General features: G+C 67.7%; 42 protein-coding genes. 23 read left to right on the plus strand and 19 right to left on the minus strand.

Translation table 11 applies throughout. The features are described from left to right. The 5 genes from AB3347_RS23365 to AB3347_RS23385 all read right to left on the minus strand — a co-directional run. Positions 1-1,711: M1 family metallopeptidase (locus AB3347_RS23365; RefSeq protein ID WP_369094109.1), on the minus strand; the 1,711-nt coding region annotated here is incomplete at its 3' end. A 134-nt stretch (positions 1,712-1,845) separates the two neighbouring features. Continuing rightward, entirely contained in the window at positions 1,846-2,994 is a 1,149-nt protein-coding gene (locus tag AB3347_RS23370) for a HupE/UreJ family protein (protein WP_369094110.1), read from the minus strand. Continuing rightward, complete coding sequence (locus tag AB3347_RS23375; protein WP_369094111.1) at positions 2,991-4,166, minus strand: hypothetical protein; 1,176 nt, start codon at positions 4,164-4,166, stop codon at positions 2,991-2,993. Before AB3347_RS23375 ends, AB3347_RS23370 begins: the two co-directional genes overlap by 4 nt. A 61-nt stretch (positions 4,167-4,227) precedes the next feature. Further along, positions 4,228-4,500 carry a hypothetical protein gene (locus AB3347_RS23380; RefSeq protein WP_369094112.1) on the minus strand — a complete coding sequence of 91 codons (273 nt, stop codon included), beginning with the start codon at positions 4,498-4,500 and terminating at the stop codon, positions 4,228-4,230. Positions 4,501-4,512: 12 nt separating this feature from the next. Then, on the minus strand, positions 4,513-6,006 hold the full coding sequence (locus AB3347_RS23385) for a DUF4331 domain-containing protein (protein ID WP_369094113.1): 1,494 nt from the start codon (positions 6,004-6,006) through the stop codon (positions 4,513-4,515). Positions 6,007-6,236: 230 nt separating this feature from the next. Here AB3347_RS23385 and AB3347_RS23390 point away from each other — a divergent pair, with 230 nt between their 5' ends. Then, the gene (locus AB3347_RS23390; protein WP_369094114.1) at positions 6,237-6,812 is read left to right on the plus strand and encodes an RNA polymerase sigma factor; all 576 of its coding nucleotides are present in this window, start codon (positions 6,237-6,239) and stop codon (positions 6,810-6,812) included. Next, positions 6,809-7,510, plus strand: a complete 702-nt coding sequence (locus tag AB3347_RS23395) for an anti-sigma factor (protein ID WP_369094115.1) — start codon at positions 6,809-6,811, stop codon at positions 7,508-7,510. The genes AB3347_RS23390 and AB3347_RS23395 overlap by 4 nt, the downstream gene beginning before the upstream one ends. Before the next feature lie 89 nt (positions 7,511-7,599). Here the strand turns inward: AB3347_RS23395 and AB3347_RS23400 are convergent, their stop codons facing one another. The 4 genes from AB3347_RS23400 to AB3347_RS23415 all read right to left on the minus strand — a co-directional run bounded on the left by AB3347_RS23400 (position 7,600) and on the right by AB3347_RS23415 (position 10,936). Next, complete coding sequence (locus tag AB3347_RS23400; protein ID WP_369094116.1) at positions 7,600-8,256, minus strand: helix-turn-helix transcriptional regulator; 657 nt, start codon at positions 8,254-8,256, stop codon at positions 7,600-7,602. After that, positions 8,253-9,539 (minus strand): type II toxin-antitoxin system HipA family toxin, encoded by a 1,287-nt coding sequence (locus AB3347_RS23405; RefSeq protein ID WP_369094117.1) that lies wholly within the window; start codon positions 9,537-9,539, stop codon positions 8,253-8,255. The genes AB3347_RS23400 and AB3347_RS23405 overlap by 4 nt, the downstream gene beginning before the upstream one ends. A 105-nt stretch (positions 9,540-9,644) precedes the next feature. Then, positions 9,645-10,493 (minus strand): phytanoyl-CoA dioxygenase family protein, encoded by an 849-nt coding sequence (locus AB3347_RS23410; protein ID WP_369094118.1) that lies wholly within the window; start codon positions 10,491-10,493, stop codon positions 9,645-9,647. After that, positions 10,487-10,936 (minus strand): hypothetical protein, encoded by a 450-nt coding sequence (locus tag AB3347_RS23415; RefSeq protein ID WP_369094119.1) that lies wholly within the window; start codon positions 10,934-10,936, stop codon positions 10,487-10,489. The genes AB3347_RS23410 and AB3347_RS23415 overlap by 7 nt, the downstream gene beginning before the upstream one ends. 82 nt (positions 10,937-11,018) lie before the next feature. Here AB3347_RS23415 and AB3347_RS23420 point away from each other — a divergent pair, with 82 nt between their 5' ends. Then, entirely contained in the window at positions 11,019-11,411 is a 393-nt protein-coding gene (locus AB3347_RS23420) for a MerR family transcriptional regulator (protein ID WP_369094120.1), read from the plus strand. Here AB3347_RS23420 and AB3347_RS23425 read toward each other — a convergent pair. Next, positions 11,395-12,846 (minus strand): serine hydrolase domain-containing protein, encoded by a 1,452-nt coding sequence (locus AB3347_RS23425; protein WP_369094121.1) that lies wholly within the window; start codon positions 12,844-12,846, stop codon positions 11,395-11,397. The genes AB3347_RS23420 and AB3347_RS23425 overlap by 17 nt on opposite strands. A gap of 84 nt (positions 12,847-12,930) precedes the next feature. Next, entirely contained in the window at positions 12,931-13,992 is a 1,062-nt protein-coding gene (locus AB3347_RS23430; protein ID WP_369094122.1) for a hypothetical protein, read from the minus strand. 234 nt (positions 13,993-14,226) lie between these two features. Between AB3347_RS23430 and AB3347_RS23435 the strand changes: the two genes are divergently transcribed. The 6 genes from AB3347_RS23435 to AB3347_RS23460 all read left to right on the plus strand — a co-directional run bounded on the left by AB3347_RS23435 (position 14,227) and on the right by AB3347_RS23460 (position 22,595). Beyond that, complete coding sequence (locus AB3347_RS23435) at positions 14,227-15,720, plus strand: hypothetical protein (protein ID WP_369094123.1); 1,494 nt, start codon at positions 14,227-14,229, stop codon at positions 15,718-15,720. After that, entirely contained in the window at positions 15,717-17,216 is a 1,500-nt protein-coding gene (locus AB3347_RS23440; protein WP_369094124.1) for a hypothetical protein, read from the plus strand. The genes AB3347_RS23435 and AB3347_RS23440 overlap by 4 nt, the downstream gene beginning before the upstream one ends. Before the next feature lie 41 nt (positions 17,217-17,257). Further along, positions 17,258-17,716, plus strand: a complete 459-nt coding sequence (locus AB3347_RS23445) for a hypothetical protein (protein WP_369094125.1) — start codon at positions 17,258-17,260, stop codon at positions 17,714-17,716. 17 nt (positions 17,717-17,733) lie between these two features. Beyond that, positions 17,734-21,405, plus strand: a complete 3,672-nt coding sequence (locus tag AB3347_RS23450) for a tubulin-like doman-containing protein (protein ID WP_369094126.1) — start codon at positions 17,734-17,736, stop codon at positions 21,403-21,405. Then, positions 21,402-22,220 (plus strand): hypothetical protein, encoded by an 819-nt coding sequence (locus tag AB3347_RS23455; RefSeq protein ID WP_369094127.1) that lies wholly within the window; start codon positions 21,402-21,404, stop codon positions 22,218-22,220. The genes AB3347_RS23450 and AB3347_RS23455 overlap by 4 nt, the downstream gene beginning before the upstream one ends. A 78-nt stretch (positions 22,221-22,298) precedes the next feature. Continuing rightward, a complete protein-coding gene (locus AB3347_RS23460) occupies positions 22,299-22,595 on the plus strand; it encodes a hypothetical protein (protein WP_369094128.1) in 297 nt (98 codons plus the stop codon). A 22-nt stretch (positions 22,596-22,617) separates the two neighbouring features. On the opposite strand, the gene AB3347_RS23465 is transcribed toward AB3347_RS23460, so the two are convergent. Continuing rightward, the gene (locus AB3347_RS23465) at positions 22,618-24,681 is read right to left on the minus strand and encodes a diguanylate cyclase (protein WP_369094129.1); all 2,064 of its coding nucleotides are present in this window, start codon (positions 24,679-24,681) and stop codon (positions 22,618-22,620) included. 334 nt (positions 24,682-25,015) lie between these two features. Between AB3347_RS23465 and AB3347_RS23470 the strand changes: the two genes are divergently transcribed. Continuing rightward, a complete protein-coding gene (locus AB3347_RS23470; RefSeq protein ID WP_369094130.1) occupies positions 25,016-25,513 on the plus strand; it encodes a DUF2243 domain-containing protein in 498 nt (165 codons plus the stop codon). Positions 25,514-26,457: 944 nt separating this feature from the next. Here AB3347_RS23470 and AB3347_RS23475 read toward each other — a convergent pair. From AB3347_RS23475 to AB3347_RS23485, 3 genes are all read right to left on the minus strand, one after another. Beyond that, positions 26,458-28,215 (minus strand): ABC transporter ATP-binding protein, encoded by a 1,758-nt coding sequence (locus AB3347_RS23475; protein ID WP_369094167.1) that lies wholly within the window; start codon positions 28,213-28,215, stop codon positions 26,458-26,460. A 46-nt stretch (positions 28,216-28,261) separates the two neighbouring features. After that, positions 28,262-30,013 (minus strand): ABC transporter ATP-binding protein, encoded by a 1,752-nt coding sequence (locus tag AB3347_RS23480; RefSeq protein WP_369094131.1) that lies wholly within the window; start codon positions 30,011-30,013, stop codon positions 28,262-28,264. A 100-nt stretch (positions 30,014-30,113) separates the two neighbouring features. Next, positions 30,114-30,887 (minus strand): phasin family protein, encoded by a 774-nt coding sequence (locus tag AB3347_RS23485; RefSeq protein ID WP_369094132.1) that lies wholly within the window; start codon positions 30,885-30,887, stop codon positions 30,114-30,116. A gap of 199 nt (positions 30,888-31,086) precedes the next feature. Here AB3347_RS23485 and AB3347_RS23490 point away from each other — a divergent pair, with 199 nt between their 5' ends. From AB3347_RS23490 to AB3347_RS23505, 4 genes are all read left to right on the plus strand, one after another. After that, a complete protein-coding gene (locus AB3347_RS23490) occupies positions 31,087-32,373 on the plus strand; it encodes an amidohydrolase family protein (RefSeq protein ID WP_369094133.1) in 1,287 nt (428 codons plus the stop codon). Between the two features lie 103 nt (positions 32,374-32,476). Continuing rightward, the gene (locus AB3347_RS23495; protein ID WP_369094134.1) at positions 32,477-33,004 is read left to right on the plus strand and encodes an N-acetyltransferase family protein; all 528 of its coding nucleotides are present in this window, start codon (positions 32,477-32,479) and stop codon (positions 33,002-33,004) included. Beyond that, positions 33,001-33,546 carry a GNAT family N-acetyltransferase gene (locus AB3347_RS23500; protein WP_369094135.1) on the plus strand — a complete coding sequence of 182 codons (546 nt, stop codon included), beginning with the start codon at positions 33,001-33,003 and terminating at the stop codon, positions 33,544-33,546. The genes AB3347_RS23495 and AB3347_RS23500 overlap by 4 nt, the downstream gene beginning before the upstream one ends. 75 nt (positions 33,547-33,621) lie before the next feature. Continuing rightward, positions 33,622-34,611: a diacylglycerol kinase family protein gene (locus AB3347_RS23505; RefSeq protein WP_369094136.1), complete on the plus strand. Its 990-nt coding sequence runs from the start codon at positions 33,622-33,624 to the stop codon at positions 34,609-34,611. Here AB3347_RS23505 and AB3347_RS23510 read toward each other — a convergent pair. Further along, a complete protein-coding gene (locus AB3347_RS23510) occupies positions 34,608-37,529 on the minus strand; it encodes an esterase (RefSeq protein WP_369094137.1) in 2,922 nt (973 codons plus the stop codon). The genes AB3347_RS23505 and AB3347_RS23510 overlap by 4 nt on opposite strands. Then, entirely contained in the window at positions 37,526-39,400 is a 1,875-nt protein-coding gene (locus tag AB3347_RS23515; RefSeq protein ID WP_369094138.1) for a glycoside hydrolase family 13 protein, read from the minus strand. The genes AB3347_RS23510 and AB3347_RS23515 overlap by 4 nt, the downstream gene beginning before the upstream one ends. A gap of 550 nt (positions 39,401-39,950) precedes the next feature. On the opposite strand from AB3347_RS23515, the gene AB3347_RS23520 reads away from it, so the two are divergent. The 3 genes from AB3347_RS23520 to AB3347_RS23530 all read left to right on the plus strand — a co-directional run bounded on the left by AB3347_RS23520 (position 39,951) and on the right by AB3347_RS23530 (position 46,364). Further along, the gene (locus tag AB3347_RS23520) at positions 39,951-42,854 is read left to right on the plus strand and encodes a TonB-dependent receptor (protein WP_369094139.1); all 2,904 of its coding nucleotides are present in this window, start codon (positions 39,951-39,953) and stop codon (positions 42,852-42,854) included. A 90-nt stretch (positions 42,855-42,944) separates the two neighbouring features. Next, a complete protein-coding gene (locus tag AB3347_RS23525; RefSeq protein ID WP_369094140.1) occupies positions 42,945-44,453 on the plus strand; it encodes a tryptophan halogenase family protein in 1,509 nt (502 codons plus the stop codon). A 147-nt stretch (positions 44,454-44,600) separates the two neighbouring features. Next, positions 44,601-46,364, plus strand: coding sequence for a DEAD/DEAH box helicase (locus AB3347_RS23530; RefSeq protein WP_369094141.1), 1,764 nt, complete (start codon positions 44,601-44,603; stop codon positions 46,362-46,364). Between the two features lie 68 nt (positions 46,365-46,432). Here the strand turns inward: AB3347_RS23530 and AB3347_RS23535 are convergent, their stop codons facing one another. Beyond that, positions 46,433-47,299 carry an alpha/beta hydrolase gene (locus AB3347_RS23535; RefSeq protein ID WP_369094142.1) on the minus strand — a complete coding sequence of 289 codons (867 nt, stop codon included), beginning with the start codon at positions 47,297-47,299 and terminating at the stop codon, positions 46,433-46,435. Positions 47,300-47,508: 209 nt separating this feature from the next. On the opposite strand from AB3347_RS23535, the gene AB3347_RS23540 reads away from it, so the two are divergent. The 5 genes from AB3347_RS23540 to AB3347_RS23560 all read left to right on the plus strand — a co-directional run bounded on the left by AB3347_RS23540 (position 47,509) and on the right by AB3347_RS23560 (position 55,594). Next, entirely contained in the window at positions 47,509-48,846 is a 1,338-nt protein-coding gene (locus AB3347_RS23540; RefSeq protein WP_369094143.1) for an MFS transporter, read from the plus strand. A gap of 90 nt (positions 48,847-48,936) precedes the next feature. Then, positions 48,937-50,580 carry an alpha-D-glucose phosphate-specific phosphoglucomutase gene (locus AB3347_RS23545; RefSeq protein ID WP_369094144.1) on the plus strand — a complete coding sequence of 548 codons (1,644 nt, stop codon included), beginning with the start codon at positions 48,937-48,939 and terminating at the stop codon, positions 50,578-50,580. Between the two features lie 28 nt (positions 50,581-50,608). Next, on the plus strand, positions 50,609-52,312 hold the full coding sequence (locus tag AB3347_RS23550; protein WP_369094145.1) for an alpha-amylase family glycosyl hydrolase: 1,704 nt from the start codon (positions 50,609-50,611) through the stop codon (positions 52,310-52,312). Between the two features lie 111 nt (positions 52,313-52,423). Beyond that, positions 52,424-53,617, plus strand: coding sequence for an ATP-binding protein (locus AB3347_RS23555; protein ID WP_369094146.1), 1,194 nt, complete (start codon positions 52,424-52,426; stop codon positions 53,615-53,617). A 114-nt stretch (positions 53,618-53,731) separates the two neighbouring features. Beyond that, entirely contained in the window at positions 53,732-55,594 is a 1,863-nt protein-coding gene (locus AB3347_RS23560) for a glucokinase (RefSeq protein WP_369094147.1), read from the plus strand. Positions 55,595-55,616: 22 nt separating this feature from the next. On the opposite strand, the gene AB3347_RS23565 is transcribed toward AB3347_RS23560, so the two are convergent. Continuing rightward, a complete protein-coding gene (locus AB3347_RS23565) occupies positions 55,617-56,630 on the minus strand; it encodes a YeiH family protein (protein WP_369094148.1) in 1,014 nt (337 codons plus the stop codon). A gap of 103 nt (positions 56,631-56,733) precedes the next feature. Between AB3347_RS23565 and AB3347_RS23570 the strand changes: the two genes are divergently transcribed. Then, positions 56,734-57,669: a LysR substrate-binding domain-containing protein gene (locus AB3347_RS23570; RefSeq protein ID WP_369094149.1), complete on the plus strand. Its 936-nt coding sequence runs from the start codon at positions 56,734-56,736 to the stop codon at positions 57,667-57,669. Positions 57,670-57,671: the final 2 nt, after the last annotated feature.

Raw genomic sequence — 57,671 nt, forward strand, 5'->3', positions numbered from 1 at the left:
ACCAGCCGCGCCAGAACCAGTCGAGGTCGGTGCCGGAAGCGTCTTCCATGGTACGGAAGAAGTCGGCCGGGGTCGGGCGCTTGAACTTCCAGCGCTCGGCGTATTCCTTGAAGGCGAAGTCGAACAGCTCGCGGCCCAGGATGGTCTCGCGCAGCACGTTCAGTGCGGCGGCCGGCTTGGCGTAGGCGTTGTTGCCGAACTGGAGCAGCGACTCCGAGTTCGTCATGATCGGCACCTGGTTCTGGCTGCGCATGTACTGGACGATCGAACGCGGGTGGCCGCGCATCTCATCCCAGTCTTCTTCCCAGGCTTCCTGGGCCAGCGACTGCACGAAGGAGTTGATGCCCTCGTCCATCCAGGTCCACTGGCGCTCGTCCGAGTTGACGATCATCGGGAAGTAATTGTGGCCGACTTCGTGGATGATCACGCCGATCAGGCCGTACTTGGTGCGCTTCGAGTAGGTCAGCTCGCCGGTCTTCTTGTCCTTGACCGGACGCGGGCCGTTGAACGAGATCATCGGGTATTCCATGCCGCCCACCGGACCATTGACCGAGATCGCGGTCGGGTACGGGTAGTCGAAGGAGTACTTGCTGTACTGCTCGATGGTGTGGATGATCGCGTGGGTCGAGTAGCGTTCCCACAGCGGGTTGCCTTCCTTCGGATAATAGGACATCGCCAGCACGTCGTTGTTGCCCGACTTGATGCCCTGCGCATCCCAGATGAACTTGCGGCTCGAGGCGAATGCGAAATCGCGCACGTTCTTGGCCTTGAAGTGCCAGGTCTTGGTGCTGGTAGCGCGGCCCTTCTCGGCGGCTTCGGCTTCGGCCTGGGTCACGATCAGGACCGGCTTCTTGGCGGTTTTCGCCTGGCGCAGGCGCTCGCGCTGGGCGGCGCTCAGGACCTCGTTCGGGTTCTGCAGTTCGCCGGTGGAGGCGACGATGTGGTCCGACGGCACGGTGATCTGCACGTCGTAGTCGCCGAATTCCAGCGTGAACTCGCCGGCGCCCAGGAACTGCTTGTGCTGCCAGCCGTAGACGTCGTAGTAGGCCGCCATGCGCGGGAACCACAGGGCGATCTCGAACAGGTCGTTCTTGTCGTCGAACTTCTCGTAGCCCGAGCGGCCGCCGAGCACCTTCTGCTCGTTGATGTTGTAGTGCCAGTCGAGGGCGAAGGACACGCGCGCACCCGGCTTGAGCGGCTGCGGCAGGTCGATGCGCATCATGGTGCCGTTGATGGTGTACTTCAGCGGACGACCGCCGCCGTCGCGCACGTTGCGCACGTTGAAGCCGCCGTCGAAGCTGTTCCCTTCGAGGACGTTGCGCAGGGCGTCGAACTTCACGCCGTCGCTGCCGCGCGCCTGCCAGGCTTCGCGCGAGGGCAGGGTGGCGGTCTTGCGGGCGGCCGAATCCGGCTTGTAGATGTTCTCGTCCAGCTGCAGCCAGAGGTACTTCAGCGTGTCAGGGGAATTGTTGTGGTACGTGATGGTGCCCGAACCGGTGAGCGAACGCTTGTTCTCGTCGAGCGTGGCGCGCATCGTGTAGTCGGCGCGCTGCTGCCAGTAAGCGTGGCCCGGCGCGCCCGACGCGGTGCGCACGGCGCCCGGCGTCGGCAGCAGTTCGTCGAGCTGGCGGAATTTGTCGTCGAAAGGAGGCGCAGCTAAAACCGAGGCACTGAGGCACAGCGCGGCTAGTCCGATGGGCAGACGTATCATATTTCCCCTGGAATTGTAATTGGAATAGGAAAAACTATTCTAGCTTTACCAAAAATCAATTGCTCAGTGGATTTGTAAAAAAGCTGATACATAATGCATATGTGGCGGATGCGCACGGATCGCCGCGCCGCTCCTCATGCGAACGCCCGGCTCCAGGGCGCCAGCTGCAGGTCCAGGCTGCGCTCTGCCAGCCAGATTGCGGCCACCAGGGCGATCGCCACCGACCCGCCCAGCATGACCACGCGCCGGTAGAACAGGCCCTTGCGCAGCCGCCACGCGAGCGGCAGGAACACGGCGACGATCGCCAGCTGGCCGAGCTCGACGCCCAGGTTGAACCCCACCAGCGACAGCAGCAGCGCGCCCTGCGGCAGGCCGAGGTCGGCCAGCACGCTGGCGAAACCGAATCCGTGCAGCAGGCCGAAACCGAAGGCAAACAGTACCCGGCCGCGCTGGTACAGGGGCCGCAGGTTGTTCAGCGCGGCCACGATCACCGAGGCCGCGATCGCCGATTCGACCAGGCGCGAAGGCAGGGCCAGCACCCCGAGGGCGGCCAGGGTCAGGGTCAGCGAATGCGCCAGCGTGAAGGCGGTGACGACCCGCAGCACGTCCATGCCGGCGCTGCGGAAGCCCTCGCGCCCCACCCATTGCCGGTCGCGATAGAGCAGCACGGCCGGCAGCAGCAGCGACAGCAGGAACAGGATGTGGTCGACGCCGATCCAGATGTGCCAGACGCCCTGTTTTGCGTACTCGAGGAACTGGCGCCAGCCCGCGGGCTCGGCCAGCTGCAACTGCGGCCGCGGGTTGTCGGGGCCGAGGATGCCGCTGGAGGTGGCGGCGCCATGGCGCAGGGCGAGCAGGCCGCGGTGCTGCGGGTCGAGTTCGGCCAGCAGGGTATAGCCGACCGCCAGGGTTTCCACCGGCGCCGCACAAGCCCCCTGCAGCATCAGCACCGTATAGGCGCCGTCGGTATGGCTGTCGACCAGCTGCTGCGTGACCTGCAGCGGGCAGTCGGCGCCGCCCGCGGACAGTTTCAGGTGGGTCAGCGCATAGGCGGCGATCGCGCCGTGGCGGGCGCGCACTTCATCCCAGGTCAGGGCGCCGTCGCCGTCGGCGTCGAGGCCGACCGCCAGTTCGAGGTCGCGCAGGGCGATGTCCCAGCGTCCCTCGATGCGCGCGCCCTCGACGGTCAGGTTCAGGTAGCTGTCGCTGGCCTTGTGGGCCTGGGCGCCTGGCGCCCACAGCATGGCCGCCAGGGCCAGCAGGGAGGCAAGCAGGCGCATCATGTTGCGGCTCCCGTGCGCGGGGCCGCGGCCGCGAGGCTGCGGTCTTCGAGCCGGCTGTGGCGCAGCCAGTCGCGCACCAGGCGGGCGGCGTCGGCGTCGCCGCTGGCGGCCGCGGCGCGCGCCAGGATGCGCAGGTCGGCCGGCTCCTTCTGTACCGCCCAGTTCAGCTTGGCCAGGCGCACCGCCTCGGCCGGGTCGCGCGCCAGCGCCAGCGCGAAGCGTGCCTCCTCGCGCCGGTGCACCGTGTCGCCGCGCCGGCGCGCCGCTTCGAAGCGGGCGCGCAGCGCTTCGCGCTGGCCCGCGGCCTCGGGGGCGCCGAGCGCGGACAGGGCCAGCGCGTGGCGCAGCAGCAGGGCATCGGCCTGGGTGCGCCCTTCCAGCAGGGGCAGCACCTCGCGCGGCCGGCCGCGCTCGAGCAGGAAGTCGGCATAGGCGGCCAGCAGGTAGCTGTCCTGCGGATCGGCACGCAGGGCGGCGCGGAAATGGGTCTCGGCGGAGGCATGCTCGCCGAGCCGCTCGGCCATCTCGGCCAGCAGGGTGGCCGACCAGGCGCGCAGCGGCGCCGGGGCGTCGGCGCGCCCGGCGAGGGTGCGCGCCAATCTCGTGTAGCTGGGGCGGGCCTGGCCGCTGACGCTGCCGGCGGCGGCCAGGCAGGTCTGCAGCACCAGGTCCGGCGCACGTCCGAACAGGCGCGCGCAACTGCTGCGCGAGCCGGCATGGTCGCCGGTCACCAGCAGGATGGTGGCGCGGGTCAGCCAGGCCTGGGCATTGCCGGGCTCACGCCGCACGACCTCGTCGAGGTCGGCCAGCGCCGCGGCGAAGGCGTGGGTACTCTGGGCCAGGGTGGCGCGCAGCACCAGCACCTCGGCCGGGACCTGCTGGCGCGGCAGCTTCCACCAGGGCGCCAGCGCGGCCTGGGCGTAGCCGAGGTAGCGCGGGTCGCCGTCGCGGCGGGCCTGCTCGATGCAGCGCTGCGCGAGCGCGGAGGCGCGCGCCACGTCGCGCGGATTGGCGGCCAGTTCGGCGCGCAGCTGCGTCAGTTCGCGCTGCACCGGGTCGAAGCGTGCAGGCAGGCGTTCCAGCACCTGGCGGCCGCTGGACGGAATGGTGGGCGCTGCGGCGGCGCTGCAGGTCAGCAGCAGCGCCAGCAGCAGGGGGGGAAACTTCGACATCATTGCTCCATCGCTTTTCGGAGACGACGGGCCGCACGGCGCGTCCCGTCGTCGGTTCAACTCAGCTCGACGGCAGCGGTTCCGGCTCCGTGTTTTCCGGCGTGGTCGCGGTAACGCTGTCGATCGCGGCCGGCTCGTCGTTGTCGAGCAGCGACGCGACGCGCGCGGCGACCAGCGAGAAGAACGAGTCGGCGGCCGGCGGCGGGTTGGTGCCCGTCGGCGGCGCCGGCGTGACCACGTGTTCGCGCTCGTTGCTGCCGCCGCAGGCCCCGAGCAGCAGGGCCAGCGACACCAGCAGCGCGCCGTTGCGGATGCGGTGGATGGTGGAAGTCATGGCGTTCTCCTCTTACTGGTTGCCCGGCAGCGGGGTGTTCAGGTAGGGGAAGGCCGGCTTGAACGATGCCGCGGTCTTGCGCACGCCGTCGGTAAGCGCCAGGCCGCCGGCCGGCGCATCGGCCGGCTTGCAGCCGACGCCGAGCGCGTCGCCGCTGCCGGTCAGCACGCACAGCGCGCCCATCGACACGCGCAGCGCGATGTCGACGATGTCGTCGGCCGGACGGCGGCCGTTCGGGAAGCCGGCGTTGTCGCCTGCCGCCACGCCCATCGGGTTCTGGCTGGACAGCGCGGTCGGCGCGATGCTGGTGTTCAGGCGCAGCATCTCGGACGCCACCACGTTCTTCGGCTGGTTCACGCCCGGAATGCCCTTCAGGAAGGCGGTGACCAGGTCATTGCGCGGGAAGTTGGTCGGCGCCTTGGCGGACGGGAACAGGGTCTCGATCAGGGCCGGCAGGGTCGGGTTGGTGACGTAGGCGAGGAACTGGCCGTCGTCTTTTGGCTTGGAGGTGTTGAAGCGGTCCTTGTCGTCCATGCCGATGATGACTTCGTTCACCAGCGGCATGCCGAGGCGCGAGACCTGGGCCCAGGCGCCGCCCTCCTTGACCGCGTTGTTGATGCCGCTGCTTGGTGCCGGATTGATCAGGCGGCCCTGGCGCATGCTGGCGGTGGCGTAGGCGCCGATCACCGGCTCGCCGGCCGCCGTCACGCAGCCGATCGGCAGCTCGAGCGCGATGGCGCTGACGTTCTTGTTTTCGAGGTCGTTCTTGTTGCCGTTGACCTCGGCGCCGAGCGGATTCAGGTTGACCAGGTCGAAGATCTTGCCGACCGCGATGTAGAAGGGCTCCTTGCGCTGGCCCACGAAGACCCGGCCGGTGCCGCATCCGGGGATGTTGACGTCGTAGATGTGCTGGTTGGCGTAGGTCTCGTAGCCGGCGGCGCCGCCGAAGGTCTTGTCGCCGATGTTGTCGACCGGCTTGTCGAATTCGGTCGCACCGCCGGCGCCGGCCAGGCGGGTGCGGGCGCCGCTGCGGCGGTCGCCTTTGACCATGTCGATGGTGTAGGTCTCGCGCACGTTGAGCGAGGCCGGATTGACGCCGCTGACGGTATTCGAGTTGATGAGCGGGATCAGCATCTGCTTGCCGCCCACATTGAGGGCGGTGCGCTTCGAGGTGCTCTTGAAGCGGAACTGGAAGGAGATGTCTTCCTTGGCGTCGCCATTGTTGTCGACATGGATTTCGTACAGGGCGTTGTTATCGAACTGGTAGAAGTTCGGGCCGCCCTGCGGGTCCTGGAAGGGAATGAAGTTGGCGATCATGGTCACGTAGCCTTCACGTCCCGGGGCGTAGCTGCGGAACATGTAGAAGTCGGTGCCGTCGACCTTCGGCGCATTGGTGAGGAAGGGCGCTTCGCGGTGACTGGACGCAGCGGCGGGCAGGGCCAGCGCGGCAAGGACCGCGCCCGACAGGAGGGCGGCGGCCCAGGGGTATTGCTTACCAGATTGCATGATGATCTCCTCGTTGATGTTGTGGTCCCCTCCAGGGGCTTGCAAACTTGCCGCGACACCGTTTGCTGCGGCACGGCTACCCAGGTATATACGCAGGCCGGGCCCGATCGGATTCAAGATATTTTTCTTGCATTGCCTCGACGTAAATATGTTAAGTTTGTAACATCCTTGGCAAAAACGTCAAAAATATCCATCGTCGCAAAGGCACTCCTGTGGCTCAGTCGTCAAATTTGCTAAATCCATTACAGCTGAATGCTTGGTTACGTGGCGCCGCGCAGAAAGATGCGTTCGCTTTCCGGGAGCTGTACGAAGCCAGTTCACCCCGCCTGTACGGGCTGGCGCTGCGCATCCTGCACCGGCGCGAGCTGGCCGAAGAGGCCTTGCAGGAAAGCTTCGTGTCGATCTGGCATCACGCCGGCGATTACCAGGCCGGCCTGTCGGCGCCGATGACCTGGATGAGCACCATCGTGCGCAACAAGTCCTTCGACCTGTTGCGGCGCCTGCAGGTCGAGGTCGAGATCGATGGCGAAGACTTCGACGAACGGGTGCTGGCCAGCCTGCGCGACCCGGCCGCCAATCCGGCCGAGGCCCTGGAGCTGAGCAGCGAGGCGCGGGCACTGGCGGCCTGCATGTCGGCGCTCGAGGAAAGGCACCGCAAGGTGGTGGGCCTGGCCTTCTTCCACGACCTGTCGCACAGCGACGTTGCGCAGAAGCTGGCGCTGCCGGTGGGGACGGTGAAGACCTGGATCCGGCGCAGCCTGGCGCGGTTGCAGGCCTGCCTGACGGGCGGCGGGAGGGCGGCATGAACCTGCGCGGCAAGCAGCTCCTGCGCGACCGCCTGGCGGCCGGCTACGTGCTGGGCACCCTGCGCGGCCATGCGCGCCGCCGCTTCGAGGGCTACCTGCACGACGATGCCGCGCTGCGCCGCACGGTCGCCGAATGGAACACGCGCCTCGGGGCCATGGCCGAATTCGTCCCGGCGGCCACCCCGCGCATGCAGGTCTGGCGCGCGATCGAGACCCGCCTCGGCCTGCGCCGGAAGGCGCCGTCCTGGCAGTTCTGGCGCCACGGGTCGCTCGGTTACTGGCGTACCCTGGGCGTGAGCTCCAGCATGCTGGCCGCGTTGCTGCTGGTGGCAGTCATGCAGGATCGCCGCGAACCGGCCGTCAGCGATATCGCGACCCTGACCGACGAGCAGGCCCGTACCGCCTTGCTGGTGCTGGCCGACCGCGACCGCCAGCGCCTGAGCGTGCGCCTGGTCGAGACGCAGCCGCTGGCGCCGGGCAAGGTGCTGCAGCTGTGGGCGGTGCCGCGCCAGGGCAATCCGCGTTCGCTGGGCGTGCTCGAAGGCGGCCGCGAGCTGAGCTTGCCGCTCACGCGCCAGGCGCTGGGCGCCGACGTGGCGCTGCTGGCGGTCAGCCTGGAACCGGCAGGCGGCTCGCCCAATCCGGATGGGCCGACCGGACCGATCCTCTACAAGGGCGGCTGGGTGCGGGTGATGTGAGCCTACTGGTTCGAGTTGGCAAACACGGCGCAGCTGTGGCCGGGTTTGTAGGGTAGCGCCGTTTTACGCTTGGCGCTGACCTGTTTGGGTCAGGAAGAACCGGTCTTGCGCTTCTTGCCGGCAGATGCAGTCACTGCAGCCATTTTTTTTGGCACGGGTTTGCGCCTGGGCTCCAGAGTCGGCACAGACTCTCGTGCAGGTTCGAGGTCCTTACGGACGTGTTCGAACTCGTCCAGCTGTTTGTCCAGACCATGGAACATTTGATTAAGCTGCCTTATGTTTGCGAGCAGACGCTCCTGATTCTCTGCAAGCTCCTTCAGGCGGCTTACTCCAGTCAGGTCGGCAAGGTGGCGGTAACGTTCAATGCTCTTGAGATCGGCAATCCTTGCAACGATATCCGCATGGGTTGGTGCACCGGACGGCCGTTCGGTTTCGAGTTCATGCGCGGCCTCCGTAGCTGAGGATCGAATTTGTTTGGAGGGGACAAATGCAACTTCGAGACCGAAAAACTCCCCGATGCGGTTCAAGGTCGCCACGGTCGGATTCCCCTGGCCCAGCTCGAGCGCCTTGATGACACGCGCACTGACTTCGCGGTGACGGGCGAATTCTTCCTGTGTCAGGCCGGAAATTGCCCGCATTTCGCGGACGCCTTCGGTGAGCGACAGCTGGGCTGCTGCGGCAGTTTGCAGCAGCTGGTTGCGTCGTTCCCTGGTCTGCTCCTTGTTCACCGTTTTTCGTTTGCTCATGAGGTCCTCAATTCTAGGAGTTGGAGACGTTGCGCCGTAATGCTTGGCGTGACGAAATCGACGATGTCCTGGTCGACGCCCACCTCGCGCATGATGTCCGCCAAGCTTCCCAGTCGTTCGCCGAACTGTAACAGCGCCTCGATCAGCTGCTGGTGTTCGTCCCGCTCCAGCCCCAGATGCGGCAGAATGTCTTCCCAGCGTGGCAGCTCCTTCTTCGACGCGGGGTGATACCAGCGCGCGGCGCGCGTGATGCCTTCGGGGTCCAGGTACATCGGCGCGAAATCGAACAAAGGCGTGATCCGGGTCACGCCGTCGACGGTTTGCACCGCGGTGTTACGGGCATGGTTATCCGGATTGCGCATCGCCAGGTTCAGTACGTCGCGACGGATGAACTCGATGGTTTCCTCCGCCGGGTTGTCCACGACCTTACGGATGGCCGCCACTAGCTGGAACTGGTTGGCCTGGATTCCGAAACCGCCCAGGCCGGCGATCGACGCTGCGCTTTCCTGGTGAAAACGCAGCACCTGTCCGTCCAGCGTATGCCGATCGAAGCGTGGAATGAACAGCATGTCCTTGTGCAGGACCGGAAGGTCAAAGCTGCGGATGCCCAAGCGCTGTGCTACTTCCATATAACGCGCCTCGTTGCGCAGCACTTTGATATCGGCTGCAGAAGGGCCGCGTGGGCGCTTGACGATAAAATGGCGCTGGGCCTGATCGTCAGGAAGGGCTGCGTCTGGATACCATTTGCCATTATGCGCCTGGGTCAGCAGGTACTTGGGTGCAACGCCCTGGATGCCGGTACCGCCTGCGGCCAGCATTCCGTAGACCATCATCGTTTCATGGAAATCGGGCGCACGGGCCAGCAGTTCTTCCAAGCCGAAGCCGTCCGCGGCAAGTCCATGACGATCGACATGCTCATCGAAGTAAGCGACTGCTTCCCGGATGCGCAGCCGACCGATTGGATTGAAGGCACCGGCGCACAGCAGCGGCAGGTCGGATGCTGGGGCATCCGGCAGCTGGAGTCGGTCGAGAAGGAATTTGCGCCCGTTGCCCTGCGGGACCAGGTCATACAGGAAGGCTGGCCAGGCCTGCAGGACGTGACGATCTGCGTCCAACGGAATGGCGAGGGATACCGGAAGCACTGTGCTGCCGAAGGCATAGTCCAGGTCATATTCGAAGACGCAGTCGTTCGCCCGGAAGCCGCTACGCACGACATCGGAAAAACTGGCTTGCGCTGCCTCTAGCCACTGGCCTTCGTGAAAGAGCTCGATGTGACAATCCATGTTGGGCTTTTGGATACGCTGGTAAAGTGCTTATCAAGGCACTAAAAGTGCATTAAAAGATACTGAAGCCAGTATAGCAAATCGCGGAAACCGTGAACTTCGAACTCAGCCGGCCTGATCGAAACCCCGTACCGGAAACTCGACATTGCGCTGGATCCAGTTGCGCGGCGAGTAGGTCGCGCGTCCGTCGGTCACGTGCAGGGTGAAGGCATGGCGCGACACCTTTGATCTGTTCGGCGCGCTGTAGTGGGGCAGCAGGCCGTGGAAGCACACCAGGGTGCCGGCCTTGGCTTCCAGCGGTACTGCCGTACTGTCGTCCGGCCAGGGCGTGGCATCCAGCTTTTCCATGCTGATGCTGTCACCACTGCGCAGGAAGCGCTCGCGCAGCGGGCCGCGATGGCCGCCCGGCTCCGCCCACAGGCAGCCGTTGTCGACGGTGGCGTCTTCGAGCGCGAACCAGAAGGTGGTGACGGTGATCGGATCGCTGTCGAAGAAGGTCGCGTCCTGGTGCCAGCGCACCTCGCCGCCGATGCCGGGCTGCTTGAAGATGTACATCGATTGCCATACCTGCGCCTGCTCGAGGCCCAGGTCGCGCGCCACCGCCGCCAGTTTCGGGTCGCGGGTAAAGGCGTCGAACACCGGGTCCAGGTCGTGCATCGCATGGCCGATCTTGTTGATCGACAGCGCCTTGGCCTGGCGCAGCTGGCCGTCCGCACCGAACGCCTCTTCCTCAAAGAAGCAGCGCACCGTGTTGTCCGAACCGAGGAACCAGGCGTCGCTGGCGCGTTCCTGGTCCTTGGTGGTGAAGATGGCGCGCGATTCGTTCGGATCGAAGGCCTCGACGATTTGCTCGGCGCGATGGCGCAGGGCGGCGATCTGGTCGAGAGGCTTGAAATCGGGGATAACGAGGAAGCCGTCGCGCTGGTATTGGTCGCGTTGTTCGGTGGTCAGCATGCTGTGGAGGTGCGGGACAAAACGCCATTGTAGCGCTGCCCGTCGGCCTCGCGGCCGGCCGGCCACCACTGCGCCACCCCCCAGGCAAACTCCGGCACCACGAACAGCCACAGCACCGGCGCGCCGGTTTCAAACAGGCACCAGGCCATCCAGGTCGAAAACAGGAAGCGCCCGACACCGTCGAAGCGACCCAGGCGCCGGGTCGGTTCGAGGATGCGCAGCACCGACCACACCAGCACGATGCTGCCCATCAGGCAGGCGAACAGCAGGTGGAAGGGCGTGAAGGCGGGCAGGGCGGCGCCGCCCAGCGCCATGTTCAGCGCCGAGATCTGGTCATGGGCCAGGGCGAAGGTCCAGGGAGTGGCAAAGGCGGCAGTGACGACCAGGTCGTAGACGGCGCTGGCGCGCACGATGCGGCGGTTGGCGGAAGAAGAGATCGGCATGACGGGACTCCTGGGTGAATGAAGCCTCCATCCTCAAGCCTGGAGTACACTCCAGGGTCAAGCGATTTTTCGGGATGACGCCATGCAGATTGGAGAACTGGCCGCCGCCACCGGCCTGAGCCGCGACGCGCTGCGCTTCTACGAACAGCGCGGGTTGCTGACGGCGCGCCGCCTCGCCAATGGCTACCGCGACTATCCGCCGGAAGCGGTCGAGTGGCTGTGCTACCTGCGTACCGCCCAGTCGCTCGGCTTTACCCTGGCCGAGATCGAGGCCGGCATGCCGCTGCTGGCGGATCCGGCGACCTCCGGCCTCGAACTGCGCGCCGCGCTGGAGCGCAAGCTGGCCGACATCGACGAGCGCGTCGCCGGCCTGGCCGAACTGCGGGCGGGACTGGCGCGGCGCCTGGCCGAGCCGCTGGACGCCTGCCCGCTGCGCAGCCCGGCCGCCGTGACCAAGGTCAGCGAACCCGCGTGAACCCGACCTTGAAGGATCCGCTGACCAGCTGGCCGCCAGTGTCCGCCATGTGCAGTTCCAGCTCGCGCGACAGCACGAACAGCGTGCGCGCCGATTCGGCGTACAGCGGCTCCCACTGCTTGTCGCGCAGGGCGACCATCAGCTTGCCTTCGCGCTCGGCGATGTCGAAGCTGCCGAGGCCCTTGATCTCGTAGCGTCCGGCCAGCCTGGCGCGGGTGGCTGCCGGCAGGGCGATCGCCTTGCGCATCACGGTCTGCTTGGTGGGCCAGCGGTATTCGGCCGCGACGGCGCGGAGCAGTTCTTCCGCCAGTTCGGCGCCGGCGTCGCCGTTGGTCATGACCACCGCGCCGTCGCCGCGCTGGACGAAGGCATACAGCGTGTTCTGGTAACCGACGTTGCTGCCGCCGTGGTTGAAGGCGTGCTGCGGCGCCCTGCCGTCGATTCCCAGGCCGAGCGCGTAGTCGTTCATGACCGGACGCAGCATCGTGCGCGTCATGGTCGGCGACAGCACGCCGCCGGCGCCGGCGGCGCCGCGCTGCAGCGCGAGCGCGAATTTCGCCAGGTCGGTCGGCGTCGTCCACAGGCCGGCCGCCGCCAGCTCGGGATAGGTGTAGGGGCCGCCGGGGTGCGGCGTGCCTTTCGCGGTGTGCGGCAGGGCGGCGCGTGCCAGCAGGGCAGTCGGAAGCGGCTGGGCGAAGCTACTGTCCGTCATGCCGAGCGGCTTCAGTACCGTGTCGTCCAGCAGCGCGTCGAAGGGCCGGCCGGAGCGGTCGACCATGGCTTGCTGCACGATGCTGTAGCCGCCGCCGGAGTATTTCCAGGCGTCGCCCGGCATGCCCTCGATGCGCACCGGCCCGGTGTTGGCCGGCGCCGCGCCGTCCAGCACCTGCACCAGGGCCGGCACCTGGGCGCCCGCGGCGTAGCCGGGGAAGCCCGAGACCGTGGTGCCTGCCGTGTGCGACAGCAGCTGGCGCAAGGTGGCGGGACGCCTGGCCGGGCCCGGAGGCAGCTTCCAGCTGGTGAGCACGGTGTTGATGTCGGCGTCGAGCTCGAGCTGGCCCGCTTCGACCATCTTGAGGGCAGCCATGGCGGTGACCGGCTTGCTGATCGAGGCGGCCTGGAACAGGGTGTGCGGCGTTACCGGCGCGCCGCCCGCCTGGGTCAGGCCATGGCCCTTGGCCCAGGCGATCTTGCCGCCGCGGATCACGGCGATGCTCACGCCCGGCACGTGCAGGCGTTCCATCTCGGCGGCCAGGGTGCGGGTATCGGGCGTCGCGCCCTGGATCGCCACCGCCGGGCGCAGCCCGCGCTCGATGCGGCCGATGGCGTCCGCGTCCTGTGCCTGCGCCGGCCAGCATGCCAGCACTGCCGACCCCCATGCGCCTGCCGCGATTGCGCGCACCGCCCAAGGTCTCTTCGTGTTGCCTGCGTCCATGCCGTCTCCCGTCGCTGTTGTTGTGTTACCTGATCGGTAACCAGTATCGGGAAACGCGGCCGCCGGCGCAAGCGCTGTATGTACTCAGTTCGTGCAGAGCCAGCGTCCGTCCGCGTAGACGCGCTCCTCGCCCAGATACACCGCATCGGTCACCGCGAACACGTCGATGTGGTAGCGCGCGTCCTTGCGTTTGAAGCCCGGCTTCGGGTACACGCCATGCTTGGCGCCCAGCGACAGGTGGATGCCGCACATGCGCTCGTAGGTGCCGATGTCGTCCACCCGGCGCTCGCGCGTGAAGGCGCGGTTCAGGCCGAAGCCCAGTTCGCGCACCCAGACCTCGCCTTCGTCGAGGGTGATCTTGTCCAGCACCTCCTGGAAGGCCGGCGTGGCGTTCTCGGTGCCGACCACGCGCCCGCGTTCGATGACCAGGGTCACCGGGACCTCGGGACGATTCGAGCGGTAGGAGGTGTCGCCGAACACGTGCACCTGGACCCGGCCGTGCACCGCTTCCAGGTCGAGCGCTTCGGTGAACACCTCGCCGATCGGGAACTGGCCGCCCACGTTGTTCATTTCGCTGTAGTCGCCCACGTTCAGCTTGGCCGGTTCGAAGGGCGAGCCGAAATGCAGGGTCTCGCCGCCGCCCACCACGCGCGCATGCGGCGCCACGTCGATGCGGCGCTTGAGCGCGCGTCCGGTGCCGCGGAAGTAGGCCGGGTCGTAGGCCAGCGACGCGATGTAGTGCTCCGATTGCAGCCCCGGCATGCGCGACAGGTGCACGTGCTCGATCACCTTCAGCCCGAGCTTGAACAGCTCGACCCGGATGCGGAAGCCGTCCAGGCGGAAGTTGGTCGACTGCACCAGCACCACCAGGTCTTTCGGCGCCATGGCGCGGAAGGCCGCCAGCACGGCTTCGGGCGTGGCGCTGTCGAAATCGATGAAGCGCGCGTGCGGCAGGTTGCTGCGGTAGCCCTCGGTCAATGCACGCGACAGGGGCGTGCGCTCGTCGTGGACCATCAGCGCGGCATGCCCCGGACCGTGTTCGACGGCGAGCGCCAGGATGTCGCGCAGGTGCGTGGTGGCGGCGTCGACGGCGTGGGCGGGGAGCTCGTCCGGATGGGGGAGGGCGGGTGACGCTGGGGTATGCATGTTGGACGGAAATGGAAGCGAAATCGCCGCCATTATACGTACGTTGGCCAAAAGTTCCCCGTATCAGCCCATTTTTGTCTCATCTATTGATCCTTCAGGTGCCACCGCGCGCTACCCCGTGTACGGCGCGCCGCGCGGCAGTGGCCGGCGCTATGATTTGAGCAACAACAACGGCCTCGACAGGCTGGATTGCGGTCAACAAAACCCCAGCACTAACGTGCAACAAGGCGACGAATGGCATACCGATGGGAAACGCCTGCCAGTGTCTGGCAGGAAGACGAACGTAGCGGGCAGTTCGAACTGCTGGCCAGCGAAGGGCTGGGCCGCATCGACTGGCAGGCCCATGCGCCGGGGCGCCTGCCGGATGTCGCCCGCCTGCTCGGCGCCTCGCTGCCGACCAGCTGCGGCTGCGCGCCCATCTATCCCGAAGGCTTCGCCTTCTGCCCCAACTGCGGCAAGCCCTTGCAGCGCCTGCCGGGCACGCCCTCGCGCCAGCCCGGCTGGTGGGGGGCGGACGGCGACGTCATGCTGCCGCGCCATGTGCCACATGGCTTGCCGGTCACGTCGCTGCCGCTCGGCGACAGCCTGGAAGAGCGCCCCGCGGCGCCGCATCCCGGCCGTTGCGACCTGACGATGCCGGCGCCGCCGAATGCGGTTTGCGTGTTCGCCGCCGCCCATTACGGCTTTCCCGAACAGCGCCTGCTGGCGCTGGCGCACACGCGCGGCGTGCTGCAATACTGGGATCCGGTGGCCGGGCTGTGGCACGTGATGGCGCCTGACGAGGGCGCGGCCAGCCTGGCCTTCACGGTCTCGAACTATGCCTGGCTGCCGGTGCTGGAACCGCGCCGCGGCGAGGTCGCCATCGTGCCGACCAACGGCGGCCTGCAGCGCCTGTGGATCAACCCCGTCAACGAGAGCTACCGCCTGGAGCCGGTGCTGCAGGCGCCGCTGGTGGCCGCCCCCGGCGCGATGCGCCGCCACATCGCCTGCCTGGTCGCGCCCGACGCGCCTTCCGGCCCCCAGGTGCGCCTGTGGAGCGCACGGGTGGATATCGACGCGGTCGAGGAGTTCGCGTGTCCGGACCTGCCCACAGCCGGCTGGTCGCGCCCGTTCGGCTACGACGGCCGCCTGTTCTGGCTGCACGAACAGGGCCAGCTCGCGTGGCGCCCGGGCGAACCGCCGCTGTTCACGCCCTGGCCGCCGGGCTGGCAACCGCGCCTGGCCTTCGGCGGCCCCACCCAGAGCCGCGACGGCCGCCTGTGGCACATCGGCCATGACGGCCAGGGCTATTCTTTCCTGGAACTCGGCAGCGAACGGCCGGAGGCGGCGCCGATCGACGGCGCGCGCCTGGGCTTCGCCAATTTCCTGTTCCGGCGCGGCCATCCGGTGCTGGACGAGCCCTGGTCGAGCGAACACGTGGAAGACCTCAACCAGGACGACACCCTGGTGCTGCCGCTGCTGCGCGCCTTTAATAACAACCGCAGCCAGCCGAGCGGGCTGGTGCTGCGCCTGCACAAATACACCGGGCGCGCCGAGGACGCGCTCGACGCGAAGGTCATCGCGCGCACCACGGTGGAATGGATCGGCCGCCGCAACGTGATCCTCGACGAAGTGGTGCGCCTGTCCCGCCCGCTCGAATGCGTGCCCTTCGTCCATGCCGGCTGCCTGTGGCTGCACCATCCGGACTGGAATGCGATGCGCGGCTGGCGCCTGGAAGAGCAGGCATGAGGGCGCGCTTCAGGCACCTCCTTGCAGCCCTGGCGCTGCCGGGTTTGCTCTCCACGGCTGCCGGCGCCTGGGCGACCCCGCACGTTGTGCTGGTGCAGAACTCGGGCTGGATGGAGCCCTTCTACAGCGATCCCGGGTCGCAGTTCAAGCCGCTGGTGGGCGCGCTCGCCGGCGCCGTGGTGCAGCCCGGCGACGCGCTGGTGCTGGCGGCCTTCAACCAGTCGCTGCCCGGTGCGCCTTCGCCCAGGGCGCTGCTGTCGCTCAAGGCCGACGGCAAGACCGTGCGCAGCCGCGTGAACGCCGCGCTGGCGAACCTGGACACCGCGCGCAAGCCGGGCAGCAATGCCCTGGCCGACACCGACCTCGGCGAAGCCGTGCAGGCCGCCATCGGCACGGCGCTGGGCGGCAAGCCGGGCATCGTCTGGCTGGTGACCAACAATCGCAACAGCCCCAACAACGACCAGGCCACGGCCGCGCGCAACCGTGAATTCTACGAGCTGATCCACCGCGGCGCGGCCATCGACAAGGTGGTGGCCTTCCCGCTGCGCATGCCGGTCCAGGGCAAGCACTACCAGGCCAACGGCCTGATGATCTATGCCTTCGCGGTCGGCAAGGAAGGCGGCCGCGCGCTCGACGCCCTGCTGGCCGACAAGCGCATCGCCAGTGTGATCACCGAGCAGCCGGCGCGCCTCAAGCCGCTCGACCGCGACACCGTGCGCCTGGTGCCGGCCCAGGTCGAGGATGCGCCGGGCGTGGCTTTCTCGCAGGCGCCGGGCGGGGCGCTGCGCGCCGACGTCGACCCGGATGCGCGCACGCCGCGCGCCAGCGTCACCTGGCGCCTGGAAAACGCGATGTACCCGTACACCATCGCCTCGGCCACGCTCAGTGCGCGCTCGATGCTGGCCGGCGAAGACCGCAAGATCGCCCTGGCCGGCAGCCGCATCGAGAACCTGGCGCCGGGCAAGGCGCTGCCGCTCGGCTCGACGATGCAGCTGCCGGTGGCGCAGTTGCCCGACAAATGGTCGATGGCGGCGCTCAAGTCGGCCGGTTCGGCCTACGTGCTGCCAGGCCGGATCGAACTGCACCTGGCCAACCAGCGGCTCGAGCTGTCGCAGGGCTTCCGCCAGCGCATGGCCGCGCTGTTCCCGGGCGACCCGCTGCCCGAGATCTTCACGCCGCCGGCGTCCATCCAGGCGTCCAACGCGGTGCTGCCGCTCGAAGTGCGGGTGCATTACGGCATGGGACCGCTGGCGGCGCTGGGCGGGCTGGCGGCGGCGCTGCTTGCCGCGGCGGGAGCGGCCGCCTGGGCCTACGGCCGGCCGCGGGTGGCGCAGGTCACGGTCGAGGACGAGCTGCGCACCATGCGCGCCCGTCCCGGCACCACGCAACCGATCTACGACAAGGCCGGCGCCCAGGTGGCGATGCTCAAGACCACGCTGTTCGGCCACCAGCTTCTCGACCTGCGCGAAGGTGCGCAGGTGCGGCTGGGACGCTGACGCCCGGCCGCCAACAAACAATAAGAAAGAAAGGAAACCCCATGCAAGGCACCCAGAAACCATCCGCCCCGTCACCCGCCGATCCCGGCTTCAAGCTGCCGGAAGAATCGGCTTCGCCGCAGGATTCGCTGCCGCAGACCACCCCCGACACCGCCGGCCGCCCGGTCGAGGTGGTGCCGGGAACGACGGGCGCACCGGTGCCGGCCACCGATACCTCGACGCGCGATCTGGCGATCGGCGCGGTGGTCTTCCTCATCCTGCTGGTCGTGTACTTCTTTGTGCGCAACGCCTACGTGCACCACCTGGTGGTGCGGCGCGTCGCGCCCTCGTCGGCGGGCAGCGCCGGCTGGCTGCTGTTCGTCGGCCTGGGCTTCCTGTCGGCCGCCGCGGTGCTGGCCATCATCAACGCCAGCAAATTCCTGACCTTCGCCGTGACCGGCCCCCTGGTGGCGGTGGGCCTGGTGGCGCTGGTCGCGGCCCTGTTCACCGGCCGCCGCTAATCAACATCGAGAACGACATGGCAGATTTCCCCAACCCCGCAGCACTGAACGCTAAAGCCGAACTCAAAGTCGACCTGCGCCCGACCCTGTTCATCGGCGCCGGCGGCACCGGCATGGAAGTGATGATGCGGATCCGCCGCCGCATCCTGTCGGCGGTCTGGAACCGGCACCACCCGACCCGGGTCGAGTCGATCGCCGACTTCCCGGTGGCGCGCTTCCTGCACTTCGACCTCGACAACAATTCCATCATCGACGAGGGCAAGTCGCAGCGCACCGATCCCTGGTACGAACTGGTGAAACTCACCGACGAAGAGCGCCTGGTCGAGCCGCTCGACCTGCCGCAATACCACGAATCCGACGACAGCCTGGCGCGTTTCCCGCTGATCGAAAGCTGGATGCCGCTGCGCCCCAAGAAACTGCGCTCGCTCGGCATCGACCCTTCGAAAGGGGCGGGCCAGATCCGCGCCCTGGCGCGGCTCTACCTGTACGACAAATACCCGAAGCTGCGCGGCCGCATCAAGGGTGCGCTGAACGTCCTGAGCAGCAATGCCGGGATCGAGCGCAAGGAGAACTACCAGCGCCTCGGCCTGCAGGTCGACACCTCGAAATTCCGCATCGTCGTGATCGCCTCTTGCGCGGGCGGCACCGGGGCCGGCAGCGTGCTCGATCTCGGCTGGCTCTCCAAGGCCATCGCGCGCCAGGAAGTATCAAGCAGCCAGGTCGACCTGGTCCTGCTGATGCCCTCGGGCTTCGCCAAGGCCAACAAGGAGCGCACCGAGGCCAATGCCTACGCCACCCTGATGGAGCTCGAGACCGCCATGCGCGACATGAACGCACGGGTAGCATGGATGGACCCGGACAGCCTCAGCGGACGCGGCGCGCCTTTCGATGACGTCTATTTCGTCGACACCGCCAACCTCGCCAACAAGGCCACGCTCGACGTGAAGGACGTGTACCAGATGGTGGCCGACACCCTGTTCGAAGACTTCGCCTCGGCCGATTTCGCCAACCGCAAGCGCTCGGTGGCGGTGAACCAGCAGCAGCACAAGCTGGGACCCTACAACCCGCGCGTGCCCGAGCAGCGCTTCGGCGACATGCGCCTGTCCTACTCGAAGGCCTATTCCGCCTTCGGCCAGGCCGTGCTCGACACCCAGCAAAGCCTGCGCGACGACATCCGCGCCTACGAACTGGCCGGCCTGATGGTGAAGGCCTTCTTCGGCCTGGCCGGCACCGACGGCGTGGCCGCGCGGCGCGCCGGCGACGCCGAGCGCGACAGCTTCATGCGCGAGCATATGGACATGGCCGAGCGTCCCTTCGACATCTTCCCCGACTTCCGCAAGGGGACGGTGGACGTCACACCGTTCCCGGAGTACGCGCTCACCGGCACCCTGCTGCTCGACAAGGACGGGCGCCTGCTGCTCGAACGCGTCGAGAGCAAGGTGCAGCTCGAGGTCGACCACATCATGGCGTCCTACGACATCGCGCAGTGGCGCGAGAAGCTGGCCGAACTCCTGCCCCAGCTCGAACGCGACGCCATCCGCGAGGCCGGCGCCACCGCCGAGACCAGCGAAGACCGCATCAAGCGCCACACGGCCGAGGTCACGGCGCGCCTGAAAACCCGGGTGCGCGAGCGCCTGTACGCGCTGCTCGACGACCGCAAGCAGGGCGGCCTGGAATTCGTGCTCTCGCTGCTGGAACAGGTCAAGGCGCGGCTGGCGCAGCGCGACCTCGCCAACGCCGAGCGCAACGGCCGCCGCTACCGCGACATCCGCGATGCCCTGCGCACGCGCCAGGTGGAAGAATCGCTGAACAACCTGTCGCAGGCGGCCGGCCGCCTGTTCGGCAAGGAGCCGCAGGCGCGCGAGGTGATGAACCACCTCAAGCGCGACATCGCCGACTACCTGCGCTTCCACCTGCTGGCGGTCGCTGCCGGCCAGTCGGTCGAAGTGATGCGCAACATGTCGGCCTGGCTGGGCGAACCGCAAAGCACCGACGAGCACGGAAACGCGCAGTGGAGCGGCATCGCCGGCGAGTTCCAGGAAGGGCGGCGCCAGGTCCAGGCCATGCTGCAGGCGGCCGACCAGCGCATCAGCCAGCTGCGCGCCGATGCGCGCCAGGAGCACGCCACCTACATCAAGCTGGCCGGCGACGTGCTGCCGCCGCCGGTGCGCCTGACGGGCGACGTCAGCGCCTGGAGCGAGGAAGTGCTGCTGGAATTCGGCGGCTCGGCGCGCCTGTTCCCGCAACTGGGCGACGAGCGCCTGCGCGCCGACCTGCTGCTCAAGCTGTTCCGCCGCGCCCAGTTGCAGCTGTCGGCCCAGGAGCTGGAACAGCCCGAGCCGGTCGACCCGCTGCTGGAGCGCTTGTCGGCATTGAGCCCGCAGGAGCGCCAGCGCGTGTTCGCCGAATGGATCCGCAGCGCCATGCCCTGGGTGAACGCGCGCTTCTCGGCCGAGTTCACGCCCAGCGCCGACCAGTTCAAGTGCTTCATCGGCGTCGGCGACGTCGGCGCCTGGCGCAAGATGGAAGCCGAACTGCGCGCCGCCGTGCCCACCGGTTACTTCCACGGCGAGCTGCTCTCGGTGGTCAACACCGGCATTGCCGGCAAGGCGGTGTGCTACATCGAGCTGTCGGGCTTCCCGATGACGGTGCTGCGCGGCCTGCCGACCTGGCGCGCCTCGTACCAGATCGAGAACCCGAAGATCCCGACCCACCTGCATTTCGACGCCACGCGCTTCCGCCATCCGCTGTCGCCGTCGATGGACGAACTCAACCGCCTGGCAGACGACTATGAGTGGTTCCTGCAGGCGATCGCGCTGGGCGTCATTCGCCGCAAGGCCGACCTGGGCGACCGCGAGGCCAGCTTCCAGCCGCGCGGCCAGTACCTGTTCGAGGTCGAGCCGGGATCGGGCGAGTGGCTCCAGATCGGCAACGAGTATGCGATCCGCTCCAACGGCCTGCCGCCGTACTACCGCGACGGCGTGATCGGCGCGGTGCGCCACCGCCTGGCCAACGTGGGACCGCACCAGTTGCTGCTGCTGGCGGCCCTGATGCGCCACTACCAGTTGCGCGTGTACGAACCACGCCTGGAAGTCGACGAAACCGGCGCCCAGCTGCCGTCGCCTTCGCTGCCGAACATCACCGCGCGGCGCCTGTACGACCAGTGGATCCGCCGCGCCGCCGCGCTCGACCCGACGCTGTCGCCCAACCACATCGAAACCGCGCTTGCCGGCATCGGGCAGTGGACCGAGACGGTGCCGGATTCGGCAGGCGACGCCTACAGCTGGGAAGTCGAGCGGCCGGTGGACAAGCGCGTGATCTTGCCCCAGTACCTGCAGAGCGACCAGCATGCGGCCGCAGTGCTGCAGCGGCCGCTGCAGCACCAGTCGGCGGTGGAGCTGGCCAAGGCCGCGCCGGCCGCCGCTGCCCCGATGCAGCCGCGCTACAAGCTGTTCGTGCAGGGCGCCCAGCGCGGGCCGTTCACGATCGACGAGATCGCCGGGCAGGCGGCGCGCGGCGAGATCGACGCCGCGACGCGCGCCTGGAACATGGCCTGGAACCCGAAGCTGGACAAGTGGAGCACCGTCGGCGCGCTGCCCGAGCTGGCGGCGCTGCTGGACGATGCGATCCCCGATCCGGACGACGCCGGGATAGGCGGCGCCGGCGACGGCATCCCCGACCCCGAATGAAGGACGGCACAGTGCAAGACGACACGGTCTACCGCTGCATCGGCCCGCAGTGCGGGCGCCTGATGCCGAGACGGGTGAATTTCTGCCCGTGGTGCGGCACGGCCCAGCAGGCCGCGCCAGCGGAGCCGGGCGTGGCCACCGGCGCGGCCATGGCGGCGCCGGTGCTCACCAAGCCGCCGCGCCCGATGATGCCGCCGACGCCGACGCCGACGCCGGCCCCGACTGCCGCACCAGCGCCGGCGCCGGCGGCGGCGGGCGCCGCTGCAGGTCCGGTGCCTGGGGCGCGGCCGCAGCGTGGCCCCGGCATCCCGCCGCCGCCCGGTGTCGGCCGCGGCGTGGCCGCTGCGCCCCCGGCTGCGCCGCCACAGCGCGCGCCGATCCGGCTGCGCTGGTGGATCATTTCGCTGGCCGCGCTATGGCTCGCCTGGATCATCGTGCGGCCCGAGGGCACCCGCATCGAGCGGCGCATGGACCGCGCGGTCGCGCTGGCCGTCGAGTGCAAGGCAAGGGAAGCACAGGACGAATTGATCGCCCTGCGCGACACCCGGGCCACGCCCGAACAGCTGCGCCAGGTGCAGCAGTCGCTCAACAAGGCGGCCGCCGACTGCACCCGTGCCGAGCAGCGCGCCAGGGCCTGGCGCGAGGCCAGCGGCGCGATCCAGAAGCTGCGGCGTGCGCATACCTACGACAAGGCGCTGGCCCGACTGGCCGCGTTCACGAAGCGCTGGGGCGCGGACGACCGCACCCGCGCGCTCGAGCTGGAGATCCAGGACGAGCGCGAGCATCCGCTGGCCGACCCGACGCGGGGCGAATGAGCGCCATGCGTTCTACGGTCAGCCGCGTTTTTGGCGTCCGGTGTATGCTGGTGGGCAAGCAGACTGCCAGGAGTCGACATGAAGACGAGCATGTTGGGCACGCTGCTGCTGCTTGCCGCACTGGCAGGCTGCAGCCGTGACGAGGAAGCGATGGGACCGGCCCAGCGCGCCGGCAAGGCGCTCGACGACGCCGGCGCGAAGGTCTCGCGCCAGCTGGACAGCGAGCTGGCCAAGGCCGACCGCGCCGCCGACGAAGCGCGCGACAAGATCAAGGATGCCACGAAGGACGCCAAGGGCGGCCTGAAGCGGGCCACCGAGGAAGTCGGCAAGAAGGTGGAGGACGCCGGCGAGAAGATCCAGGACGCGGTCGACTAGCAGCGTCCGCCCTGCAACTTCATCAGGCGCTGGCCCGTAGATCCGGCTGGCTCCCCAGCACCACCGACAGCTGCACCTTGCCGGCGCGCCAGGCGCCCTCGAGGTTCTGCTCGATCTCTTCCATGCACACCTCGGCCGGGTCGCCGAAGCCCTGCACGCCGTAGGCGCGGTTGCGGCCGTGCGCCTTGGCCAGGTACAGCGCCATGTCCACCAGGTTGACCGCGCGCTCCCACGGCAAGACCTGCGCGCCACAGGCGAGCGGGAAGGGCGCGAAGCCGATCGACACGTTCACGCCCAGGGTCTGGCCGCCGTGGGCGATCCGCACCGCCGAAATGCCGGCCAGGATCCGGCGCGCCACCTCGTCCAGTTCCGCGCGGGGCATGCTCGGCAGGAAGGCGAGGAATTCCTCGCCGCCCCAGCGCACGATCATGTCGGTCTCGCGCAGGATCTCGCGCAGGCTGGCGGCAATCGCGGTCAGGACCGCGTCGCCGGCCGCATGGCCCCAGGTATCGTTGATGTGCTTGAAGTGGTCGACGTCGAGCAGGAACAAGGCGCCGCATTGATCGCGCGCCGCGCCGGCGGCCTGCGCTTCCGGCTGCGGCGTGCTGTGCATGTACTCGAGGAAGTGGCGGCGGTTGTACAGCCCGGTCAAGGGGTCGCGCACGCTCTGCTGCTTGAGCTCCTTGTTCTTCTCGGACAGCTTGGCGTTGGCCTGGCGCACCTTGCGATACAGCAGGCCGACCACGGCCGAGGCCAGCGCGAACACTGCCGCCAGCAGCCACCAGACACGCTGCTGCAGGCGGTTGACCTCGTTCTCGCTGCGCAGCAGCTCGATCTCGCGCTGCTTCTTTTCGGTTGCGTATTTTTCCTGCAAGTCGAGCACTGCACGCTGGCGGCGTTTTTCGAACAGCTCGTTCGAGATCTTGCGTTCGCGGTGGTAGGCCCGCAGCGCGCCCGGCAGGTCGCCGGCGCGTTCGAGCGCCTGGCCGTATTCGACCAGCACGGCTTGCAGTTGCGGCCGGTCGCCCAGGTTCTCGTAGGCCGACATGCCGGCTTCGATATGGCGCTTGCCTTCCGCCAGGCGGCCCAGGGCCAGGTAGGCCTGGCCCAGGTTCAGGCGCGCGGTCGCTTCCAGGCCGGCGTCGTTCAGTGCGCGCGCCGCCGAGATCGCCTGCTCGGCGTAGATCGCGGCATTGCGGTAGTCGCGCAGCTTGAGGTAGCAGTCCGACAGGTTCGCCAGCGTATAGGCGGCCATCGATTCGGCCCCGATGCGGCGCTCGATCGCCAGGCTCTCCTGCAGCGCCTTCAGGCCGCGCCCGTACTGGCCGGTGGCGGCCGCCAGGCCGTATTCCGCGTGCTTCAGGGTCGACATGCGCCCGGGGGAGCGGGTCTTTTGCGCCGCCTCGACGGCCTCGGCCAGCGCTTCGAAACCCTTGTCGTATTCGCGCATCCGCTGGTACAGGCCGATCAGCGCATTGAGCGACATGACGATCTGGGTGGGGTCGCCATGCTGGCGCGCCAGCGCCGCAGCTGCCTGCAGGCGCTCCAGCGCTTTCGGGAAGTTGCCTTCTTCGGTGAAGGAATCGCCCGAGGAGATGGTGGCGCGCACCTTCAGCTCGATGTCGTCGGTGGCGGCGGCCAGGCGCTCGGCTTCCCAGGCCAGGCGGTGCGACTCGGCCAGTTCCGAGCGGCGGTAGGCGATGTAGGCCTTGCGCAGCAATCCCTTGGCCAGCGCGACATTGTTGTGGTGCTTGCGGCCGAGGGCCACCAGTTCGTCCGCCACGACGCTGGCTGCATCGAGCTTGCCCACGCCTTCGTAGCCGCTGGCCAGCTGGTTGAGGAACTCGAGGCGCTCCGGCAGCGGCGCTGCACGGCCTTCTCCCTCGATCGCGAGCAGCATCGGCAGGGCGCGTTCCGGCACGTACTTGTTGAGCTCGCGGATCTGTGTCAGGCGCTCGCCCAGCGGCAGGTTCCCGCTCGCCGCCACGCTATTCTGGCCGGCAGCCGCGGCGGATGCAATGCAGAGCGCCGCGGCGAGCGCGATGCCGCGTGCGCGCGCCAGTGTGCGGGGTAGGTGAGGGAACATGAGAGTCTCAGAACGCCGGCAAGATCACATCCGTTGGTATCGCGCTTGTGTTAACTAATTATATGCCTGTTGCAAAAGAGAAATTCACTTTCTCTTCAATTGTCACAGAAATGACACAGGCTTCTGATCGGCAAGACGCATTCTTCGCGGCCAGCCGGCGCAATGCGCGCCCGTGCGAACGGTGCAGGCGCGCCGTAGGGGGCGGGCTATACTTGGCCCGGTCCTGCTCCGACGCGAGGTGATGCGATGTGGAAAACACCGTGGTTCCGCTGGGGCGCCGTACTCGGTTTCGCGCTGGGCGGCTTCTTCGACGGCATCCTGCTGTTGGCCGCTGGTGGGGGCGGCGCTGGTCGGTTTCGGCAGCTGGCACGTGCTCGACACGCTGTTGTCGCACTGGCTGCTGCAGATCCACCGCATCCGCATCGACAGCGACAAGCCGCTGTTCTGGGACCTGCTGTGGCTGGCGCTGTTCGGCGTCCTGCCGATCTTGCTGGGCCTGCGCCTGCGGCGCAAGGACGGCGGCGCCGGCCTGCGCGGTTCGGCCGCGATGCTGGCGCTGGTGGCGCTCACCTCCGGCGCCGGCGCCTGGGCCCTGGTGCCGCCGGCGCAGAGCGGCTTTGCCACCGTGGTCTTCCACCCCGGCGCCGGGCCGCGCGAGGTATTCGCCGCGCTCGATGCGCTGGACGCGCGCCTGGTCTGGAGCGACCGCGCGATGGGCGTGGTGGTGGTGGCCGTCGCCGAAGAACGCCGCTGGGGTTTCTACCGGCACGGCGCGTTGCTGGTGAGTGGGGCAGGGGTGCCGGCCGGCTGCTTCAACTGGATGCGTACCTGACTCCGCGCGCCTGATAAGATTCCGGCAACCCAACCAGCTGCCGGCAACATGCGGATTCGTGAGATCGCCATCGGTATCGTACTCAGCGGCCTGCTTGCAGGCGGCGTGGCGCTCACCATTCCGACGCCGGAACAGGGACGCAGCGCCGTTCCCGCGGCGCGTGCCATCGCGCCGGTTTCCGTTTCGCCGGCCGCGCCGGCGCCACCCGCCGCCAGGCCTGCCGCTGCTGTGCCGGCCGCGCCGGAACATGGCGTGGGGTCGTGGCGCGACATGCACGCCAAATTCGTCCGTGCGCCGAGCCTGCGCGTGTTCTTCTACCAGGCCATGCGCCATCCCGGCGAAGGCGCCTTCTACTATGCGATGAACGCCCTGCAGGCCTGCAGGCTTGCCATGCGGGCCGCTCCGGACCTGCCTGCGCCACGCCGGGAAGCGGCCGCGCAGCTGCGCGAGCGCTGCGACTTCACCCCGCAGGGACTGGAAGACGCGGAGCGCGAGCTGCACGCGACCCGGGGCCTGGCATTCAGCGCCGACGCGCTGCTGGGCAGCATGTTCGATTACCTGGCTGCCGATGGCGTCGAGGGCCGGGCGGCGGTGCTGCGCGCAGCCTTCGACCAGGGCAATCCGGAAGTCATCGCCTCGCTGGTCGCATCGGCCGTCAGTGCCGGCATCCCGGCGGCGTCCAGGGAACGCGACTCGACCGCGCGCGGCGTCCCTTTCGGCACCATGCTGGTGGCTTGCCGCCTGGGCGCAGACTGCGGGGCGGGTGGGATACGCACCCTGGAGTTGTGCGTGCAGCAGGGCTGGTGCGCGGACAGCATTCCCGCCGCCCTGCAGCAGGGGCTGGGCGAACACTATGCCGCGATCGACCAGGTGGCGGCCAGGGTAGTGCGGGATGTCCGGCGCGGCGACGCCAGGGCCTGGCGCCGCCGCAGTAGGCCGACGAACTACAGCGCGATCTGCTGCAGCAGGTACAGGCGCTGGTACAGCCCGCCCTCGATGCGCATCAGCTGCTCGTGCGAACCGGTTTCCGTAATGCGGCCGTGGTTCAGCACGACGATGCGGTCGGCCGCGCGGATGGTCGACAGGCGGTGCGCGATCGCGATGATCGTCACCTTGCCGCGCAACTCCTCCAGCGCCTCCTGCACGATCTGCTCGGTGGCGCTGTCGATGCGCGAAGTCGCCTCGTCCAGCAGCAGGATGCGCGGCTCGCCGGCCAGCGCGCGGGCAATCGCCACCAGTTGCTTCTGCCCCGAAGACAGGCGCGAGCCGCCTTCGCCCAGCTGGGTCTCGTAGCCCTGTTCCAGCGCCGCGATAAAGCCGTGCGCGTGGGCGGCGCGCGCGGCCGCCTCGATGCGCTCGAGCGGCAGGCCGCGCCCCATGTCGATGTTCTCGCGCGCCGTCGCGGCCAGGATGAACGGATCCTGGGGCACCAGGCCCACTTCGTTGCGGAAGCGCTCGTTGCCGATCGAGGCGAGCGGCAGGCCGCCGATCTCGATGCTGCCTTGCTCCGCCGTGTAGTAGCGCAGCAGCAGCGAGAGCAGGGTCGACTTGCCGCTGCCGGTGTGGCCGACGATGCCGAAGAAGGCGCCCTGAGGGACGTCGAGCGACAGCTCGTGCAGCACGCGCTGGCCCTCCACGTAGCCGAAATTCACCTTGCGCACGCGCACCGCCGGCGCCTGCGGGTCGAAGGGCGCCTCGTTGCCGATGCGGCCCACGGCGTGCTCGGCGGCGCCGGTTTCGTCCAGCAGCTGCGACACGCGCGCAGTCGCCACCACCGCCTGCTGCAGGCCGCTGAACTGCATCGTGATCTGGATGAGCGGCTCGACCACCCGCGCGATGTAGCTGATGAAGGCGTACAGCACGCCCACTTCCACCGCATTCATCTGGCGCTGTCCGAAGCCGAAGATCACGATGGTCAGCAGCACCACGTTGAGCAGGTCCAGTGCCGGACGCAGCAGGAAGGCGTTCGCCTTCAACTCGGCCAGGCGCGCCTTGCGGTGCGCGCGGTTGGTGTGCAGGAAGCGCTCGCCGAAGCGCAGCTGGGCATTGCTGGCCTGCAGGACGCTCATGCCGCCGATCGACTCGGCCATCTGGCCGTTGATGTCGCTGCGCAGGGCGCGCGCGCGGGTCACGGCCGGGGCCGACAGGCGCTGGTACAGCCAGACGATGCCGACCACGGCCGGCACCAGCGCCAGCACCACCAGCATCAGGCGCCAGTCGAGCCAGGCCATCGCCGCCAGGGTGCCGACCAGCACGATGCTCGAATCGAGCATCACGAACAGCACCTGGATGTAGAGCGTCTTGACGGCCTCGGTGTCGTTGGTCACGCGGCTGACCAGCTGGCCGGTGATGGCGCGATCGAAAAACGCCATCGGCAGGCGCAGCACGTGGCCGTAGACCCATTCGCGCAGGCGTCGCACCGAGCGCATCGCCAGGCCGGACAGGCGGATCAGCTGCAGGTAGCGGATCCAGGACGACGCCCAGCCGGTGACGACCAGGCCGCCCAGCAGCAGCGACATGCGGGTCCAGTCCAGGTTGCGGGTCAGGAGGTGGTCGTCGATCAGGGCCTTGCCCAGCAGCGGGCCGATGACTTCGAGGCCGGCGGCGATGGCCAGCCACAGCGTGGCCCAGTACAGGTGGCGGCGCTCCGGATCGGCCGCGCGCCGCAGCAGGCACGCCGCCTGCGCGGCCTGGGCCCGCATTGCTCCTGGCATTGTCCCTTGCATTGCGCCCTGTTCGAGCGTGGTGTCAGGCTGCGTCAATGCTGGCCTCCAGTTGTTGGTAGCGCCACTGGCTGGCATACCAGCCGTCGAGCTGCAAGAGTTCGTCGTGGGTGCCCGATTCGGTAATGCGGCCGTCGCGCAGCACCACGATGCGGTCGGCCCCGGCCACGGCCGACAGCCGGTGGCTGGCGATGATGGCGGCGCGTTCCGGACGGGCTGCACGCAGTTCGTCCAGGTGTTCGAGGATGCGGGTCTCGGTGCCGGTGTCCACCGCCGACAAGGCGTCGTCGAGCAGCAGCAGGGCGCTGTCGGCCAGCAGGGCGCGCGCGATCGCGACGCGCTGGCGCTGGCCGCCCGAAAGCGTGATGCCTTTTTCGCCCACCGGCGTGTCGTAGCCGTAAGGGAAGCGCAGGATGTCGTCGTGGATCGAGGCCATCTTCGCCGCTTCTTCGATCTCGGCGCGCGAGGCGCCCGGGCGCGCCAGGGCGATGTTCTCGGCGATGGTGCTTGAAAACAGGAAGGATTCCTGCGGCACCCAGCTCATGGCCGCGCGCAGCGCCTCCAGCCGGTAGCTGTCCAGCGGATGGCCGGCCCAGCTGACCGTGCCGCGCTGCGGCGTGGCCTGGCGCAGCAGCACCCGCAGCAGCGTCGACTTGCCGGCGCCGGTCGGGCCGACCAGGCCCAGGGTCTGGCCCGGCTCCAGCCGCACCGACACGCCGTCGAGCGCGGGGCGCTCCGCGTCGCGGTAGGCGAAGCTGACGTCGTGGAGCGCCAGCGTGCCGCGTCCGATGTGCTCCAGCGTGCCCTTGTCCTCGACCGTGAGCGGCATGTTGAGCAGCGGCTGCAGGCGCGCCAGGCCGGCGCGTCCGCGCTCGACCAGCGACAGCACCCAGCCGGCCGCGAACATCGGCCAGATCAGCTGGCCCAGGTACATCGAGAAGCTGGTGAGCGCGCCCACGGTCAGCTCCTGGTTCCAGACCAGGTAGCCGCCCAGGCCCAGGGTCAGGCCGGTGGCGGCGGTCAGGGTCAGGCCGACCGCCGGTTCGTAGGCGGCTTCCCAGCGCTGCGCACTGAGGCTGGCGTCGGCGGCCTTGCCGGTCAGTTCGCTGAACTGGGCGGCGCTGCGCGCCTCTAGGCCGAGGGCGCGCAGGGTGCGCACGCCCGACAGCGACTCCTGCACGTGGTCGTTCAGGGCCGAGAAGCGCTTGAGGGCGTCGCCTTCCGCCGTGTGGATGTGGGCCGAGATGCGCCAGAAGGCGAAGGCCATCAACGGGAAAGGCAGCAGGGCGATCGCGGCCAGGCGCGCGTCGACGCCGAGCGTCATGATGCCCAGCACCATGACCAGGGTGAGGGTGCCGTCGAAGCCGGCCAGCATGGCTTCGCCGGCCGCCATCTCGATGGCGTCGATGTCGTTGGTGGCCAGCGCCATCAGGTCGCCGGTACGCTGGCGCTGGTAGAAGGCCGGTCCCTGCGCGGCGAGGCGCGCGTACAGGCGCGTGCGCAGTTCGACGCCCAGGTTGTAGGCGGCCGAATACAGGCGGATGCGCCAGCCGACCCGCAGCACATAGATGGCCACGCCCAGGCCGAGCAGCTGGGCCAGGCCGAGCAGCAGCGCGTGCTGGTCCAGGCGGTGCGCGGCGAGGCCGTCGATCAGGGCGCCGACCTTGCGCGGAATCAATACCGTGCAGATGGCCACGCCGGCCAGCATGAAGGCCGACGAGACATAGGCATGCCAATGTCGGCGGACAAAGCCGCCGATCAGCCTTGCAAGACTCATGCAGTTTCCTTGGAGATTGTGCGCCCGAAAAAACAAAAGCGGGCCGAAGCCCGCTAGTGTAGTCGCTTTGCCAATCAGGCGCAGGCGCGCCGTGCAGTGCTTATTTCTTGCGCTTGGGGGCACCCTGCGGCATGACGATCTTCGGGGCCGCGCCCTCGTCGGTGGCGCTTGCAGCGACGGGCGCCGCGGCCGGATGGGGGACAGCCCCCGCGCGCGCCGTGCCCTTGCCGGCAGCTTTGGCAATGGCTTTCGGTTCGGCAACCGGCACCGGTTCGGCAGCGGCCAGCAACTCGGGTGCTGGAGCCGGTTCGGCGACCACGACGGGCTCGTCGGCCGGCGCGATTGCCGCCAGGATGGCGGCAGCGGGGTCGGCGGCGGAAGCGGCGTCGCTGCTTGGCTCGGCAACGGATTCGAGGGCAGAGTCGGTGGCGGCAGCTGCCTCTAACGGCGCGGCAAGGGCCGGCGCGGTGTCGGCTACAAGGTCGGCCACGCTGCGCTCGACCACGTCCACCGTGTCGATCAGCAGCCGGGATGCCTGCGCTTGCGCCAGCGCCGCCGGACGCGGGGCATACGGCCGCATGCCGCCGGCGATGCCGAGCAGTTCGCGGCCATAGGCGAACAGGCTGCGCATCTGTTCCTCGGCCTGCCCGCCCAGGCTGAGCACGTCGCGCGGATCGCGCGAATTCATCAGGGCAAACGAGGCGCCCAGCGAACGCTGGACCGAGTCGCGCGATACCGCCAGGTTAAGGGCGGCCAGGCGGCCGGCGCTTTCCAGCGCGTGGGTGGTCATGGAGTTGAAGAAATCGAACTGCGCGTCGAACTGGGTCTTGCGTACTGCGGAAAACTGGGAAAACTGGTCGCTGAGTAAATTCATGAGGTTTCCTTGTCAGTCATTTATGGCGCACTGCAATATCGTCTAGTGTAGCCATGAAAGGCCCATATTGCCAACCACTTCTTGTGTTCTTTAATTAATGAAATATTGCGATGCAGCATTACCTGCATCAATAAACTTGCTCAACCATCTGATCCGACAAGAAATGGTTACAATCAAAGAAACAAAAGGAGGAGCGCGCATGGATCTCGTGATTCGCAACGCCACCCTGCCGGACGGCAGCCGCGACATCGACATCGGCATCAACGGCGAACACATCGCCGCCGTGGAAAAGCGGCTGGCGGCGCAGGGTGCGCGCGAGATCGATGCCGACGGCGACCTGGTCAGCCCGCCCTTCGTGGATGCGCACTTCCACATGGACTCCACCCTCAGCTATGGCATGCCGCGGGTGAACCGCAGCGGCACCCTGCTGGAAGGAATCCGCCTGTGGGGAGAGCTCAAGCCGCAGCTGGCGCAGGACGCCATCGTCGAGCGTGCGCTGCGCTATTGCGACTGGGCCGTGGCGCGCGGGCTGCTGGCGATCCGCACCCACGTGGACATCTGCGACGACCGCCTGCTGGCCGTCGAGGCGCTGCTGGAAGTGAAGCAGCAGGTCGCGCCCTATCTCGACCTGCAGCTGGTGGCCTTCCCGCAGGACGGCCTGCTGCGCAGCCCCGGCGCCTTCGACAACCTGAAGCGCGCCATCGCGATGGGCGTCGACGTGGTCGGCGGCATCCCGCACTTCGAGCGTACCATGGCGGACGGCGCCGAATCGATCCGCCTGCTGTGCGAGTACGCGGCGCAGCAGGACCGGCGGGTGGACATGCACTGCGACGAGACCGACGATCCGATGTCGCGCCACATCGAGACCCTGGCCTACCACACCCAGCGCCTCGGCATGCAGGGCCTGGTGGCCGGTTCGCACCTGACCTCGATGCACTCGATGGACAATTATTACGTGAGCAAGCTGCTGCCCCTGATCGCGGAAAGCGGGGTCGCGGCGATCGCCAACCCCCTGATCAACATCACCCTGCAGGGCCGCCACGACAGCTATCCGAAGCGGCGCGGCATGACGCGGGTGCCGGAGCTGCTCGCGGCCGGCGTCGACGTCGCCTTCGGCCACGACTGCGTGCTCGATCCCTGGTACGGCATGGGTTCGGGCGACATGCTGGAAGTGGCGCACATGGGACTGCACGTGGCGCAGATGACGGGCGTGGAAGCGATGCACCAGTGCTTCCTGGCGGTGACCGAGACCCCGGCGCGCATCCTCGGCCTGGAAGGCTATGGCCTGGAGCCGGGCTGCAAGGCCGACCTGGTGCTGCTGGATGCCGGCTCCACGGTGGAAGCGATCCGCCTGCGCGCGGCGCGCAAGCTGGTGGTGCGGCGCGGCGCGGTGGTGGCCGAGGCGCCAGGGGCGCAAGCGACCCTGCACCTGCCCGGACGGCCGGCCAGCACCAATTTCAGGATGCCGCCGCAAAGCGCGCACTGAAGGCCCGATCAAAATGCAAAACCGGGCGCACGATTCGTGAAATCCGGCGCCGTTTGAGGCTAGAATAGAACGCTTTCCAGTTCGGTAACGCCCTCAAGCAGCCGTGAAAGACATCCAGATCCGCCCCGCCGGCGAGCACGATTTCGATGCGATGTGGAGCATCTTCTGCGCCCACGTCGCCAGCGGGGAAACCTATCCGTTCACCACCGCCACCTCGCGCGAGGCCGGCCATGCCTACTGGCTCGGCCCCGACGTGGCCAGCTTCGTCGCGACCAGCGGCGGCGCGCGCCTGCTCGGCATGTACCGGCTGGTGCCGAACCAGCTCGGGCGCGGCCACCACGTGGCCAATGCCTCCTTCATGGTCAGCCCCTCGGCGCAGGGCGCGGGCATCGGGCGCCTGCTCGGCGAGCACTGCCTCGACGAGGCGCGGCGCCAGGGCTACCTGGCCATGCAGTTCAACTATGTCGTGAGCACCAACACCGCCGCCATCCGGCTATGGAAGAAGCTCGGCTTCTCGATCGTCGGCACCCTGCCCAAGGCCTTCCGCCACAAGCGCCTGGGCTTTGTCGACGCCTACGTCATGTACCAGATGCTGCAGGACCCGGACCACTGGCCGACGGTGGATGCATGAGAGCGCATCCTTCCGAAATCCTCCGCACCGGGCGCCTGCGCCTGCGCCTGCTGGGCGCGGGCGACGCCGCCGTCTACCTCGACATCCTCAACGACCCGGCCTTCATCGAGCATATCGGCGACCGCGGCGTGCGCACCCTCGATGCCGCCGTCAAGTCGATCGAGGACGGCCCGATGACCATGCAGCGCACGCGCGGCCACTCGATGTACCTGGTGGAGCTGCCCGGCGAGGGCGGGGCAGGCGCGGTGCCGGTCGGCCTGGCCGGACTGGTCAAGCGCGCAACCCTCGAGGACGTCGACATCGGCTACGCCTTCCTGCCGCGCTACCGCGGCCAGGGCTATGCCTTCGAAGCCGCGCAGGCGGTGGTGGCGCATGCGCGCAGGCTCGGCATCGCACGCCTGGCGGCCATCACCACGCCGGGCAACGCGGCCTCGATCGGTTTGCTGCTCAGGCTGGGAATGCGCTTCGAAGGCCGGCGCGCGCTGGCGGCGGGCGAGCCGGAACTGAACCTGTATCGCATGGACCTGCCGGAGGAGCGCTAACGCACCGCGGCGCGGCGGACGATGGTGGTAGGATGCCTTGCACATCCTTTTACCAACCCTTCGACCGAGCCATCGATGCCGACCACCGAGCCGCGCCCCGACGCGCCGTTCTTCATTGTCCTCAATGCCGGCTCCGGCCATTCCGAGACCGAGCTGCGCCGTTCAACCATCGAATCGGTGCTGGCCGGCGCCGGCCGCCTCTGCGTGCTGGAACTGGTCGACGATCCGGCCGAGCTGGCCACAAAGGCGCGCAAGCTGGCGGCCCGCGCGGTTGCGGAGCAGGGCATCCTGGTGGCCGCGGGCGGCGACGGCACCATCAACACCGTCGCCCACGAAGCGGTGCTGGCCGGCTGTCCCTTCGGCGTTTTGCCGCAAGGAACTTTCAACTATTTCGGCCGCACCCATGGGATTCCCGAGGACCTGGCCGAGGCCGTGTATTCCCTGCTGCGCGCGAAGGTGCAGGCCGTGCAGGTCGGGTTGCTCAACAACAAGATCTTTCTCGTGAACGCCAGCGTAGGCCTGTATCCGAAGCTGCTCGAAGAGCGCGAGCACGACAAGCGCCAGTACGGGCGCAGCCGCGTGGTGGCATTCTTCTCAGCAATCAAGATTGCCTTGCGCCCGCACCGTCACTTGCGCATCACGCTCGAGCTCGACGGCAAGGAGCGCCGCCTGCGCACCACCACTTTATTTGTGGGGAATAATCGCCTGCAGCTGGAACAGGTGGGGATGCGCGACGGCCTGATCGAGGCGGTGGAAGACGGCCAGCTGGTCGGCATCGCACCGCGCCCGATGGGCAAGCTCGGCCTGCTGCGCCTGCTGCTGCGCGGCCTGGTGGGACGCCTGGGCGACGACGAGGAAGTCGAAGCCTTTGCCTTCAAGCGCCTGCTGGTGCGCACGCCCTCGGTCTACGGGCGCAAGCGCATGAAGGTCGCCGCCGACGGCGAAGTGAGCACGATGGCGATGCCGCTGGAATTCCGCGTGCTCGAAGGCCGCCTGCTGCTGATGCTGCAGGGACCGTCGCGCAAGGAAGTGCGGCCGGTCCCCGGCGAAGCGGAAGCCGCTTAAGGTCCGTTCACTCTCAGCAGGCGCAGCCCATGGATGTCGAAGCGGTTCGACGGTCCGGTGAGCCCGCCCGCCGCGCTGAAGTTGCTGTTGCTGTCGAGATAGCTCATATTGTAGAAGTCGCTCATCTCGATGCGGTAGCGGCCGCGCTGCAGCTTGGCCGCCAGCGGCGTCGAATACACGGTCGGCGTGTTGGTCTTCGCCAGCGGCGTGTGCGGTAATTGCACCACGCCCTGCGCCACGATGCGGCCGCGACCGTCCTTCAGCGCCAGCCATTTCACGCCGCCGCTGATCCCCAGGTTCACCTGGTTCGCCGCATTGTGGTAGCGCAGCTGCACCTGGTAGTTGCCGGCCGCCGGCACGTCGATGCGCTCGACGGCGAAGCGGTCGCCCGGCTGGCCCCAGCCCTGCACATGGATGTCACCCGGAGCGAAGCGCGCATTCGCCGGAGCGGGCTTGATGCTGGAGACGGTGCGCGGATCGCTGACGGCGATCTCGATGCCGCCGTCGACGCAGCGCGGCACGCTGTGGTGGCTGCGGTTGCCGGTCGCGGTGAAGCGCGCTTCCACCGCATAGCAGGCGAACGCGTTTCCGCTGCGGTCGGTCCAGCTGCCGGCGGGCAGCCCGTCGGCCACCAGCTTGCCGTCGCGGTACACGCTGTAGACCACTCCCGCTTGCGCTTCCTGGGCGGCGGCGATCCGCAGGTGCACGCCGCCGGCGTCGCCTTGCAAGGCAACGATGGCCGGCTCGCGCGGGCCGAAGGTGGCGCCGCCGCTTGCATACGGATCGCCAGCGACGCGGCGGATCTCCTGCCTGCCCTGCACCAGCCGGCCCAGCACGATCTCGACCTGGTTGTTCTGTTCCAGCTGCGCCAGCGGGATGCGCTCGCCCTGGAGGCGCCGCCCGTTGACCAGGATGTCCTCCACCAGGTAGTAGCCGTTGTCCTGGCTCGCCTGGGGCAGGCGGATGCGCAGGTCGATGCGCCTGCCGTGCAGGCGCAGCTCGTGCAGGGCAATGGCGTCGGTGGCGCCGAACATCTGGCGCCGCAGTGTCGAGGTGACGAAGGGCCGCAGCAGCAGGGCGTCGTCCTGCAGCGACACGCCGAAGACCTGGCCCACCACCATGCCCAGGTAGGCGCCGACCGACCACAGCTGGCGGCGCGAATTGATCACCGGCCCGATCAGCGCCGGATTGGCTTCGTCCAGCAGCAGCGGCTGGCCGGACAGCCACTCGAGGTTCTCCATGTTCGACATGTTCAGCGCCGCGCCGCGCACCAGCGAATCGTAGGCCGCGTCGGCCACCGCCACGTTCTTCGCCTGGGCGGCGGCACGCAGGCCGTAGCCCGTCACGAAAGGCCACAGCGCGCGATTGTGGTAGACCGGCATGTCCGGCTGCTGGGGCCAGATGACGGGGGCGCCCATCGGCCCGTGCGGATAGTGCGCCAGGATCGACGCCGCGCGCCCCTCGTCGGCGATTCCGGCGACGATGGCGAGCGACTGGCCGAGCCAGTCGAACTTGTGCAGTGGCGCGCCGTCGAGATGGCCGGCCGTCAGGCTGCTGTACATGCCGGCATCGTCCAGCCACAGCTCGCGGTTGATGGCCTGCTTGAGCGCGGCCGCCCAGCCCGCGTAGCGCTTGGCGCGCGCGGCCTCGCCTTGTTCGCGCGCCAGCTTCGCGGCCAGCACCAGGGCCTGGTAGTGGCCGACGTTGGTCGACAGCGACTTCGAGGTCGACATCGCGGCCAGCTCGCCCGGGATCCAGGCCGCATAGCTCTGGTCGCGCCAGTCGAGGAAGGATTGTTCGCCCATGTACAGGCCGGTCTTCGGGTCGAAGGCCGCAATGCGGTCGTTCTCGATGGTGTTGCCCAGGGCCCGCAGGGCGCGCCGCGCAAACGGCGCACGCTCGGCGGCGGGCAGGGCGCGCAGGGTCTCCTCGGCCGCGAAGGCCCAGGTGACGCGGTCGGTGCTCACCGGCCAGCTGCCGCCGCTGCCGGTGTCCTGCACGATCTGCGTCCCATCCGGGGTGCCGGCCACCTGTGGGGCGAGTGAGATGCCCGCGCGCCAGCCGGACAGCTTGAAGTCGAGCGAATTGCGCACCCGCTGCGGGTCCAGCAGGGCCAGGCCCAGGTCGGCCGCATACGACAGGTCGCGCGTCCACACGTAGTGCCATTTCTCGCCGGTGGCGAAGCAGTCGCAGGGAATCGCGGCGCCGCCGTTGTAGTTGCCGTCGCGGATCTGGCTGACCGAATCCAGGCGCATCTCGGCGCCGGCCAGCGCGAACAAGGCATCGAAGGCCAGGTTGCCGGTGCGGATGCGCGGCAGCCCGGCCTGTTCGCGGTATTCGCTGTGCTGCGGGCCCGGGTCGCGCAGGTTCAGGGTGGTCGAGTGCGCATAGGTGCGCAGCGGCGCCGCGGCATCGGGCGAAGAGAAGCGCGCGCTTTCCTGCTTGCCGTCCCAGGTGGGCCAGGCGAGCGCCGCGACGGCCGCGCGGCCGGCATGCGGGTCCGGCGCCGCGGCGGCCTGCGGCGTTTCCAGGCGCAGCACGCGCAGGGTCGGCGCCGCCGGGTCGGAGGCATCCACCGTGAAGCGGTAGGTGCCGGTCTGGCGCACGAACAGGTAGTCTTCCGGGCCGGGCTGGGTCTCCAGGCGGTAGGACGTGTCCGGCGCCACCGTCACGCTCTTGTTGGCGTCGGCCACCCACTCATCGGCCCAGTCGCGGCTGCCCACCTTGAACGCATGCCGGCCCGGGCTGACCAGGATGTCGGCCTGGTACACGCCCTTGCCCTTGTGGGCCAGGAGGTTGTCGGTGCCCCAGCCGTTGAAGGCGCCGCGGACATACAGTTCCTTGTCCTGCGCGCCCGCGTCCAGGCAGGCGAGCAGGGCGGCGGCGGCCATGGCCGTCTTCATTGCGCGGCGCGTCATCGCGCCGCGTCCAGTTCCAGGATCACGCTGGCCCCGGCCGGCAGGCGCAGTTCCTGGCGCAGGTCGAAGCGCTTGCCGCTCAGGACGTCGACGCCGCCCGGGACGCCGGCCAGCATCTCGCGGAAGCGCTGCACGTCGAGCACCATCTCCTTCGGGTTGTTGTTGAGGGCGACCAGCACCTTCTTGTCGTTCGTATGGCGGAAGTAGACCCAGGTATTGTCGCGCGGGCCGTAGTGCATCAGCTTCCCGTGATGGATGACCGGTTGGCCCTTGCGCCAGTTGGCCAGCTTGCGCACCAGTTCCTGGGCCGCGCGCTGCCGGCTGCTCAAGCCCTTGCCGCTGAAGGCATCGACCTTGTCTCCCGCCCAGCCGCCGGGGAAATCGCTGCGGTAGCTGACGTCGTCGCGCTCCCTGGTGGCGCTGGTCATCAGGATCTCGTCGCCGACGTAGAACTGCGGGATGCGCGGCATCGTCATCAGGAGGACCTGGGCCATGCGGTAGCGGTCGAAGTCCTCCCCGACCACGCTCCAGATGCGCGACATGTCGTGGTTGTCCGCGAACAGCACCAGCTTGCCCGGCTCCGGATACAGGTAATCGAGCGAGAGCGTCTCGTAGACGTCGGTGAAGACGTTATGGCCTCCCTTGGCCGCCAGCGCGGTGCGCATCGCTTCGGCCAGCGGGAAGTCCATCAGGCTCGGGGTCGAGGCGCGGTAGCCGTCGAAGTTGTCCTTGCCGCGCTGCCAGCGCGCCACCACCGGCACCAGCTTGCTCCATTCCTCGCCCACCATGTTCAGCTTCGGGTATTCGGCCATCAGGCGCCGGGTGTACTCGGACAGGAAGGCGCCGTCCGAATAGCCGAAGGTGTCGATGCGCAGCCCGGACAGGCCGGCGTACTCGATCCACCAGATGTTGTTCTGGATGAGGTAATTCGCCACCAGCGGGTTGGACTGGTTCAGGTCGGGCATGCTCTCGACGAACCAGCCGCGCGTGAAGTTGTCGGCATCGTCTTTCGATGCGTACGGATCCTGCACGGCGGTGCGGTGGTGCTGGGTCGGCACGAACTTGCCGCCGTAGTTGATCCAGTCCGGCGTCGGCAGGTCCTTCATCCACCAGTGCCCGCTGCCGATGTGCGACAGCACCACGTCCTGGATCAGGCCGATGCCGCGCCGCTTCGCCTCTTTCGACAGGCGGCGGAAGTCCTCGTTGCTGCCGTAGCGCGGGTCGATCCGGTAATGGTCGGTGGCGGCGTAGCCATGGTAGGAATAGGCCGGCATGTCGTTCTCGACCAGCGGCGTCGGCCACAGCTGGGTGAAGCCCATGCCCTGGATGTAGTCGAGGCGGTCGATGATGCCCTGGATGTCGCCGCCATGGCGCCCGGAGCCGTTCGCGCGCTTCGCCTTCTCCAGCGTGTCCGCGGTCGAATCGTTGGACGGGTCGCCGTTGACGAAGCGGTCCGGCATCACCTGGTAGATCGCGTCGCTGCTGTTGAAGCCCGTGCGCTGCGCCGAACCCGGTTCGCGCGCCAGCAGCTGGTAGGCGTAGCTGGCCTGGCGCCCGGCGCCCTTGAACACGATATCGAACTTGCCCGGCCTGGCGTCTTCGCCGATGTCGAGGTCGATGAACAGGTAGTTCCTGCTGGGCACGCGGGTGACCGAGGCGATGCGCACGCCGCGGTAGGCCAGGCTGGGCTCGAGGTCGGCGATGCGCTCGCCATGCACCATCAGCTGCAGTCCCTTGTGCTGCATGCCGGCCCACCAGAAGGGCGGCTCCATGTGGGCAATGGCCGGCGGCTGGGCGGCGGATTGGGCCTGGACGGCGAAGGGAGCGAGGGCGGCGCCGGCGGCCAGCAGGGTGGCGAAGAAGTGTCTCATGGAGGTGGGGCGTCTCTTCGCCGGCAGCCGCATGCTCGTCTTCAGGTAGTCAGACTACAGAATCGATGCGAAACCAGGTACTCGAGGGTTGCCGCGCATGGTTGTGTTGCTGCGAGAATACTATGGAATGCTGGTAGCGTACAAACAGACGCTGGTTCAAGATTTCTAGTCAAAGTACAGATTTTCTGTAGTAAATTTTCATGTCCATGTGGAATTTTGTCGGACGCCATCGACGGCTTTGCCGAAGCGATGCACCAAGTTGGTGCATGCGGCGTTGCCAATGCGACCAAAAAGTGCATTTGTAGTCCGACTACAGGCATATGTATGTTGTTTTGTAGCCCAAATACAACGATAAAGCCGTGTTTTCGTGACGAATTTTTGGAAAACATGCCATTATCGTAGTAGCAAGCAACTCCCGTTGACAGTGCATCTAGTTTTAATACAGAATCGTTGACAGAACGTCTAAAACCGTTTGCTTGAGGCTGCCGTGCCGCTGCCTGTCGCGCTGTAGTTTCGGGAAAAAAATTATTGGTCTTTATTGAGGGGACAAATGAATATCTTCGCAACCAAGCGCGCCGCCTCGGCCCGCCTTGCATTCCAGTTGAGCCCGGTAGCCGCCGGCTGCGCAGTCTTCTTGTCCGCGCTCGCGGGCAGCGTGTACGCGCAAGACACCACCAACACCGCCAACGCCGTCGCCAATACCGATACCGCGCCTGCCGTTGCCGACCAGGCCGACGCCAAGCAGCCGGTCAATACCAGCGGCGTATCGACCGTCACCGTGACCGGTATCCGCCAGGGTATCGAAGCGGCGATCTCGATCAAGAAAAATTCCACGTCGATCGTTGAAGCCATCTCGGCCGAAGACATCGGCAAGCTGCCGGACCAGAGCGTCGCCGAGTCGATCTCGCGCCTGCCGGGCGTGTCGGCCCAGCGCGGCCGCAGCTCGGGCAAGGCCGCCGAGATCTCGGTGCGCGGCTTGTCGCCGAGCTTCAACGGCACCCTGCTGAACGGCCGCGAAATGGCCTCGACCGGCAACGCCCGTTCGCCTGAGTTCGACCTGTTCCCGGCCGAACTGATGGGTTCCATCGTCATCTACAAGACCCCGGACGCGACCGTCGTCGGCCAGGGCCTGGCATCGACCATCGACCTGCGCACCGTCCAGCCGCTGGACTTCGGCAAGCGCACCGTCGCCGTCAACTACAAGAAGAGCCGTCTCGGCGTGAAGCAGCGCGACGGCCTGCCGGAAGGCGACGGCGATCGCCTCTCGCTGTCGTACATCGACCAGTTCGCCAACCGCACCATCGGCGTGGCGGTTGGCCTGACCCGCTACGAAGAAACCGGCGGCGCCCAGTCGAAGTTCAACTCGTGGGGCGGCTGGGTTGCCGACTTCCAGGATCCGCGTCGTCCGACCGACCCGAACGCCAAGGTCAAGACCCCGGGCGGTTTCGGCTATGACACCGAAGTCAACTCGCACAACCGCGACGGCGCCTTCGCCTCGCTGCAATGGCGTCCGAACCGCAACTTCAAGTCGACCGTCGACCTGTTCTACTCGGCCGGCGAAACCGGCACCAAGAAGACCGGTATCGAGGCGGCCGTGGGCGGCAACAGCGCCGGTACCTACGACCCGAACGGTGTCCTGAGCAACTACACCATCAACAGCGCCAACGTCGTCACCAGCGGCACCATCAACAACTGGGTCGGCGTGGTGCGTAATCACTACGAAGGCGCGGAAGACGACCTCAAGACCATCGGCTGGAACAACGAGCTGAAGATCGGCGAGTGGACCACCGCGGCCGACCTGACCTGGTCCAAGGCGACCAAGCAGAGCTCGCGCTACGAGACCTACGCCGGCCTGGCCGGCAACGCGCCGAAAGACACCATCTCGTTCTCGGGCTTCGACGGCGGCAACTTCACCCAGGTGAAGTACACCCCGGGCATGAACTACGCCGACCGCTCGGTCGCGCGCCTGACCGACGTGATGGGCTGGTCGGGCGGCGTCAGCTCGCCGCAGGCCGGCTACCTGGCGATGCCGTACATCGAGGACGAAGTCAAGGCGATCCGCCTGACCGCCAAGAAGGACGTCGCCTGGGGCCCGATCGTGGCCACCACCTACGGCTTCAACCACACCGCACGCGACAAGTCGCGCACCGGCGACGAAGGCCGCCTGGTGATCCCTGGCGGGAATCCGTACGGCGCCGCCGCCATGCCGGGCAGCGGCACCACGATGGCCGGCAGCTCGGGCATCATGGTCGCTTCCTGGGATCCGCGCGGTTCGCTGGGCAGCGTCTACGAACTGGCCGGCAAGGTCGACGCCGACATCTACAACAAGTACTGGGACGTCAAGGAACGCATCTCCACCGCCTACTTCATGGGCGACCTGGACGGCGAACTGTTCGGCCTGACCTACCGCGGCAACGTCGGCGTGCAGGCAATCCACACCGACCAGACCGGCGGCGGCTACGCCATCGACCGCAGCCGCTGCGTGGGTAACACCACCGCGACCTGCCCGGCGATGCGCGTCACCGACGGCGAGAAGTTCTGGGACGTTCTGCCGAGCGCCAACGTGTCGTTCGACCTGAAGAACGACCAGATGCTGCGCTTCGGCCTGGCGAAGGTGGTGTCGCGCGCCAACCTGGACGACCTGCGCGCCGGCCAGAACTTCGCGCTGAACAGCTCGGGTCCGTTCCAGATCCTGAACGGCAGCGGCGGTAACCCGCACCTGAAGCCGTTCCGTGCGAAAGCGCTGGACATCTCGTACGAGAAGTACTTCGGCAAGAAGGGCTACATCAGCCTGGCAGGCTTCTACAAGAAGCTCGACACCTACATCTACCGTGCACCGCGCGCCTTCGACTTCGGCCCGTACGTCACCCCGACCACCCCGCTGCCGGTCGGCGGTCCGTTCGCCGGTTCGACCATGGGCCTGATGACCCAGCCGATGAACGGCGACGGCGGCAACATCAAAGGCTTCGAAGTGGCGGTCAACGTGCCGTTCTCGATGCTGACGAACTACCTGGATGGCTTTGGCGTCATGGTCAACCACTCGGACACCAAGAGCGGCATCGAGCTGCCGGAAATCGGCTTCGATAACGTGAACGGCGACATGGTCAGCATTCCGCTGCCGGGTCTGTCGCGCAAGGTGACCAACCTGCGCCTGTACTACGAGAAGAACGGCTTCCAGATCGCCGCCGCGGCACGCAAGCGCTCGAACTTCCTGGGCCAGGTGTCGGACTACCAGGACAACGCCCAGCTGACCTTCATCAAGGGCGAGACCATCGTCGACCTGCAGGCCTCCTACGAGTTCCAGTCGGGCTGGCTGAAGGGCGTGAGCCTGTATGCCCAGGCGCAGAACTGGAACAACGCACCGTTCCTGGAGTACACCACCGATCCGGAAAAGCCGACCAACCGTGTCGACTACGGCCGTACCTACCACTTCGGCGTGAACTACAAGTTCTAAGCTGAGTAGGGCTACAATGCAACCCCTGACGCTGTACGGCGCAGGGGTTGTTTTTTTGAGCGGACGCGGTTCCGCGATACAGGCACGAACATGAACGAACCAATCAAGGACATCGTCATCGTCGGCGGCGGCACCGCCGGCTGGATGACCGCGGCGGCGCTGTCGACCCTCCTCAACGGCCGCTACAACATCCGCCTCGTCGAGTCGGACGAGATCGGCATCGTCGGCGTCGGCGAAGCGACCATTCCGATGATCCAGCGCTTCAACCGCGTGGTAGGCATCGACGAGAACGAATTCATGCGCGAGACCCAGGGCAGCTTCAAGCTCGGGATCGAGTTCGTCAACTGGGGCCGGCTGGGCGAGCGCTACATGCACGGCTTCGGGCGCCTCGGCCAGGACCTGGCCACGCTGCCGTTCGACCAGTACTGGCAGAAGATGCGCCGCGCGGGCAAGGCCGCGCCGCTCGAGGAATACTCGATCACGCGCATGGCCGCGAAAGCGAACAAGTTCATGCCGCCGCGCTTCGACCTGCCCAATTCGCCGCTGCGCGAGATCGCCTACGCCTACCATTTCGACGCCAGCCTGTATGCGAAATACCTGCGCAAGCTGTCCGAGGCGCGCGGCGTGACCCGCATCGAAGGCAAGATCACCCGCGTCACCCAGCGCGAGCCGGACGGCCATATCGATGCGGTGGAACTGGAAAACGGCGCCCGCGTGGAGGGCGAGCTGTTCATCGACTGCTCGGGCTTCCGCGGCCTGCTGATCGAGCAGACCCTGGAGACCGGCTACGAGGACTGGACCGGCTGGCTGCCGGCCGACCGCGCCCTGGCCGTGCCTTGCGAATCGGCGCCCGTCCTCACGCCCTACACACGGTCGACCGCGCACAAGTCGGGCTGGCAGTGGCGCATCCCGCTGCAGCACCGCACCGGCAACGGCCACGTGTACAGCAGCCGTTTCATCAGCGACGACGAAGCCGCCGCCACCTTGCTGGCGAACCTGGACGGCCGCGCGCTGGCCGAGCCGCGCCTGATCAAGTTCCAGACCGGCATGCGCAAGCTGGCCTGGAACCGCAACGTGGTGGCCCTGGGCCTGGCCAGCGGCTTCCTCGAGCCGCTCGAGTCGACCAGCATCCACCTGATCCAGTCGGGCATCCAGCGCCTGATCGACTTCTTCCCGGACCGCGGCTGGAGCAGCATCGACCGCGACGAGTACAATCGCCAGTCGCGCTTCGACTACGAACGCATCCGCGACTTCATCATCCTGCACTACCACCTGAACCAGCGCACCGATTCGGAATACTGGAAGGCGTGCGCGAACATGGCGATTCCGGACACGCTGCGCCACAAGATGGCCATGTACCGCGCGCACGGCCGCGTGGTCCGGGTCGACAACGAGCTGTTCTCGGAAGTCGGCTGGATCCAGGTGTTCGAAGGGCAGAACATGCCGCTCGACGCCTACCATCCGCTGGCCGACGCCCAGTCCGACGAGGACATCGCGGAATACCTGGCCAGCGTGCGCGAGGTGATCGCCAAGTGCGTGGACGTGATGCCGTCGCACAACGATTACATCGCCAAGACCTGCGCCGCGAAAAAAATGTAGCGTAACCCTGTATCATTCGCGGCCCCATGCGCGACAAGTGCATGGGGCCCTTTTCATTTCCGTAGTGTCTCCTCGTTCCAAAAGTGCCCGCAGTGCTTTCGCAAGGGAGTAAACTGCGGGTTTAGTATCGACTTTGAAAGTTTTGCCATGTCCGACACCCCCCTCCCGAATTTTGCCGATCTCGACCTCTCCGCGCCCGTACTGAAAGCGCTGAAGGACGTCGGCTACGAAACGCCTTCGCCGATCCAGGCCGCGACCATTCCGCTGCTGCTGGCCAACCGTGACGTACTCGGGCAGGCCCAGACCGGCACCGGCAAGACCGCCGCCTTCGCATTGCCGATCCTGTCGCGCATCGACATCAAGCAGCTGGCGCCGCAGGCGCTGGTGCTGGCGCCGACGCGCGAACTGGCGATCCAGGTGGCCGAGGCTTTCCAGAGCTACGCCGCCCACATCAAGGGCTTCCACGTGCTGCCGATCTACGGCGGCCAGAGCTACGGCCCGCAATTGTCGGCGCTGCGCCGCGGCGTGCACGTGGTGGTGGCCACCCCGGGCCGCGTGATCGATCACATCGAAAAAGGCTCGCTCGACCTGTCGCAGTTGAAAACGCTCGTGCTGGATGAAGCCGACGAGATGCTGCGCATGGGCTTCATCGACGACGTCGAGCACATCCTGCAGCAGACCCCGCCGGAGCGCCAGACCACGCTGTTCTCGGCCACCATGCCGCCGGCGATCAAGCGCATCGCCAAGACCTACCTGCGCGATCCGCAGGAAATCACGGTCGCCGCCAAGACCGGCACCGCCGAGAACATCACCCAGCGCTACTGGCTGGTGGCCGGCATGCAGAAGCTCGACGCGCTGACCCGCATCCTGGAGGCGGAGCCCTTCGACGGCATGATCATCTTCGCGCGCACCAAGCTCGGCACCGAGGAACTGGCGACCAAGCTGCAGGCACGCGGCTTCGCCGCGGTGGCCATCAACGGCGACATGGCGCAGCAGGCGCGCGAGCGCACCATCGAGCAGCTCAAGAACGGCAAGATCGACATCCTGGTGGCGACCGACGTGGCCGCGCGCGGCCTCGACGTCGAGCGCATCAGCCACGTGATCAACTACGACGTGCCGTCCGACCCGGAAAGCTACACCCACCGCATCGGCCGTACCGGCCGCGCCGGCCGCAGCGGCGAAGCGATCCTGTTCATCACGCCGCGCGAACGCGGCCTGCTCAAGGCCATCGAGCGCGCCACCCGCCAGCCGGTGGCGCCGCTGCAGCTGCCCACCGTGAAGGCGGTGAACGAGGTGCGCATCGCCAAGTTCAAGGAGCAGATCGCCAGCACCCTGGCCGAGGGCGGCCTGGAGGTGTTCCGTTCGCTGATCGAGGAATACGAGCGCGAACAGAACGTGCCGGCGGTGGACATCGCCGCCGCACTGGCCAAGATGGCGCGCGGCGACCAGCCGCTGCTGCTGGAAAAGCCGGACCGCGAGCCGAAGCCGGAGTTTGCCTCGCGCGAGCAGGGCAGCTGGGAAGACCGTCCGGCGCGCCCGCTGCGCGAGCCGCGCGAGCCCGCTTTCAAGAAAGAGCGCGTGGTGCGCGAGGCCGAACCTGGCATGGCCACCTTCCGCATCGAAGTCGGCCACCAGCACGGCGTCAAGCCGGGCAACATCGTCGGCGCCATCGCCAACGAGGCCAACATGCCGGCCAAGTACATGGGCCGCATCGAGATCTACGACGACTACAGCACCATCGACCTGCCGGACGACATGCCGCAGGACCTGGTCGACCACCTGAAGACCGTATGGGTGGCGGGGCAGCAGCTGAACATGACGCGCGACGGGCTGGAAGCGCCGATCGTCACGGCGCCGAAGAAGAAGAGCTTCACCAAGGCCGGCACCAAGAAGCCGCACCGTAAAGGCTGAGGTATACCGTAGGGTGGACGGTTTGTCATTCAGGCCACTGGCCTGAATGACCCCACCCACCCTGCGTATTACGTCTTATCGGGCGCGAACATCCACAACAGCGCCTCGCGCAACTCCCCCGCCCAGAACGCCTCGTTGTGCTCGGCCCCCGGCACGATCCTGAGGACCGTGTTCGCGGCCGGATGCCCGGTCTTCTTCACCACCTCCGCCATGCGCTTGACGTCCGCGTTCATCTGCGGCCCTTCCTTCTCGCCCATCAGCATGAACACGCGCGCGTCCTTCGGCACCGGCTTCGAGGCCACGAACGCGAAGGATGGCTGCGCCGTCCAGTAGGCCGGCGAGAACACGCCGGCCTTGCCGAACACCTCGGGGTACTGCACCAGCGCGTAGTGCGAGGCCAGGCCGCCCATCGAGCTGCCCATGATGGCGGTGTGGGCGCGGTCCGGCAGGGTGCGGTACTGGCGGTCGATCATCGGCTTGACGGTCCTGACGATGAATTCAAGGTAGGCCCGGCCCTCGCCCTTGCCGAACCTGTCGTTGTCCCAGGCGTTCAGCTCCGTCATGCGCTTGTCCCCGCCGTTGTCGATGCCGACCACGATCAGTTCCAGCTTGCCTTCCCCGGCCAGCGCGTCGAGCGTCTCGTCCACCTTCCATTCGCCGGCATACGCGGTCGCGTCATCGAACAGATTCTGGCCGTCGTGCATGTACAGCACCGGATAGCGCTTGCCCGAGGTCGCATAGCCCGGCGGCAGGTACAGGCGCAGCTGGCGCTCGCGCTCCAGGCCCGGCATCTCGACCGGGCCGCCCAGCAGGCTCACGCCCGGAAGGGCGGTCGAGGCTTTCGGCGCTTCGGCAGGCTTGTCGGCCGCCATGGCAGGGGCGCCGAACGCGGCGGCCAGCAAGAGGGGGAGGATGGTGCGGCGCAGCGACGACATATGGAGTCTCCTTGGTCGGTTCTTCTGTTGTTTGACTACAGAGATGCCTTCTTTGGCCCCTCTGTTGTGGCGATTCTACTATGGCAGCTCTTCGATTGACACTCAGAAATCGCCATGTTATTTTGCTACAGCTACCCGTAGGTCAGCCGCACTTGCGCTGCCTGCATCACACGAGAGCCCGCCAGGTCCGGGCCATTTTGGGGACACACATGGATATGCAACCCGGCGCGCTCAAGCCGCGCCTGTCGTTCTGGCAGCTCTGGAACATGAGCTTCGGCTTCTTCGGCATCCAGTTCGGCTTCGCGCTGCAGAACGCCAATACCAGCCGCATCTTCTCGACGCTCGGCGCCGACCCCGACAACCTGGCCCTGTTCTGGCTCGCCGCACCGGTGACCGGCCTGCTGGTGCAGCCCGTGATCGGCTACCTGAGCGACAACACCTGGCACCCGAAGTGGGGCCGTCGCCGTCCCTTCTTCTTCATCGGCGCGGTGCTGGCCGCCATCGCCCTGTTCCTGATGCCGAACTCGAGCGCGCTGTGGATGGCGGTGGCCGTGCTGTGGATGATGGATGCGGCCATCAACGTGTCGATGGAGCCGTTCCGCGCCTTCGTGGGCGACAAGCTGGATGCCTCGCAGCAGACCGCCGGCTACGCGATGCAGACTTTCTTCATCGGCTGCGGCGCGGTGATCGCTTCGCTGCTGCCGGTGTTCTTCGAATCGATGGGCGTGTCCAACGAAGCGGTGGGCGGCATGATCCCCGACACCGTGCGCTATTCCTTCTATGCCGGCGGCGCCATCTTCTTCCTGGCGGTGCTCTGGACCGTGGTCAGCGCCGACGAACTGCCGCCGCCCGACATGGACGCCTTCAACGCCGAGCGCAAGCATGCGCGCAGCTTTGGCGTGGCCCTCAAGGAAATCGTCGGCGGCTTCGCCCGCATGCCGAGGACCATGGTGCAGCTGGCCTTCGTGCAGTTCTTCACCTGGATCGCGCTGTTCGCGATGTGGATCTACACCGGCTCGGCGATCGCCGACAACGTCTGGGGCACGGTCGACGCCCAATCCTCGGAGTTCCAGGCCGCCGGCAGCTTTGTCGGCATCATGTTCGCGGTGTACAGCGGCGTCTCGGCCCTGGCCGCCTTCATCCTGCCGGTCTTCGCCCGCGCGACCAGCCGCAAGACCGTGCACGCCTGCTGCCTGGCGATCGGCGGCCTGAGCCTGGCCAGCATCGTCCTGATCACCGACCGCAACATGCTGATGCTGCCGATGATCGGCGTCGGCCTGGCCTGGGCCTCGATCCTGACCATGCCTTACGCAATCCTGGCGGGTTCGCTGCCGGCCAAGCGCATGGGCTACTTCATGGGGCTGTTCAACTTCTTCGTGGTGATCCCGCAGATCTGCAGCGGCCTGCTGCTGGGCGGCGTGACCAAGCACTTCTTCGGCGGCCACACGGTGATGACCGTGGCGCTGGGCGGCGCCAGCATGCTGCTCGCGGCCGTGCTGACCCTGTTCGTCACCGACCGCGCAGCCCCGGTCAAGGCAGCCATCTAAGCCCGCGCCAGTGAATTCGCGCCTGTCGTATCGTAACGTTTTATCAACATTGACTAATGTTGCAACACGTTATTACGACAGGAGCGAAGCATGAGCATCCACGCCATTCCGACCACGCCGTTCGCCGGACAGCGGCCCGGCACCTCGGGCCTGCGCAAGAAGGTGGCCGAGTTCCAGCAGCCCGGCTACCTCGAGAATTTTGTCGAAGCGATCTTCCTCACCCTGGGTGAGGGCAGTGGCCGCACCCTGGTCGTCGGCGGCGACGGCCGCTATTTCAATCGCGAAGCCATCCAGGTCATCCTGCGCATGGCGGCCGCCCACGGCGTGGCGCGCTGCCTGGTGGGGCGCGGCGGCATCCTGTCCACCCCGGCGGTGAGCTGCGTGATCCGCAAGCACGCCGCCTTCGGCGGCATCGTGCTCTCGGCCAGCCACAATCCGGGCGGCCCGGACGGCGACTTCGGCATCAAGTACAACATCGAGAACGGCGGCCCGGCGCCCGAAAAGATCACCGAGGCGATCTTCGCCCACACCCAGGCATTGACGGCCTACCGCATCAGCGACGCCGGTCCGGTCGACCTCGACCAGGTGGGCCAGACCCGGCTCGAGAACATGGTGGTCGAGGTCATCGACCCGGTGGCCGACTACAGCGAGCTGATGGCGCGCCTGTTCGACTTCGGCGCCATCCGCGCGCTGTTCGCCAGCGGCTTTCGCATGCGTTTCGACGCCATGCACGCGGTTTCCGGTCCCTACGCCAAAGCCATCATCGAAGGCATGCTGGGCGCGCCCGCCGGCACGGTGGTCAACTGCATCCCGCTGGAAGACTTCGGCGGCGGCCACCCGGACCCGAACCCGGTCAACGCGGCCGACCTGATCGCCCACATGAACGGCCCCGATGCGCCGGACTTCGGCGCCGCCTCGGACGGCGACGGCGACCGCAACATGATCGTCGGCCGCGGCCTGGCGGTGACGCCTTCCGACAGCCTGGCCATCATCGCCGCCAACGCCACCGTGGCGCCGGGCTACGCCAAGGGCATCACCGGCATCGCGCGCTCGATGCCCACTTCGCAGGCCGCCGACCGGGTGGCCGAGGCGCTCGGCATCACCTGTTTCGAGACCCCGACCGGCTGGAAATACTTCGGCAACCTGATGGACGCCAACCTGGCCACCCTGTGCGGCGAAGAGAGCTACGGCACCGGCTCGCATCACATCCGCGAGAAGGACGGCCTGTGGGCGGTGCTGTTCTGGCTCAACCTGCTGGCGGCGCGCAAGGATTCGGGAAATGCGTCCGTGAACGAGATCGTGCGCGAGCACTGGGCCCGCTTCGGCCGCAACTACTATTCGCGCCACGACTACGAAGCGGTCGACGCCGACGCCGCCGAGGCGCTGATGACGGCCCTGCGCGCGACGTTGCCGGACCTGGCCGGCCAGACCTTCGGCAGCTTCCGCGTGGCCGAGGCCGACGACTTCGTTTACCACGACCCGGTCGACGGTTCGGTCGCCACCCGCCAGGGCGTCCGGATCATCATGGCGGACGGCTCGCGCATCGTATTCCGCCTGTCCGGCACCGGTACCGAAGGCGCGACCATCCGCCTCTACCTCGAACGCTACGAGGCCGATCCGGCGCGCCACGAACTCGACACCCAACAGGCCCTTTCCGAACTGATCGACATCGCCGACAAGGTGTCCGGACTGCGCCGCCGCACCGGCCGGGCGCAGCCGACCGTGATCACCTAGACCCTCCACCCACCACACAGGAAACCGCATGAAACTTCCCGTCCTTGCCGCCTCCATGCTGCTCGCCTTCGGCATCGGCTCCGGCGCCGCCGCACAGACCCGCAATGTGCCCGAGCTTGGCAAGCCTGCCGGCAAGCCCTTCGTCTGGGAGAACGCCACCGTCTACTTCCTGCTGACGGACCGGTTCAACAACGGCGACAAGGCGAACGACCATGCCTACGGCCGCAAGGACGATGCCGCCAAGCTGCGCGGCTTCATGGGCGGCGACCTGGCCGGCATCACGGCCAGGATCAAGGAGGGCTACTTCAAGGACCTCGGCGTGAACGCGATCTGGCTGACGCCCCCGGTCGAGCAGATCCACGGTTCCACCGACGAAGGCACCGGCAAGTCCTACGGTTTCCATGGCTACTGGGCGAAGGACTTTACCGCCGTCGACGCCAACCTGGGCAGCGAGCAGGACTTCCGCAGCTTCGTGGAGACCGCGCACGCCAACGGCATCCGCGTGATCCTCGACGTGGTGATGAACCATACCGGCCCGGTGACCGCACAGGACCCGGTCTGGCCCAAGGAGTGGGTGCGCACCGGCCCGGCGTGCACCTACAAGGACGTGCCGACCACGGTCGACTGCACCCTGGTGAAGAACCTGCCGGATTTCCTCACCAACAGCAATGCGAACGTCGCCCTGCCGCCGCTTCTGGTGGCCAAGTGGAAGAAGGAAGGGCGCTACGAGCGCGAGGTCAAGGAGCTGGACGCCTTCTTCAAGCGCACCGGCTATCCGCGCGCGCCGCGCTATTACCTGATCAAGTGGCATGCCGACTGGGTGCGCAAGTACGGCGTGGACGGCTTCCGCGCCGACACCGTCAAGCACACCGAGCCGGGCGTGTGGAAGGAACTCAAGCAGGAGGCCAGCCTGGCCTACGAAGAGTGGAAGCGCGCCAACCCCGCCAAGCGTCTCGGCAACCTGCCGTTCTTCATGACCTCAGAGGTCTACAATTACTCGATCCACCATGGCCGCAGCTTCGACATGGGCGGCAATGTGAAGGTCGACTGGCTCGCCAACGGCTTCGACAGCATGATCAACTTCGGCATGAAGTCCGACGCGACACAGGGCTACGAAAAGCTGTTCTCGGATTACTCGCAGGCGCTGCATGGCCCGATGAAGGGCTACTCGGTGCTGAACTACCTCAGCTCGCACGACGACGGCAGTCCCTTCGACCCGGCGCGCCAGCGTCCGATCGAATCGGCCAACAAGCTGATGCTGGCGCCGGGCGCGGCCCAGATCTACTACGGCGACGAGACCGCGCGCCTGCTCAATATCGAAGGCGCCGAGGGCGACGCCAAACTGCGCTCCTTCATGAACTGGGACGAGCTGGCCGCCAACACGCAGCGCGGCATCCACCGCGTGGCCGAGGTGCGCGAGCACTGGGCCAGGCTGGGGCGCTTCCGCGCCGCCCATCCGGCGGTGGGGGCGGGCGTGCACCAGATGCTGGCGTCCAGTCCTTACACCTTCAAGCGCATTTGGCAACAGGACGGCAAGGACGGAACCGCGAGCGACCGCGTGGTCGTCGCGCTCGACCTGCCCAAGGACAAGGCGCTGCCGATCCAGGTGGCCGGTGTGTTCAACGACGGCCAGACCGTGCGCGACTGGTACACGGGCCAGCGCGCGGTAGTGACTGGGGGCAAGGTGAACTTCGGCGTGCCGGCCCCGGCCGCCTTGATCGCACTGGACTGAGTGCGCTGGATCGTGCCGCCCTGCGGGGCGGCACGATAGCCGCCGCGGCCCTGCCGTGCGCGGCTCGCGGCCGATACAATAGAGTCCGAGAACATCTAGTTGACCGTCTACATGACCGACACCGGACACCTGTATTGGAAGCGCGAAGACGCCGAAGCCCTGCACACGCTGCTGCTGGAGAAGACACGCCAGTACGGCATCATGTTCTACGATGCCGCCCTGCGCATCACCGGCTGGAATTCGGGCGCCGAATTCATCACCGGCTGGACCGCCCCCGAGGTGCTGGGCCAGCCGACCGCCATGCTGTTCGTCCCCGAAGACCGCGAACGCAAGCTCGACGAGCACGAAGCCAATACGGCCGCCCTGGTGGGCGTGGGCGAGGACGAGCGCTGGCACATGCGGCGCGACGGGTCCTGGTTCTGGTCGAGCGGCCTCAGCCTACCGCTGCGCCGCGAGGGCGATCGGGTGACGGGTTTCGTCAAGATCTTCCGCGACGCCACCCACCTGCGCGTGCGCACCCGCTATCTCGAGAACGAACTGAAGGCATCGACCCGGCGCGAAACCGAGCGCGACGTCTTCCTGGGCACCATCGCGCACGAGATGCGCAACCCGCTGTCGCCGCTCAAGACCGCGGTCCAGCTGATCCGCATGCAGGTGCGCGATGACACCGCGCTGGACCGCCCCCTGCAGGTGATGGAGCGCCAGCTCGGCCTGCTCGAACGCCTGGTCGAAGACATGGTGGACGTGGCCCGGGTCAATTCCGGCAAGATGAGCATCGCCTACGAACCGATCGAATACCAGGCCTTGCTGAACGACGCCGTGGACAGCTGCATGACGGCGGCCCAGTTCAAGGGCATCGCCATCCACCGCAGTTTTCCCGCCATACCCATCGAGATCGAGGTGGACCCGCGCCGGATGCAGCAGGTGTTCGTCAACCTGCTCAACAATGCGATCAAGTTCACGCCGCACGGCGGCAAGGTCTGGCTGACGGCCACGGTCGACCAGACCCACCTGATCTGCTACATGAAGGACAGCGGCAAGGGCATCGAGCCCGACATGCTGCCCCGGATCTTCGACGTGTTCACCCAGGCCGAAGGCGGACGGGCCGAGCGCGGGGCCGGCCTTGGCATCGGCCTGGCCCTGGTCAAGGAAATCGTCTCGCTGCACCAGGGGACGGTCGAGGTGCGCAGCGAAGGCGCAGGCAAGGGCAGCGAGTTCACCGTGCGCATCCCCTTGCGCAGGCCGGAAGCGGAGCAGGGCGAGCGCGAGCGTCCCGGGCAGCCGGCGCCGTCCGGGCATCCCTGAACGCGTGGGCGGCAAATCCGCCCGCCCCGCGACCGCATCGCGGTATTTTTGTCATTCGATCAATGGTATCCTAGTGCGATTCCGGGACAGGCGTCCCGTCTTGAGCCGATCGCAATGACTGTTGAACCCGATACCGACCCGAAACCCTCCCGCGCCGCATTCGCCGACGGTCCGCGCCTGCTGGCGGACATCGGCGCGACCCATGCGCGCTTCGGCCTCGAGACCGCGCCCGGCGTGCTGCGCCAGGTGGCGGTGCTGCGCTGCGACGACTACAGCGGCATCGTGCCCCTGCTGCACGCCTACCTGGCGCAGGCGGGCGGGATGCGCATCAACCACGCCGCGTTCGCGCTGGCCAATCCGATCAGCGGCGACTACATCCGCATGACCAACCGCGACTGGGAGTTCTCGACCGACGAGGTGCGCCGCACGCTCGGCCTGTCGACGCTCCTGATCGTGAATGACTTCACGGCGCTGGCCATGGCGCTGCCAGGCTTCGAGCCGAAGGACCTGCTGCAGGTCGGCGGCGGCGCGCCGCAAAGCCATGCGGTGGCCGGCGTGCTGGGCCCCGGCACCGGCCTCGGCGTGTCGGGCGTGATCCCGACCATCGACGGCTTCGTGACCCTCGGCAGCGAGGGCGGGCACGTGAATTTCGCCCCCGCCGACGAGCGCGAGTTCGCGATCCTGCAGTACGCCTGGCAGGAATGGCCGCACGTGTCGAACGAGCGCCTGATCTCCGGTCCCGGCATCGAACTGATGTACCGCGCGCTGGCCAAGCGCAATGGCGTGCAGGCGCCGGAGCGCAGCACCGCCGAGATCGTCAGCGGCGCGCTGGAGCAGAACGATCCGCTGTGCCTCGAAACCCTGGAAACCTTCGCCGGCATGCTGGGCGGCGCCGCCGCCAACCTGGCGGTGACCCTGGGCGCCTTCGGCGGCATCTTCATCGGCGGCGGCATCGTGCCGCGCATCGCCGAGTGGTTCGCCACGTCCCCGTTCCGCGCGCGCTTCGAAGCCAAGGGCCGCTTCACCGACTACATCGCCCAGATCCCCACCTACGTCATCATGACGCCGAACCCGGCGCTGCACGGCGTGTCGGCGATCCTGTCCGAGCACCTGCGCGGCCGCAGCGGCGCCAACACCCTGATGGACCGGGTGCAGCAACTGCGCCACGAACTCTCGCCGGCCGAGCAGCGCGTCGCCGCCATGGTGCTCGAGCATCCGCGCAAGGTGCTGTCCGAGCCGATCGCCGAGATCGCGCGCCTGGCCGACGTCAGCCAGCCGACCGTGATCCGCTTCTGCCGCTCGCTCGGCTTCCAGGGCCTGGCCGAGTTCAAGCTCAAGTTCGCCGGCAGCCTCACCGGCACCATCCCGGTGCGCCACAGCCAGGTGCGCAAGAGCGACAGCACCCACGACCTGTCGGCCAAGGTGATCGACAACACGGTGTCGGCGATCCTGAAATTCCGCGACCAGCTCGACGTGCACGCGATCGACCGCGCCATCGAGCTGTTGCGCCGCGCCCGCCGCGTCGAGTTCTACGCGATGGGCAATGCGCGCGCGGTGGCGCTGGACGGCCAGCACAAGTTCTTCCGCTTCCGCATCCCGGCTGCGCTGTACGGCGACTCGCACCTGTTCACGCTGGCCGCCGGCCTGCTGGGGCCGGGCGACGTGGTGATCGCGATCTCCACCGGCGGGCAGCTGCCTGAGCTGGTCCAGGCGGTCGATACCGCGCGCGCCGCCGGCGCCGACGTCATCGCCATCACCAGCAGCAAGTCGCCGCTGGCCAAGAAATCCACGGTCTGCCTGGCGGTCGACCACAGCGAGGACAGCACGACCTTCCTGTCGATGATCTCGCGCATCCTGCAACTGCTGCTCATCGACATCATGTCGGTCGGGATTTCGCTCGGCGCCCAGAACGGCCATGGCGAGGCCGGCGAGGGCGATGCGCAGCGTACGGCGCTGATCTCGCACCTGGACATCTGAGCGGCGGCGCCGGGCCGGCGGCTCAGACCTGCAGCAGCTTGACGAGCACGAAGCTGGCCAGGCCCAGTCCCAGCAACGACACCAGCACCACGACAACCACCTTGCCGCCGGCGCCTGCCACGGCGCGGGCGTCCACGCCGAGTCCCAGGGCGGCCATCGACATGATCGTCAGGAAGCCGGCGAGCTGCTGCGCCGGCAGCAGCGCCGCCTGCGGAATCCAGCCCAGTGAGCGCAGGCAGAGCATCAGCAGGAAGCCGACGATGAACCAGGGCAGCAGGTGGGGCAGCGCCGGCCGCGCCATGCGGCCCTTGCCGCGGCCCGCGAGGGACAGCAGCAGTACCACCGGACCCAGCATCAGGACGCGCACCAGCTTGACCACCGTGCCGATCTGCACGCTCGCGGCCGATACCGGAGCGGTGGCGGCAAGCACCTGCGGGACGGCATACACGGTGAGGCCCGCAAACACGCCATACTGCACCGGCGTGAAGCCGAGCAGATCGACGAGCAGCGGCAGGCCGAGCACCACCGCCACTCCCAGCACGGCCGTGAAGGCGATGGCGGCGGCGACGTCCTTGCCCTCGGCATCGATCACCGGCGCGACCGCGGCAATGGCCGAGTTACCGCAGATGGCATTGCCGCAGGCGATCAGCAAGGCCATGTTGCTCGACAGGCCGACGCTGCGTCCGATGGCCACGCTCAGCAGGATGGCGGCCAGCACCACGAGCGCGATGCCTGCGACCAGCCCAAGACCGTGTTCCAGCAGCGCCGCGCCGCTGACCGAGGCGCCCAGCAGCACGACGGCAAGCTCGAGCAGGAGCTTGGCGCCGACCTGGATGCCGGGTTCGAAGCGGGCGTCGAGCCGGTACAGGGTGCGCACGCCGGTCCCCAGCAGGATCGCCAGCACCAGGCTTTCCAGCCACGCGCGGCCGAGGAAATGCGCCTCCAGGTGTTCCAGCGCATAGGCCAGCGCGGTAATGGCGCCGCACAGCAGCAGGCCGGGAAGGGTAGAACGCAGGGCAGGAAAGCGGATGCTCATTCGAATTTCTCATATCGATATTTGAATACCGAATAAGTATCTTTCAGGAAAATCGTTCGGTCCATCTGATAATATCGAACGAAATATCAAGACAAATCGAACGATGACCCTGGAGCAGCTCCGCATATTCGTCGCCGTGGCCGAGCGCCAGCACCTGACCCAGGCGGCGGCCGTCCTGTCGCTGACGCCGTCCGCCGTCAGCGCATCGATCAAGGCGCTGGAAGAACGCTATGGCACCACCCTGTTCCACCGGGTGGGGCGGCGCATCGAAACCAGCGAAGAGGGCCGCATCTTCCTGGACGAAGCGCGCCGCACCCTGGCCAGCGCGCGCGCCGCCGAAACCACGCTGGCCGAGCTGGGCGAACTGCGGCGCGGCGCGCTGGCGATCCATGCCAGCCAGACCATCGCCAGCTACTGGCTGCCGTCCTTCCTGGTGCGCTTTCGCGAGCGCTATCCGGCCATCGAACTTGCGCTCGAGGTCGGCAATACCCGGAGCGTCGCGCAGGCGGTGCTGCAGGGATTGGCCGACCTGGGCTTCGTGGAAGACGCCATCGACGTTGCGCAGTTGTCGACCGCGGTGCTTGGAGAAGACCGGATGGTGGTGGTGGTGGCGCCCGGCCACCCCTGGGCCGACGGGCGCGCCCTGGAAGCGCAAGACCTGCGCGAGGCCCAGTGGATCCTGCGCGAAACCGGATCGGGCACGCGCTCGGCCTTCGAGGCCGCGCTGGCCCGGCTGGGCGTTCCTGCCGAGGCCCTGCGGGTCGCCCTCAGCCTGCCGTCGAACGAGGCGGTGCGCAGCGCGGTGATGGCCGGGCCGTTTGCCACCGCCATGTCGGAAATGGTGGTGGCATCGCACCTGGACGCCGGCTTGCTCAGGCGCGCCCAGGTCGCGCTGCCGGTACGCGATTTCCTGCTGCTGCGCCACCGTACGCGCCACCGCAGCCGCGCCGCCGCGGCCTTCGAGGAGAGCGTGCTGCAAGGCCGCTCAGCGGGGAGCACGACGGCGCCCGGTCGCGCTTCCGGCCAGGAAGAACGATAGCG

This window comes from Massilia sp. X63 (genome assembly GCF_041023745.1).
Taxonomy (GTDB): domain Bacteria; phylum Pseudomonadota; class Gammaproteobacteria; order Burkholderiales; family Burkholderiaceae_D; genus Telluria.

Excerpts from the sequence above, each read along its gene's own strand:
- AB3347_RS23545 (WP_369094144.1), top strand. The coding sequence starts at position 48,937 with ATGAGCATCCACGCCATTCCGACCACGCCGTTCGCCGGACAGCGGCCC.
- AB3347_RS23370 (WP_369094110.1), bottom strand. The coding sequence starts at position 2,994 with ATGATGCGCCTGCTTGCCTCCCTGCTGGCCCTGGCGGCCATGCTGTGG.
- AB3347_RS23505 (WP_369094136.1), top strand. The coding sequence starts at position 33,622 with ATGCCGACCACCGAGCCGCGCCCCGACGCGCCGTTCTTCATTGTCCTC.
- AB3347_RS23475 (WP_369094167.1), bottom strand. The coding sequence starts at position 28,215 with ATGCGGGCCCAGGCCGCGCAGGCGGCGTGCCTGCTGCGGCGCGCGGCC.
- AB3347_RS23440 (WP_369094124.1), top strand. The coding sequence starts at position 15,717 with ATGAGGGCGCGCTTCAGGCACCTCCTTGCAGCCCTGGCGCTGCCGGGT.
- AB3347_RS23520 (WP_369094139.1), top strand. The coding sequence starts at position 39,951 with ATGAATATCTTCGCAACCAAGCGCGCCGCCTCGGCCCGCCTTGCATTC.
- AB3347_RS23415 (WP_369094119.1), bottom strand. The coding sequence starts at position 10,936 with ATGCCGATCTCTTCTTCCGCCAACCGCCGCATCGTGCGCGCCAGCGCC.
- AB3347_RS23490 (WP_369094133.1), top strand. The coding sequence starts at position 31,087 with ATGGATCTCGTGATTCGCAACGCCACCCTGCCGGACGGCAGCCGCGAC.
- AB3347_RS23555 (WP_369094146.1), top strand. The coding sequence starts at position 52,424 with ATGACCGACACCGGACACCTGTATTGGAAGCGCGAAGACGCCGAAGCC.
- AB3347_RS23560 (WP_369094147.1), top strand. The coding sequence starts at position 53,732 with ATGACTGTTGAACCCGATACCGACCCGAAACCCTCCCGCGCCGCATTC.
- AB3347_RS23375 (WP_369094111.1), bottom strand. The coding sequence starts at position 4,166 with ATGTCGAAGTTTCCCCCCCTGCTGCTGGCGCTGCTGCTGACCTGCAGC.
- AB3347_RS23460 (WP_369094128.1), top strand. The coding sequence starts at position 22,299 with ATGAAGACGAGCATGTTGGGCACGCTGCTGCTGCTTGCCGCACTGGCA.
- AB3347_RS23525 (WP_369094140.1), top strand. The coding sequence starts at position 42,945 with ATGAACGAACCAATCAAGGACATCGTCATCGTCGGCGGCGGCACCGCC.
- AB3347_RS23430 (WP_369094122.1), bottom strand. The coding sequence starts at position 13,992 with ATGCATACCCCAGCGTCACCCGCCCTCCCCCATCCGGACGAGCTCCCC.
- AB3347_RS23420 (WP_369094120.1), top strand. The coding sequence starts at position 11,019 with ATGCAGATTGGAGAACTGGCCGCCGCCACCGGCCTGAGCCGCGACGCG.
- AB3347_RS23530 (WP_369094141.1), top strand. The coding sequence starts at position 44,601 with ATGTCCGACACCCCCCTCCCGAATTTTGCCGATCTCGACCTCTCCGCG.
- AB3347_RS23405 (WP_369094117.1), bottom strand. The coding sequence starts at position 9,539 with ATGGATTGTCACATCGAGCTCTTTCACGAAGGCCAGTGGCTAGAGGCA.
- AB3347_RS23395 (WP_369094115.1), top strand. The coding sequence starts at position 6,809 with ATGAACCTGCGCGGCAAGCAGCTCCTGCGCGACCGCCTGGCGGCCGGC.
- AB3347_RS23385 (WP_369094113.1), bottom strand. The coding sequence starts at position 6,006 with ATGCAATCTGGTAAGCAATACCCCTGGGCCGCCGCCCTCCTGTCGGGC.
- AB3347_RS23480 (WP_369094131.1), bottom strand. The coding sequence starts at position 30,013 with ATGAGTCTTGCAAGGCTGATCGGCGGCTTTGTCCGCCGACATTGGCAT.
- AB3347_RS23570 (WP_369094149.1), top strand. The coding sequence starts at position 56,734 with ATGACCCTGGAGCAGCTCCGCATATTCGTCGCCGTGGCCGAGCGCCAG.
- AB3347_RS23425 (WP_369094121.1), bottom strand. The coding sequence starts at position 12,846 with ATGGACGCAGGCAACACGAAGAGACCTTGGGCGGTGCGCGCAATCGCG.
- AB3347_RS23565 (WP_369094148.1), bottom strand. The coding sequence starts at position 56,630 with ATGAGCATCCGCTTTCCTGCCCTGCGTTCTACCCTTCCCGGCCTGCTG.
- AB3347_RS23510 (WP_369094137.1), bottom strand. The coding sequence starts at position 37,529 with ATGACGCGCCGCGCAATGAAGACGGCCATGGCCGCCGCCGCCCTGCTC.
- AB3347_RS23450 (WP_369094126.1), top strand. The coding sequence starts at position 17,734 with ATGGCAGATTTCCCCAACCCCGCAGCACTGAACGCTAAAGCCGAACTC.
- AB3347_RS23400 (WP_369094116.1), bottom strand. The coding sequence starts at position 8,256 with ATGAGCAAACGAAAAACGGTGAACAAGGAGCAGACCAGGGAACGACGC.
- AB3347_RS23550 (WP_369094145.1), top strand. The coding sequence starts at position 50,609 with ATGAAACTTCCCGTCCTTGCCGCCTCCATGCTGCTCGCCTTCGGCATC.
- AB3347_RS23485 (WP_369094132.1), bottom strand. The coding sequence starts at position 30,887 with ATGAATTTACTCAGCGACCAGTTTTCCCAGTTTTCCGCAGTACGCAAG.
- AB3347_RS23455 (WP_369094127.1), top strand. The coding sequence starts at position 21,402 with ATGAAGGACGGCACAGTGCAAGACGACACGGTCTACCGCTGCATCGGC.
- AB3347_RS23500 (WP_369094135.1), top strand. The coding sequence starts at position 33,001 with ATGAGAGCGCATCCTTCCGAAATCCTCCGCACCGGGCGCCTGCGCCTG.
- AB3347_RS23540 (WP_369094143.1), top strand. The coding sequence starts at position 47,509 with ATGGATATGCAACCCGGCGCGCTCAAGCCGCGCCTGTCGTTCTGGCAG.
- AB3347_RS23515 (WP_369094138.1), bottom strand. The coding sequence starts at position 39,400 with ATGAGACACTTCTTCGCCACCCTGCTGGCCGCCGGCGCCGCCCTCGCT.
- AB3347_RS23435 (WP_369094123.1), top strand. The coding sequence starts at position 14,227 with ATGGCATACCGATGGGAAACGCCTGCCAGTGTCTGGCAGGAAGACGAA.
- AB3347_RS23465 (WP_369094129.1), bottom strand. The coding sequence starts at position 24,681 with ATGTTCCCTCACCTACCCCGCACACTGGCGCGCGCACGCGGCATCGCG.
- AB3347_RS23380 (WP_369094112.1), bottom strand. The coding sequence starts at position 4,500 with ATGACTTCCACCATCCACCGCATCCGCAACGGCGCGCTGCTGGTGTCG.
- AB3347_RS23535 (WP_369094142.1), bottom strand. The coding sequence starts at position 47,299 with ATGTCGTCGCTGCGCCGCACCATCCTCCCCCTCTTGCTGGCCGCCGCG.
- AB3347_RS23410 (WP_369094118.1), bottom strand. The coding sequence starts at position 10,493 with ATGCTGACCACCGAACAACGCGACCAATACCAGCGCGACGGCTTCCTC.
- AB3347_RS23445 (WP_369094125.1), top strand. The coding sequence starts at position 17,258 with ATGCAAGGCACCCAGAAACCATCCGCCCCGTCACCCGCCGATCCCGGC.